Genomic DNA, 57,671 nt, shown 5'->3' on the forward strand with positions numbered 1-57,671 from the left:
CCCATTGGGCATCAGTAAGTGTTAGTCTATTCATATAATCAGAATAACTGATTTTCTTTGTATGTCAACACACCCTAGTTTTGTAACTTCGGAGAATCTATGCAAAACTTTTTCGTACAATTTCCAACGCTTGGTTCATCCATCATGACCATGCTAGGTGCTTTATTAATTTTTATCTTAGGCTGGATTATCGCCGGTGTAGTCGGTGCTGGTGTACATCGTCTTGCAACATCTGCAAATATTAACCAGCGTATGAATACAACGACAGGTGCTCAGTACGATGTCGCCCGTATTTCGTCACGTATTGCTTTTTGGTTTGTGTTTTTGATGGCGGTTGCTGCGGCAATGAGCTTCTTGAGACTTGATGCCATTTCCACCCCATTTGGTAATATGATTAACAGCGTTCTGCTATTCTTACCTAACTTGATTGCAGCTGCTATAATTGCAGTAATCGGTTGGGTAGTAGCGACTGTAGTACGCAAATTAATTGTTACAGCATTGAATCGCACCACATTGGACGAAAAACTCGCCACTGAAGCTGGTGTAAGCCCAATGAGCGAAAACATTGCTAGCATTGCGTATTGGTTTATCCTATTGATGTTCTTGTCAATGGTATTACAAAAGCTGGGCTTAAGTGCAATGCTTACCCCAATCAATGGTATGATGAATGACATTTTTGCATTCTTACCAAAGATTTTTACTGCTGGTCTATTCTTCTTTGTGGGTTATATCGTTGCCAAAATCCTACGTGGTATCGTGACTAACCTTGTCGCAAGTTTAAATATCCAAGGCGTAGCACAAAAAGCAGGCATCAGTGACCAACTACAAATCGCCAATGTTGCAGGCAGCTTTGTATATTTGATTGTGATGGTGATGGCAATCATCATGGGTCTAAATGCTTTACAAATTGAAGCAATTGTCACCCCAGCAACCAATATGCTCAATCAAATCATGATGGCTATTCCACAAATCGTTGGTGCTGTCGCAATTATTGGTTTGACTTATTTTGTTGTGCGTTTTGTGGTAAACATCGTCAAAGGGTTACTTGAAAACACTGGCGTGAATGCCTTGCCTGCACGCGTAGGCATGCAAGATGTATTGGGTACAACACGTCTAACGGATGCGATTGGTCATCTCATCATGTTCTTTGCGTTGTTGTTTGCCAGTATTGCAGCAGCAAATCATTTAGGCTTCACTCAAGTCAGTGATTTATTAAGTAAATTCATTGAATTTGGTGCACAAATCGTACTTGGTGCGGTGATTTTGGCAATCGGTTTCTGGTTGGCAAATGTGGTTGCAAACGTAGTAAAACGTTCACAAAATGGCTCAAACTTCCTTGCAAACTTGGTTCGTGTACTCATCATGGGCTTAGTATTAGCAATGGGCCTGCGTGCAATGGGTATCGCTGACTCTATTGTAAACCTTGCATTCGGCTTAACTTTGGGTGCAGTTGCTGTGGCATTTGCTTTGGCATTCGGTCTAGGTGGCCGTGAAGCGGCTGCACGTTTGTTAAAGCGTGTTCAAGACAAAGCTGAAAAAGAAATCGATGATAAAGACAATAAGCCTACTTTCTAATTGAAGATAGTCGCAAGTTTATTTATCGTAAAGCCGTCTAAACCTTGTGTTTAGGCGGTTTTTTTATTATCAAGATGACATTTTTAACATATTTATTTTCAATTTTCCCATTTTAAAATTTGCAAAATATCCCAAAAAGCGTTAATTTTAATTCTTCTCTTTTTTATTTACATCACATCTGCTTATGTCACTGATTCCGAAATTATTACAGCAATGTGCTTATGATTTTCCCAAGCCTTTTGAATTAGAACAACAAGGGCGATTAGATGAACATGGTTTGATTTGTATTGGTGGTGATTTAAGCCCGAGCAGTTTGGTCTATGCTTATTATCATGGTATGTTCCCGTGGTTTAATACTGGCGAGCCGATTTATTGGTGGAGTCCCGAGCCACGTTGTGTGATTTATCCCAAACAATATCAACCTAGTAAAAGCCTTGTGCGTAATATCAAAAAGCAGGATTATTTATTACGTATTGATTATGATTTTGAACAAGTGATTCAAAACTGTGCTGCTCCACGCAATTATAGCCAAGACACATGGATTGGTAGCAGTATGATTGATAGTTATATTGCATTACACCGTTTGGGCTTGGCACATAGTATTGAAATTTGGCAAAAAAACATTGATGGCGAAAAGATGATTGGTGGTTTGTATGGCGTCAATTTGGGAAGTGGCTTTTTTGGTGAATCGATGTTTCATAAAGTCACCGATGCATCCAAAATGGCTTTTTTTGCCTTGATGATGCTTGCCAAACGCGAAAACTGCCCTTGGGTCGATGGTCAATTAGAAAATCCACATCTTATTAGTTTAGGTGCAAGTTTGATTTCTCGATACGATTTTTTACATGATTTACAGCAGACTGTAAATTTAGAATGCGTAGATTGGAAAAAATATCAACATCAAGACTTTAATCTAAAACAATGCCTAGAAAATATCAAGTTTATGCATAACGAGTAAATCTCGCATATTGACTCTAAGCACAGTCAAAGTATCAAGATGACTTTATATTATATTTATCAAAATGTTGTGAAAAATTATGGCACTTACCACAGACTTAGTCCTTAAAGAATTAAATTATTTTCTAACACCTACACACCATTGTAGTTATATTAAAGAATTGAATGCACAGATGATCTTTTTAGATCCGAAGCAACCTGTTACGACGCAATTACTATCGAAATTGTCACGTGCAGGCTTTCGTCGCAGTGGCGATTTTATCTATCGCCCAGAATGTCAGTTGTGTAAGCAATGTCTTTCATGTCGCCTTGTTGTGCAAGATTTTCTACCCAATAGTAAGCAAAAAAAGGCGATAAAGCGTAATAAAGACTTGACTTATCATATCCGTAAAGTAGAAGACATGAATGAAATCCATTATGCCTTGTACGAAAAATATATCCAAATTCGCCACGCTGACGGTGATATGTATCCACCGAGTCGAGAGCAATTTGATAATTTCCTAAAAATCTCTTGTACAGATACTTTTGCTTTGGAATTGTGGGATAAGCAACAATTAATTTGTGTCGCTGTATGCGACTATTTAGACGATGGGATTTCTGCTGTCTATACATTCTTTGACCCAGATCAACAGCATCGCAGTCTGGGTGTATACTCTATTATCAGCCTTATCGAATATACAAAAAAATTAAACCTTGACTATATCTATTTAGGCTATTGGGTGCCACATGCCAAAAAAATGCGTTATAAAAGTGACTATCAGCCTTTGGAAGTTTTTTTGGAAGAGCGTTGGTATAAGCTTGCCAGTAATTTTGATGAAAAAGCATTATATGAATTGGGAAATAGCCTAATGATACCCACCACTGAAATAGACGGTGAAAAGGCTTAACATTCTTATAAATAGCATAAAAAAAACCTTATACCATCACGATATAAGGTTTTTTTGTTTTAAATCGATTGCCTAAGACATCAGTAAATCGCCATGTGATCACGATGGATCATTTCAGGGGAGCGTATTTCACCTAATACCTGATGTACTTTGTCCAAGTTTAATCCTTTGATCTTTTCTGCAGATTGTGAGCTAAAATTCACCATACCTACTGCCACACGCTGCCCTGTTTGATCAATGCACTCGACCACATCACCACGCTGAAAATGACCTTGTACTGCCACAACACCCACAGGCAACAAACTACGATGATTTTGCTTAATGGCTTGTACTGCCCCTGCATCGATCACCAAACGCCCTGCTGTTTGTAGATGAGCTGCTAACCATTGCTGACGAGCAGTAATGCGGTCATTTTCTGTATTAAATAATGTACCAAGCATTTCACCTTGCATCAGACGTGACAATACCAAAGGCTGTTCGCCACTTGCAATCAATGTTGGGCAACCACCCTTTGCAGCCAAACGTGCCGCACGTACCTTGGTCAGCATACCGCCACGCCCCAGCACACCACCATCGCCTGCAATATCAAACAAACTCTCATCCAATGCATGCACTTCTGGTAATAATTTGGCATCTGGATGCTGACGTGGATCTGCATCGAATAATCCTTGCTGATCAGTCAAAATAATCAGTACATCCGCTTGTACCTGTGCTGCGATCACAGCAGCTAAAGTGTCATTATCACCAAAACGAATCTCATCTGTAGCTACAGTATCATTTTCGTTGATCACAGGAATAACCCGCCATGCCAACAGCTGACGTAAGGTATCGCAAGAATTTAGATAGCGTCTTCTATCGCTTAAATCATCGTGTGTCAGCAAGATTTGTGCAGTCTGGATTTGATGATGTTGTAGTGCAGATGACCATGCCTGTACCAATCCCATCTGTCCAATTGCAGCACAAGCTTGCAAAGCAGGCAAATGATCTGGACGCTGTGCAAGCTGCATACGCACCATACCTTCTGCTACTGCACCACTTGATACCAAAATGATTTCAACACCCTGTTGATGTAACGCAGCAATTTGTCCAACCCAATGTTGAATGATTTCCGTATCTAGACCTTGTCCGTTGGCGGTAAGAAGTGCTGAGCCGATTTTTATCACGATACGGCGATAATTTGAAGTATCACGGGTAGTGCTATGCATAAAAATTGCCTAAATTCTGTATCAAATAAATGGTTTAATTTGAGCGACTATCTTAACTGAATCATAGATAATGGCAAAGTTTTATTTTATGCATAACTATCTTAATTTGGTCAATCAATACTTATTAGAACTCATCAGTACACATGTTATGTTTGTGAGCATAAAAACCTTTTGCTAAGATGCCAAACTCAAAAAAATACCGCTTTTTATGGCTTATCTTTCATGAAAAAAACTTCCCAACTGACACATTATCGTTATCATTTACTATTGAGCAGTATATTAATCTGTTCTGAACCAGTCTTTGCCAATACAACAGTTCAAAACAATAGTGATCATCATAACTTAACACCACAAACTACAGCTGCCCCTGTATCACCACAAGCGTGTATCGGATTATCAAGCAACAGTGATCGATTGGCTTGTTATGATCAGCTTTTTCCACCATCAGCAGTGAGGATTTTAAAAATCGTATTGGAGAACTTGGACAAAATATCCGTACCAATATAGAGAGTTATGATTTGGTTGGTGAGGCACCAAAGTTTGATCCAAGTGTATCATTGCTTGATCAACGCTGGGAATTATCGCCAAATAGCAAACTCGGTACATGGCAATTGCGTGCCTACCAGCCGATTTATGCTATGCCTCTAACTTGGACTTCTCATAAAAATGAGCTACCATCCAGTCCAAATCAAAATAATACTGTGACTTCACCACAAGATCTAAAAAGTACAGAGATGAGGTTTCAATTATCTTTGAAATCAAAAGTCATGCAAAATGTGTTTGGTGATAATGGTGATGTTTGGTTTGGCTATAGCCAGTCATCACGTTGGCAAATTTTTAATGGTCAACAATCTCGCCCATTCCGCGAGACCAACTATGAACCAGAAGCCATGTTTGTTTGGCGTACCAATTACAACTTTTTAGGTTTGCATGGTCGATTATTAGGTTTGAGTTTTAACCATCAGTCGAATGGTCGTTCTGATCCATTCTCACGCAGCTGGAATCGTGCGATGCTGAATATTGGTCTTGAAAAAGATAACTTTACGTTGATGCTACGCCCTTGGTATCGTCTTGAAGAAAAGCGTGCTGAAGACAATAACCCTGACATCAAAAACTATATCGGTCGTGCTGACTTGACTGCAAATTATAAATGGAAAGACCAGAATTTTTCTTTGATGTTAAGACATACGCTTAAAGGCGGAGAAAATAATCGTGGTGCAGCACAATTCGATTGGTCTTTTCCTTTAACCAATAATTTCCGTGGATATGTGCAACTGTTTGATGGTTATGGTGAAAGTCTTATTGACTACAATCATCGTGCGACTCACATTGGTTTAGGTGTTTCATTGGCAAATTGGTTCTGATTTTAAGACTAACCGATAAATCATATATATGAAAATACCGCTAGATTTTAGCGGTATTTTTTGTTCAGGAAGAGTTCTTTCTTTAGATTTTGAATAAAATCAATCATAAATCTTAAACTGCAACCAAATATTACCACGTACATAATCACCGACTTCATATTCTTTATCGCCAACATGATTAATCATACGTACAATAATAGGCTGGGCATTTTCTTCACGCATGATTGCCACGTCATAGAAAATCACGTTTTGACCCATCAAATTATAATGGCTTTTCCCGACAATATCACCTTGGAACCAAGCTTCATCTTCTTGACCTAAATGCTCACCATACAGATACGCCACCATTTTCGATATATCGATCGTCACAGGCTGTAGGTCATCGGCATTTTTTGGTTGCCATTGTTTGAGTAACTCTTGCAAATTGTCAGGTGTTTTGCCTTGATGATCTACCAAAATATCATTTAACGCACGGTGGTGATGAATTGCCGCTGGATCGTCGATTTGCATGGTTTCAGTTGTTGGCACTTTCTCCAAATTGTATGAAAATGCACTCAATTCAATATCGTAACTCTTGCCTGCCTGATAACAAGCTTGATTGACCGCAAACAAACTATCATAACCATATAACACTGTACCATTCGCCAATTCAGCTTGCAGTACACCCTCGTGATTGTTAGTACAAGATAAAATACGTGTGATTTTAGCTTGTACTTTATAAGGGCTGGTAAAGCTTGGAAACGCTGTTTTTAGACTTTTAGGATGGTGATTTTCAACCAAAACAATTTGATTGATGACCACATCACTATTCTCTGGACCTTGCAATAACCATACATCTTTTGGCAATTGACGTTCGTCATGGCACAAGCCCATTGGTGAGCTTGGACTGCTTAATGCGTACTGCAACCACAGTGTAACATCATTGTCTGAGTCTTGCGTCAGAATTTTCCAATGTTCGGCATGACCGCCAAAGTGTTCGCAATCTAAATGAATGATTTCAATTTGTTGATGGTTACTGTTATTCATATTGGTCATTAAAAATGGTTAAGCCTAAAACTAATATTATGCCAAACGTATAAATTTCAAGTCTAATGATTAAAAATCTATGCTAATTTATCCCTCTTTATGATAAGGGTGGATTCTTGCCATCATAAAGGTATCTAAATATTTGCCATCACCAAAAGCAAAATCTTTGAATAAACCTTCTTTGATAAATCCGTGTTTTTCATAAAAATCAATGGCCTTTTGATTGTCAGCATAGACTTTCAATTGTACACGGTGCAGATTGAGCCAATTATCCGCCAAGTCCAAAATATGTTTAAGCAAGGTACTGCCTACACCTTTGCCTTGTGCGGATGTCGATACTGCAATGACAAATTCAGCAATATGATTGCAACGTGGTCTTGTTTCCACTGTCAAAGCAACATTACCAATCATTTTACCGTCTGACTCAGCAACAAAGGAATAGACATTGCTTGGTATATTTTGCATGCGTTGTTGCCAAATGCCATAAGATTGCATGGGTAATTGTAAAGTTTGGCGATAAATTTCAGGCTCACGATATAATTCTGCAAGTGCGTTCGCATCTTGAGATTCTGTAGCCCTAATGATTAAATGTGCTGAATGATTAGCCATATCATACTCCCTGATTTTAAATATGTCATTGCTACGCAAAATATAATACAAGACAAGCCAATTGAATATATATAATTCTTTATCAAGTCACAATCGTTTTTATTTCAATTTCAGCGTATTTTAATCACACCTAGACAAAAAAATTAAAATCCATCACAATGACTGCGTCACCTCGCACCAATTGATCCAACCATCATGTTTCAATCACCGCTCTTATCAAAACTACAGCAACATCTTGAATTTCATGATGTTTATCATCAGGATGCTGATGCAGCAGTTTTGGTCGCGATTACTGATGAACTTGAGCCAAAAATTTTATTGAGCAAACGTGCAGGACACTTACGTCAACATGCTGGCGAAGTATCTTTCGTGGGTGGCAAACGTGATGCAGAAGATGCGAATGATATTCACGTCGCTTTGCGAGAAGCCTTTGAAGAAATTGCTCTATTGCCCGAACAAGTACAATTATTAGGTGAATTACCGATTCAACGTTCCAAATCAGGCTTGCGTGTGCGTCCGATTGTGGCAGTGATTGATAAAGATTTGCCTCTTACGCTACAAGCAGACGAGATTGAACACATTTTTTATTTACCACTACAACAATTTATTCAAGACACACCGCAACCTTATACTGTGCATTTTTTAAATCAAAATTGGATTTTTCCTAGTATTCATTTTATAGAGAATGTGAATGGTGAGCCAAGATTGAGTATTGTGTGGGGTTTGACTGCAACAATTTTAAATGTATTACTCAAAAAAGGCTTACAACAACACAAGGAATGGTTTGATTTTTATCGTCAAGATTAACCAATTATTACATCTTTATGTGGATTTATAATATTTTTCCCCAGTGAAATGGTGATTTTTGTCAGTCGCTCAAGTATCATAGGCAAGTTTTAAATTGCCCGAGTCTGCTATGTCATCGCATTCAGCCAAAATCCTAGCCTTAGAAACAGCCAATGAGCAGTGTTCTGTCGCTTTATCACATGGTCAAGAGATTGTTTTTTTTCAAGAAAATTTTGAACCAAGAATGCAAACACAGCTTATTTTACCAATGATTGAGCAAGCACTCGCTCATGCACATTGGACATGGAAAGATCTCGATGCGATTGCATTCAGCCGTGGACCTGGTGCATTCAGTGGTGTGCGTATCAATGCAGCTGTGGCACAAGCTTTGGCATGGGCAAACGATTTACCCGTACTGCCTATCTCAACTTTGCAAGCGATTGCCCAAAAAGCCTATCAGAAGCTCGCTAATGAGCAAATTAGTGCCGTGATTGATGCACGTATGAATGAAGTATATTTTGCAAATTATCAATTGCAAGATGGCATAATGCACTTACAAGGCGAAGAGCAATTATTAAGTTATGTAGATGCACAGCAAAGTGCATTATCTATCTGTGTTGGCAGTGGTGCAAACTTATTGCAAAATACTGAAAATTCAATGATTGTCGATGCCAGTATTCATGCAGATGCAATTGCGATTAGCCAATTGGCACAGTACGATTGGCAACATAACAAAGCCGTCCCTGCTGAGCAAGCATTGCCCGTATATTTGCGTGACAATGCATGGAAAAAAATTGCTGAGCAAAAAGCCTAAACTCAGATTTTATTTAAATTAAAACATTTCTCTCAATGTGAAATGATGTCATCCTATCAAGAGTCGAATCTATGGATATTTTATTGTTAATCAAAGCGGTCATCATGGGTATTGTCGAAGGCATTACCGAGTTTTTACCGATTTCTAGTACGGGGCATTTGATTCTCGCCGCAGAATTAATGGATTTTTGGACCAAAGAAAAAGCTGACTTATTTATTGTCGCGATTCAAATGGGTGCCATTTTGGCAGTAATTTACCAATATTGGGGTCGCCTGTGGGGTGCAGCAATGGGTATGCTGACAGGTGAGAAAAAAGGTCGCCATTTAGCCATTACTATTATTATTGCATCCATTCCAATTATGTTGGTCGGTTTGACTTTTGGTGAAAAAGTAAAAGAATTATTATTTAATAATGTCACTGTTGCTTTGGGCTTGATTATTGGTGGCTTTATTATTTTATGGGTAGAAAATAGACCGAAAAAAATCGAAGCTGAAGAAGTTGAAGATTTGACTTTGAAACAAGCAATGATGATTGGTTTGATCCAAACGCTAGCTATTATTCCTGGTACTTCTCGCTCAGGCTCTAGTATTATTGGTGCGATGATGCTTGGCGTATCCCGTAAAGCGGCGACTGAGTTTTCATTCTTTTTAGGTATTCCAGTATTAGTGGGTGCAGGTGTTTTAGACCTGTATAAACAACATCATATCTATGAAAGTGGTGCTGATTGGACAGTATTTTTTGTGGGTTTGGTTGTTTCATTTGTTTCTGCATTACTTTTTATCCGTATGCTTGTTGCTTATGTTGCGAAACGTGATTTCAAAATTTTCGCTTATTACCGTATTATTTCTGGTGTAATTATTCTGTTATTCGCTTTGACAGGTTGGAAATTGTGGTAGTTTAACATTACTGCATTAAAAAGATATGCTGAATTTATACAGTTTAAATCACTTACACGCACAGGCACAATATTGGCAAGAACAATATTGTGCTTTGTCACAACAGCCACTCAATGTTATTTTTGTTGAAAATATTAATATTAAGTTTCTACGTCAAAATCCAGAATTAAGTTTAATTTTGGACGATGATGGTTTACATCTGGCATGGAACAGCATGAAAATGCAACCCGCTTGGCAAGATGAAATTTATCGCCTCAAACACGCCAATACCAAAAATGAATTGTTGGCACATGCCTGTTATCAACAGCAAGGACAAAACATTTTAGATTGTACCGCTGGCTTAGGGCATGATGGTCTATTACTGGCAAGTTTGGGCTTAAATGTCACATTAATTGAACGCCATCCAATTCTGTATTTATTATTGCTCACAACATGGCAGAACGCTTTACATCATCCTCAATTAAAAATTTATGCAGAAAGAATGCATATTGTCCATGCGGAATCAGCAGACTATTTGACCCAAATTCAGCCAAAACAATATGACGTGATTTATTTAGATCCGATGTTTCCACAACGTGATGCCAATCAAAAACAAGCCAAAAAACAAGCACAGGTCAAAAAGCAAATGCAGGTTTTACATCATTTGTTAAGTTTAGAACATGAAATTGATTTGGGTGAAAACCTACTCTCTCTAGCACAAGCCAAGTCGAAACGTGTTATTGTAAAGCGTCCACGTCACGCAGAAGCTTTGAATCAACAAATGCCACAACATCAATGGCTCGGCGATGCGGTGCGTTTTGATGGTTACTTTCAGTTAGACTGATTTTTTCTGTTTAAAAGTAAATAAAAACAGTCTATTAGGCTAAACACCATCACTTTGTTATATCGCATACCAAACTTTAAAATAAATTACATTTCACCTTAAAATCATTAAGATTTAAACATTGAATTATTTCGCAAAATCATGTTACATTATGAAATAATTTAAACCTTTTGTTACAACTTTATACAGGCTGTGATTTCTTGACTACATCAGATAACAATACAAAAAACACCAACATTGTCATGGATTTGGACATCCAAGCTACACCTTTTTTTTGGCAAAATATTTGGCGTAATCAAGTTGCAGGCATGCTTGCTTTTTTGGGTTCTCGACGCTGTTTTGATTGGGTCGCACCTACCGCACGACAATTATTACTTTGGGGAATTTTTGGTTGTCTTGCCAACACTCTAGTAGCTTGGCTAATTGCCAACCAACAAGGTGAATTTAATGCTCAAGGTTTGGTCAGCTATGTATTATGGCCATTTTTGGCATTGATTGCAGGGGTTTTTGTTGCACAAAAATTAGAATATCCAAAAATTGCTTTAGTACCCGCTTTATTATGGCTGGTACTTGATGTCAATATTGCCCTTTTTCAAAGCCTGATACAATTTCTGTCAATTGTGAATTTATTGCCAGCGATCATCTATCCCATTTTACCGCCATTAATTTTAGGTCTGTTTATTTGGCAAAGTATGGCTGTAGTGTGGGTATTGTCTAAAGTATTACACTGGCCGTGGTGGGAACGGATTTTGATTCTTTTGGCAACCCTAGTCACTTTGGTTGTATGGCAATCTACCAGTAAGACACAGCCGATTTGGAAATTCGATGAGCCAACGCCAACTATATCAGAGCAAGCTGTATATGCACAAAGTACCTTGCTCAATCAAGCTTTGGACGGTGTACAGCTGAATGCTCAAGCACAAACCCAGTGGTACTTTTTGGGTATTGCGGGTGCGGGATACCAAAATGTGTTTAAATCTGAAATTGAACGCATGAAAGAGCAGTTTGATACTCGTTTTGGTACATTAGGTCATTCAATTGCATTGATTAATAATCAAGAGACGACTGATACCCTGCCGATGGCAACCAAAACCAGTATTGCTGAAGCTCTAAAACGTATCGGACAAAGAATGAATCGTGATAATGATGTATTATTTTTATACATGACATCACATGGTTTAGAAAATCAATTTGAGTTGGCACAAGAGCCTATTGATATGGATGATATCGATCCGCAATGGTTACGTAAAGCTCTGGATGATGCCAATATCCGTTGGCGTGTAATTGTGGTATCTGCCTGTTATTCAGGAAGTTTTATTCCTGCTTTGCAGTCGCCTGATACTTTAGTGATTACCGCATCAGCCAGTGATAAATCATCTTTTGGTTGTAGTAACGAAGCGGATTATACTTATTTTGGGCGTGCTTTTATTGATGAGGCAATGCGAAATAACAGTAGCTTAAAGGCAGCATTTGATCAAGCACAAGCCACAGTGCAAAAGTGGGAAACTGCACAAGGTTTTGATCCGTCAGAGCCACAATGGTCATTGGGTCAAAATATGCAATTGATTTTGCCACAATTCGAAAAGCGTCTTTTTCCTCAAAATATGGCAACTGGCGTTACCGCAACACCGTCAGCAACACCAACGCCACTACTGATGGGACAAACACAACCTAGCACAAATCCTATTATCAATAAAGAAACGACCAAAGCAGATACAAGCCAAAACCTAAATGGCAATAGTAGCAGGATGCAACCTACATCGCAAAATACTGGGCAAACTGTATCTTAGATCCCGTTACGCAATCCCTAACAATCTCTTTTCTTTAGGGCGATGAGCTATGCTAGAATATTTGGCTTAAGCATGTTTTTTAAACCACACATCCCCTGTCACAATGATTATGCATGGGCTATTTTAGGGTAAATATATGTCAGATTGGCCACCGCAACCAAACAATAATCAGTCTAACAACAATCACGTACCGCAACCACAGCAACAAGGTCAGCAACCTACGGGTCAAGAATGGAAGATTTTAGAAAAAGCCGTTCTTTCTTCCGTGGAAGAGCAACGCCGTGCTAGACGTTGGGGCATCTTTTTCAAACTACTCACTTTCTGTTATCTACTGGTTGTCGTACTACTTATGAGCCGTAGTTGTAGCACAGGTGCTGGACTAAATAGCAGTAAAAAACCAAATGTCAATCGTGAACATTTGGCAGTAGTCAGCATCAACGGAACGATTTCTAATGACAGTAAAAGTGTTAATAGTGCAGACACCAATGAAGCGATTCGCGATGCGTTTGAAGCGAGCAATAGTAAGGCAATTATCTTAGAAATTAATTCCCCAGGCGGCTCGCCAGTACAATCAGACGAAATTTGGCAAGAAATTCGTTATCAAAAAACCAAGTTCCCTGAAAAGAAAGTGTATGCTGTCGTGGGAGATATTGGTGCATCAGGTGCGTATTATATCGCTTCAGCTGCTGATGAGATTTATGTGAATCGCTCAAGCATCATCGGTTCAATTGGCGTCATCATGCCTAACTACAATGTAGAAGAATTGATGCGTAAAGTGGGCGTACAAGATCGCACCATGACTGCTGGTGAACACAAAAATATCTTGAGTATGAGTAAGCCTATTGATGAATTTGAAAAGCAGCATGTTCAAGCTATGCTAGATAACGTGCATTCACATTTTATTGACGCAGTAAAAACTGGTCGTGGCAGTCGATTAAGCACCGATCCTAAAATTTTCTCAGGATTATTTTGGAGTGGTGAACAAGCCATCAAACTTGGTATTGCCGATAAAGTGGGTAGCGTTGATACATTGTCTCGTGAGCTCAAAATTGACCGCGTAGTAGACTATACTGTGAAACACAATCCATTGGATTCAATTTTGGGTATGAGTGCTAATGCCGTTGGACAAGGCATTGGACAATCGTTGAAAAAAGAAATTCAAAGTAACAATGATGTCAGCCTAAAATAAAGCAAGGTTAATTGATATAGTAAAAGCAGTACTTTGATGAGTACTGCTTTTTTTATTGAAGTGAGCAATATTTTGCTGTCAGTCTAAAAAGGGGTTAAAATTTATCGAACAATAATACTAAGCAAACCAATCATTTATGTTTGCATTCTCCGTACTCAGATTACTACAGTCTAAACATATTTCAATAAACTGCTGAGCAATCTCATCACCTTGTATAGCCGCACGTAAGTACCAGTTCATTGCTTTGGCAAGATCTTGTTGAGTATTTTCACCGTAATAATAGCTGTCTGCAACCCAGCGTTGTGCAGTGACGTCACCGCTATCTGCCAAATCCAACATAAATGAAAATGAAATACTTTCTTGATAAGTATAGTCAGTCAAATTAAGTAGTTTTGCTGTATCGCAACATAGTGCTTTAAATTGATTCAAATTCGACATATTCAGTATTTCTCTTATAGCTAGATAGAGAAAATTATTAATAAATTAGATGTATTGTAGCTTAATTATTACTAAAATCGATATCAAAAAGTTACAAAAAAAATTGAACTAATGTCTAATAGAATTTTTTTAGCCCTTTCATCATTTTTTTTATGATTCTTCAAATCATGAAGAAAGTATGATGATATATAGCTTCTAGCACATGATGATTTATCAATCAAATTAGAAATGATTTTTTTGCTACGTTATGGCTCATTTCTTGATTGGCAAAATGTTACAAATAAGAAGAGATTGAGGTGTAAATATTTTAATCAAAATATTTTTTTATTTTTTTAGTGTCATGATTTATTCATAAGTTCATGAAAAACAATGTAGATTTAATTTAAATGCAAAGGTATAATATATATAAATACAAATATTTATTTTCAATTATGGGTAAAATGTTCCATAAATTACACTTTATGGAGTGATTTTTATACATAAAAATTGACACTTTTATGATTTTATGTGAACTAGTTAAATAAAATATCCGCTATATATTTACTATCGAATATAGTATTATGCTTCCAACCTGTATCATTGATGTAAAACCATGTCTGCATTGATTCATTTCGCTCATGCCAACGGCGTGCCAACACCTGTATATCAGGAGCTATTTTCTTATCTCGATGGTTATGGGATTATTACTCCAGATACTGCCTTTGGAATGCATGATGACTATGCAATAGATATGCACTGGCAAGCATTGACACAGCAGGTCATACAAAGTATTGAACAGCAATACCAAGGAAAAAAAGTGATTGCCGTTGGACATTCACTAGGTGGCATACTCAGTTTACAAGCTGCTATGCAACGTCCTGATTTGATTGAGCAATTAATTTTGTTAGATCCGCCATTATTTGTTGGTTATCATGCTTTGACTTTGCATTTAGCACAAAAGACACATGATTATTTTGTTGATAAAATCAGTCCTGCTGGTCTATCCAAAAAACGTCGTGATCATTGGGAGAATCGAGAACAAGCCCATAGTCTATTACGTCAGCGTGGTTTTTTTAAAGACTTTAGTCAAAATAGCTTTGATCATTATATCCAATATGCCTTGGTAGACGATCAAGAGAACGGCGGTGTTAAATTGGCAGTTGATAAGTCTAAAGAAGTAGATATTTTCCGTAACTTACCTTCATTATATTGGCAAGCACAGCATCGTAAAACATTGGATATGCCTGTCACGTTGATTGCAGGTCAAGATAGCCCTTTTGTAAAACAAGCTACTGCCCAAGCGAGTGCCAAAGCATTCGGCTTTGAATATATGGAAATAGCAGGAGGACACATGTTTCCGTTACAATTTCCGAAGCAAACGGCTACTTTAATCCAGCAATTAATCCTGCAAAATACGCTTTAAGTAAAAGCAAAAAAATACCGCTAGATGATAGCGGTATTTTGATATTATGTTGATTAAGTGTACTGATTAGCCGTGCTTTTTCGCAAAGTCTTGCATAAATGAAACCAATGCTTGTACACCTTCTAACGGTATCGCATTATAAATACTGGCACGCATACCGCCCACCGAACGGTGTCCTGCCAAATTTAACAAATGACGTTGTTCCGCTTCTGCAAGGAAAGTTTTTTCCAAGCTTTCATCTGCCAAAGTAAATGGCACGTTCATCAATGAACGGTTTGGTTTAGCGATTGGATTATGATAAAAGCCACTTTGATCGATATAATCATACAATAATTGGGCTTTTTGCTGATTGATAGCATGAATTGCCTCTACCCCACCCTGTGCTAATAACCATTCAAAAACCAAACCAGCTAAATACCAAGAATAAGTTGCTGGCGTATTGAGCATAGAGCCATTTTTGGCTTGTTCGCTATATCGCAACACATTTGGTGTAATGCTTTGAGCTTGGTCTAATAAATCTTTACGAACAATCGCAATCGTTAGACCCGCAGGACCAATATTTTTTTGAGCACCTGCATAAATCAAACCAAAACGACTCACGTCCAGAGGTGCAGAAAGAATACTTGAAGAGAAGTCAGATACTAATGGCTTATCTGTATCAGGAATCTCGCTAAATTGCAGACCGCCAATGGTTTCATTATCCGCATAATGCACATAGCATGCGTCATTCGATAATTGCCATTCGCTTTGTGGCGAAATACGAAACTGACCATCTTGTTGTTTTAATGCGTCAATGACATTAATCTCGCCATAACGCTGTGCTTCTTTATAGGCTTTTTCTGACCAAATCCCTGTATGGATATAATCAGCTTTATTATTTTTTCCCAATAGGTTTAAAGCCACTGCTGAAAATTGTAAGCTTGCACCACCTTGTAAAAATAGCACTGCATAATCATCAGAAATATTCATCAGCTTGCGTAAATCAGCCTCTGCTTTTTCTGCTACAGCCATATAGTCTTTACTACGATGGCTAATTTCCATCACCGATACGCCTTTGCCCTGCCAATCAAGCATTTCTGCTTGGGCTTTTTCCAAGACTGCGGTAGGTAAACTTGCAGGACCAGCACAAAAATTATAGGCACGCATGACAACATTCCAATCATTTGAAAAGAGAGTCAGTGAGTTTAGCAGAGATTGAATCATTTTTTTATCTTTTAAATATAAAAATGAATTATTTTTTTCGATTAATTTAAAGATTTTCTAATGGTTAGCAAAATGTATTTCACACCAAAAATAAAAATAGTCTCTCATCTCTTTATGGTGAGTGACTAAAGATTCTGCCATACAAATCATCAATATATCGATCAAATTTATCAGCAAAAAAATAAGGGATGAACCGTGTCACCCCTTATTTACTTACGATATATTTTGCTTCATACAAACGCAATGAATAGATTAAGCGTCTTGCTCACCTTCAACACGTTGTCTAAATTTTTGACCTGCACGGAAAGTCACCACACGTCTAGCCGTAATTGGAATCTCCTCTCCTGTCTTTGGATTTCGTCCTGGTCTCTGACGCTTGTCACGTAATTCAAAGTTACCGAAACCTGATAGTTTCACTTGTTCGCCGTTAATCAGAGATTGACTTAACTCGTGGAAAAATAACTCCACCAACTGTTTGGCTTCTCGGCGATTCAAGTGAGTCTTTTCACTCAAGTGTTCAGCCATCTCTGCCTTTGTTAATGCTGTCATGACGCCCTCAATTTTGCATTATATTTTGATTCCAATGTCTGAATGACATTATCCATGGTCTGTTTGATTTCCGCATCTTCTAGCGTGCGAGATGCATGCTGGAATTGCAAAGCAAATGCCAAAGAACGATGCCCATCTTCTACACCCTGTCCAGTGTAAACGTCAAATAACCAAACATCATCAAGTAAGCCATCGGCAGTTTGACGAATGGTTTGGATGATTTGATTATTATCGATTTTGTCACTAATTACAATCGAAATATCGCGTTTAACGGACGGAAAACGTGAAAGTTCTGTAAATTTGTGGCTAAAACTGCGAAGAAGTTGGTCTTTATCTAACTCTGCCAACCAAGTTTGCCCTAAATCCAAACTTTCTTCAAGTGATGGATGTAAACGACCTAAATAACCAATTGATTTTCCTTGTACAAGGATTTCAGCCGATTGTCCTGGATGCAACCATGCACGCTCACTACGCACATATTCAATCTCAGTTTTCACATCATACTTTGCTAAGCTTAATAACTGCTCTACTTCAGCTTTAAGATCATAAAAATCCATGCCTTTGGCTTTACCGTGCCATTGTTCTGGTAAATGTGAACCGACTGCAATCATTGCCAAAGTTGGAATTTGTTGTAAACTGTCAATATTTTGCTCTGCACCCACCGCAAAACGCAAACCCAATTCAAAGAAACGCACACGATGTTGCTGACGGTTTAGGTTGTACTGTACACACGGAATCAAGCTACTCACCAAAGTACTACGCATCACCGCCAATTCACTAGAAATTGGATTGGCTAATGCCAAAGTATGTCCATTTGGATTAAGCTGTTGTTCCAATTTTTTATCGACAAAACTAAAGCTAATCGCTTCTTGATAACCTAAGCTAACCAAAGTTTGGCGTAATTGTCCAATTTCAGTTTGATCTTGATAATCTTCAAGCTTGATTGGCATGCTGGCATGACCGACTGGAATATTGTCATAGCCGTAAATACGAGCAATTTCTTCAATCAAATCCTGATAAATATTCAAATCATAACGGTGACTTGGCGGTGTCACTGTCCAGCTACTGTCGCCATGGCTTTCAACTTGGCATTCCAAACGCTGTAATGTATCCACGATAAAATCAGCAGAAATAGGGAAACCCAATAGTTTATCCACTTGTGCTTGACTTAGCTCAATCGCATGACGTTTTGGCAAGGCATCAGCCTTTTCTGCACTGATAATTTGTGAAAATTCACCGCCTGCATATTGTTTAATCAATTGACTAGCACGTTGCATAGCAAGCATCGGCAAATTGAAATCCACACCACGCTCAAAACGTTGTGATGCGTCAGTATGCAAACCAAAACGTCTTGCACGCCCTGCAATGGCAATCGGTTCAAAGAAAGCACTTTCTAATAAAATATCAGTGGTGCTATCGGTCACGCTTGATGATAAGCCACCCATGATACCACCAATCGCCAATACTTTGACATCATCGGCAATCACGGTAATATCGTCATGTAACTCAACATTTTGCTCATTCAGCAATTGCAAGGTCTCGCCTGCTTTTGCCAAACGCACTTGAATGCCACCTTGTACGCCCGCAAAATCAAATGCGTGCATCGGCTGACCAAATTCCATCATTACATAGTTGATAATGTCCACCAAAATGCTATGACTACGAATACCCGAACGACTCAAAGCACGTTCCATCCATTCAGGCGTGACGGCTTTGGTATTGACGTTTTTCACCACACGACCCAAATAACGTGGTGCGGTGTCACTGACTAAATTTACCGTTAAATCACTTTGGAAATCTGCAGGAACATCAACAATTTCACTGGCTTGATAAGTCATTTTGTTAATGACGGCAATCTCACGGGCAATACCACGCAAGCTAAAGCAATCGCCACGGTTTGGCGTGATGCTAATATCTAACACACGATCATCAAGATTCAAATAATCACGGATATTTACGCCCACTGGTGCATCATCGGCAAGCTCTAACAAGCCGTCGATTTTATCTTCCAAACCAATTTCAGATGCACCGCACAGCATACCTTGCGATTCTACGCCACGCAATTTGCCTTTTTTAATTTTAAAATCTTTGGGCAAAACCGCACCCACTACCGCTACTGGGGCTTTCATACCGACACGTACATTCGGTGCACCGCAGACGATTTGTAATGGATTGCCATCGCCAATGTTTACAGTTGTCACACGCAAGCGATCCGCATCTGGATGTTGCTCTACCGTCAAGACTTCACCAACCACTACACCAGTAAACGGCTCAACCACTGGGGAATTGTCATCAATTTCCAAACCCAACATGGTCAATTGTTCAGCTAGAGCAGCATCGCTATCTACAGCAGGATTGACCCAACTGCGTAGCCATTGTTCGCTTAATTTCATGTTAATTTTCCTAATTTTGTAAGACTATTACTTTGAACGTAATTTAAGCATAAATATCATTATATTTATTTTTAATTCATAGTTAAATTTTAATTCGTTAGTAGGGTGCGTCTTACGCACCTTTTCAATAACGACATTAAAATGGTGCGTCTTGCGAAACAATGTTTCTCACACCCTACTTTTCAAAATAATATAATTACAATGCAAATATGCTGTTTTTTTTGCTTAAATCACGTTATTTCAACCAATGCGATTATGCAAATTGTGCCAAGAAACGCACGTCATTTTGATAGAACATACGCAAATCATTGATGCCATAACGCAACATGGCAAAACGCTCAATGCCTAGACCAAAGGCAAAGCCTGAATATTGTTCTGGGTCGATGCCACATTGTTGCAATACGCTTGGATGCACCATGCCACAACCCATCACTTCTAACCATTTGCCACGCTCATCCATAATATCCACTTCGGCACTTGGCTCAGTGAATGGGAAATAAGATGGACGGAAACGTACGGTCAATTCTTTTTCAAAGAATGCTTGTAACAGATTGATAATCATACCTTTAAATTCGGTAAAATTGGTATTTTCTGTTACATACAAGCCTTCCATTTGATGGAACATTGGCGAATGCGTTTGGTCTGAATCACAACGATACACACGACCTGGGCAAATAATACGAATCGGCGGTTTGCTCACTTCCATAGTACGGATTTGCACGCCTGACGTATGGGTACGCAATAAATGCTTGGCATCAAAATAAAAGGTGTCGTGCATGGCACGTGCAGGGTGATGACTTGGAATATTTAACGCTTCAAAGTTATGATAATCATCTTCGACTTCAGGACCTTCTGCGACTTTAAATCCTGCTTTGGTAAAAAACTGCGTCAAACGTTGTTGTACTTGGCTCACTGGGTGAATACTGCCCGCTTGTTGTCCACATGCAGGCAACGTAATATCAATACTTTCACTTGCCAACTTGGCATTTAAAGCTTGTTGTTGTAAAAATTGTTGGCGTTCATTCAAACCTTGGGTAATGCTTTCACGCAAAGCATGAATTTTTGCACCTTCAGTTTTACGTTGTTCGGCATCCATTTTGCCTAAAGATTTGGATAATTCTGCCAATTGGCTTTTTTTACCAGTAAAGTGAACACGAACTTGGTCAAGGCTGGCTAAATCTTGGGCATTGGCAATGGCAACTTGTGCCTCTTGCATTAAAGCATCGATTGACAGTGCAGTCATAAATCTTCTCTATGGGTTGAAGTCAATAAAAATCGCTATAGTTTAGCAGTTTTCTAAGCATTTGTATTGCTCAATAACTGCTGTAAGGTTTGTTTTTCAATGGCATAGTAACGTTTTAATTCATCTACTTTTGCCATCATTGTCGCATCAGGTTGATTTAAATCCTGTGTAGCATGCTTTTTAATCGCCAAAATCATTTTATTTTTACTGGTATGCTCAAGGCTAACAAATTCCAAAATTTTGGTTTCATAACCATAAGCTTGCAACATCATCGCACGCAAACTATCGGTGAGCATTTCCGCTTGTTGCCCTTGATGCACGCCAAATTGCAACATCGGCTGTAAAATCACAGGTGATTTCAGCTGTGGACGCAATTCTTTGTGGCAACATGGTGCGGTCATAATCACTTTTGCACCCAAACGAATGCCCGTATGAATGGCAAAATCTGTCGCAATATCACAAGCATGCAATGCAATCATCACATCGGTTTGCTCAGGTTGATAACTTCGGACATCGCCTTGGAAAAATTTTAACGCATCAAAACCAACTTGCTCAGCAGTATCTTGGCAAAATTGTACCAATTCATCACGTAACTCAACGCCTGTCACTTTTGGGCTAAAACCATGTTCACGCAAATAATCATACACCGCAAAAGTCAAATAGCCTTTGCCCGAACCAAAATCTACCACATGTAAATCTTGTGCTTGCTGTGCATCCGTCACCAATTTGGCTTCTTTAATCGCCCCTGAGAAAATCTCAATAAATTTATTAATTTGTTTCCATTTTCTCGACATACTGGCGATAAGCTGTTGTTGATGGTCATTAATGCCAAGATGCTGTAAAAACGGTGCTTGTGCATTGACATAGCGTTTCTTTTCACGATTATGCGATTGATTTAAATCATTATTTTCAATAACTTTAGTGACATTTTTGCTTTTACTGTGTAGCAATTGCCACTGTTGTTTTTTAAATTTGAGTTGTAATTCTTGCCCTGTTAAGAACGCATTGGCTTGTCTAAAATGATTTAAAAAGTCATTTAAAACTTGTTCGCATTCATCTTGTGCGTAATTTTTGGTCACATCATTGGTTTTATAACGCCATGTGGCTTGTAAATGCGGTTGATTTTTTAGCACAATCGCACGCAAAGTGATTTTTTCTAAGTCACTTTGCTCGCCACGATATTGACTAAAAATGATTTTTTCTAATTGTTGCTGTTGCCAAGCTGTTAAAACTTCGGCAATAAATTGTTGCTGGGCGGTGCTTTGTGTAGCATTTACATTTACGGTATTTAGGTTTGACATCGTCATCATATCAGTGAAGTAACTGGGTATATCATAACATTTTTAGGTAAGATTTTATGCAATACCCACCTATAAATTTACGTTCAATCATATGTATCGTGTCCAAAAAACTGTAGCGTCTAAAATTATTGTTTTTGTTGCTATATTTCAGTCTTTTCATTTTTAAAAGAAAAACTTTATCCCAAAAATGATAACAAATTCATAGCATTAAGATAAAAGACATAGCAAAAAATAAGATTTTTACCACACAAGAATATATAACGAACTGAAAAATATAGATTATTTTTTGTGTTATGACTTTTTTTTATTCACCCTATTCCTTATTTTATCTTTTTTTGTCAGTATAGATACATTACAGTAACACATCATCACATTTTTGCATAAATGTTAACGAAAATGGCGATTGCTGTAAGAACCATCGTCTTGAAACCAAAGGAGTGTATCTATGCAAGACACAGCACAACCAGTCAATTCTAAGGGACGCGTACTTGCTGCCAGTATGATTGGTACAACTATCGAATTCTATGATTTTTATATCTATGCCACCGCTGCAGTATTGATTTTCCCACACTTATTCTTTCCGCCAGGTGATGATACTGCTGCAACATTGCAATCATTAGCGACATTTGCGATTGCTTTCTTAGCACGTCCGTTTGGGTCTGCATTATTTGGACATTTTGGTGATCGTATCGGGCGTAAGGCAACACTTGTCGCTGCACTACTCACCATGGGTATTTCAACTGTAGTAATTGGTCTTTTGCCGACTTATCATGATATTGGTATTACTGCTGCATTACTATTGGCTTTGTGTCGTTTGGGTCAAGGGATTGGCTTGGGTGGTGAGTGGAGTGGTGCGGTATTGCTTGCCACTGAAAATGCCCCTGAAAATAAGCGTGCTTGGTATGGTATGTTCCCGCAACTCGGTGCACCGTTTGGCTTAATTTTGGCAAACACTTCTTTTATTTTATTAAGTATGATGCTCAGTGAACAAGACTTTATGTCTTGGGGTTGGCGTGTTCCATTTTTAGCCAGTGCATTATTGGTCATTGTAGGTTTATATATTCGTCTAAAATTACACGAAACCCCAGCTTTCCAACGTGTTTTAGACAAACAAGAGAAAAAAGAAGTACCGATTGCGGCAGTATTTAAAAATCACTGGAAAGTTTTGCTGGTTGGTATCTTGGCAGCGGTTTCAGCATTTGTCGTGTTCTACATCACGGTAGTATTCTCAATGGCATGGGGAACCAAAGCTTTGGGTTATAGTCGTGGTGACTTCTTAAAAATGACGACGCTCGCAACACTTGCCTTTGCCATTTTTATTCCAATCAGTGCAATAATGGCTGAAAAATTGGGTCGCAAAACCACATCAATCATTGTCTGTGTAATCGTAGCAATCTTGGGCTTAATCCTGCCTATCCTATTGGTTAAAGGAAATATGGCTAGTGTATTCGCATTCCTTTGCTTGGGTATGGCAACCATAGGTTTATCATATGGTCCACTTGGTACTGTATTGTCAGAAATTTTCCCGACATCAGTACGTTATACAGGTTCATCATTGGCATTTAACTTTGCAGCGATTTTGGGTGCATCATTTACCCCGATGATTGCGACATCACTTGCCAAAGATTATGGTTTGGCATATGTCGGCTTTTATATGGTGGCAGCTGCTGCATTGTCTTTGATTGCTTTTGCATTTCTCAAAGAGACCAAGGATATTGATGTCAATCGCCAACTATAAGGCTTAATCAAAGTAATGTTATTGATTTTAATCATTAATTTTACTGATAATTGAATTATTTTAAATTCTTAACCATAAAAGCAAGTTACTGGCTAACTTGCTTTTATTTTGAGCAAAAGTATTGAAATTTGATGAATTTGGCAAAAAAAATTAAGTTTTTTGCCGAAAAAAGGTCGTATTTTCTGAAAATTTGTATATGATTGCTCAATATCAGTTCACGCTTTGTAATTTTAGGTATCTTATCGTAATTTTATAAGGTGTGGGCTTATTTTTTTATCGTATTGCAAGGTTTTGTGGGGCGAAATTCCATTTGCCATCATTGCAACACAAGGGGGAGAATCAAGTCCGTTGATTCTAATATACTGCGGTCCTTAATTAACAGTTTAGAGGATGACGCCATTGGCAACTACAGCTACATCTTCGCCAGCAAAACTCCAGCGTACGCTTGGACTTTGGCACATCATTATTATTGGTTTGGCTTATATCCAACCAATGACGGTATTAGACACTTTTGGTATGGTGTCTGAGGCAAGCGTTCAACACGTACCGACATCTTATATTATTGCATTGATTGCAGTACTACTCACTTCATTAAGCTATGGTGCGATGATTCGTCGCTATCCATCATCAGGTTCTGCTTATACTTATGCCCAAAAATCCATCCATCCGAATGTCGGTTTTATGGTGGGTTGGTCATCTTGGTTAGATTATTTATTATCACCTTTGGTCAATATTATCTTGGCGGTGATTTATCTAGAAGCATTATTCCCAAATATCAATGCATGGGTTTGGGTAATTGGCTTAACTGCCTTTATGACAGGCATTAACATCTTAGGTTCAAAGATTGTTGCATATTTCAACAGTTGGATCGTTTTAGTGCAATTGATTGTGATTGGTGTGTTTACTTGGTTGATCTACAGTAAGTTGAGTGTTGGTATCAACGCCGATGGTACAATCAATCCTGAAGGCTATCAATTATGGAGCCTAGCACCGTTTTGGACTGAAATAGCAAGTATGGGTGCATTGATTACGGGTGCAACAATTCTTTGTTTCTCTTTTACAGGTTTTGACTCACTGAGTTCATTGGCTGAAGAAACCAAAGATGTCAGTAAAACGCTACCAAAAGCAATTTTCTTGACAGCTTTGATCGCAGGTATCGTGTTTATTATCAGCACTTACTTTATGCAAATCTACTTCCCTAAAACACCTGATACTTATTTCCCAGATATTGATGGTACGCAACCAGACATCTTATTGCTAGTGGGCGGTTCTGCATTCCAAGCTGGTGTACTTGGCTTTGCGATTGTTACAGTAATGGCATCGGGTATTTCTGCACACGCTGGTGTATCTCGTTTGATGTATGTAATGGGTCGTGATGGTGTCATCAATAAGAAAATCTTTGGTCATATCAGTCCACGTTTCTTTACCCCAACATATAATATTTTGATTGCGGGTGCAGTGGCATTGACAGCAGGTTTTACCGACCTTGACACTATCGTGCATTTGATTAGCTTTGGTGCATTGACTGCGTTTAGCTTTGTAAACTTATCCGTGATTGCACGTTATGTGATTCGTGATAAGCAATACAACACGCCAAAAGATATTTTGATGTATCTGATTATTCCTGCACTAGGCTTTATCAGTGTGGTGGCAATGTGGATCTCTGCAGACCTGATTGCTATTCAAATGGGCTTAGGTTGGGCGGCAATTGGTTTGGTATATTTGATTTACTTAACTCGTGGCTTTAAGCAATTACCACCACAGTATAAGCATGATGAAAAGCATATGAACTAATTATTAGTCAAATCTTTTCAAAAAAGGGCAGTAATGCCCTTTTTTTGTGGCTACTATTTTGTTAACGTATAGTAAATCCTAAATTAAACTGCACAATGAATAACACAATCTCTTAAAGAATCAAACTGATTTATTTTTAATCTAACATCTTGTTTCACCACAGCCCATTTATTCTCAATAGGATTTAACTCAGGCGAATAAGGTGGCAGATACAACAACGTGAGATTATACAAACTTGCAACTTGTTTTAAATCAGCAAGGCTCATTGCCCCAATCAGATTTAAACGCTTGCCACGATTAGCATCAATTTTAGCATAACATGGCTTGCCAACGGACGACCAACTACGCTGATAACTCTGTCTTTGGTAGAAACCTGTTTCATCCATCAACAGAATGTTGCTAAGTTCAAAGGCAAGTCTTAGCAACAATAAAAATGCGACGAATAAGCCTTGTTTTACTGCGTCTGCTTGTTTAAAGGTGAATGTCTTTTTTTAAATGACCAGTTGATGCGATGCAGGGTTGTTACAAAGGCATTGTATGATATATTGATATCAGGGTGGTCTTTTAGGTATTGCTCTCTTAGTTGTTTAGCTGTGTCAAATTCTTGTGATTTGACGTAGTCTTCAAAGGCAACAAGGTCGGTGATAATGGGTTTGACACCTGTGCGTTCAGTCGGTTTGGGTTTAACATTGCCTTGTTCTTTGTAAAGATTTATCCAACTGTCTAATGTGGTACGAGATATGTTAAATGTGTTTGCTGTGTTGCTTTTATGACCTGTTCTTTCCCAGTAGGCAATGACACGTTTTCTTAGGTCTTGGTTAAGTGTGTTTGACATTGTTTCTTACTTATTGTTAAATATGCTTGTCCATTATAATGCAGAATTTACTATACTTGTATTGAATTACTTAGCAATGAACAAGCACTGTCCATTACTTTCGATAATGGCAAAGAGTTCACTTTGCATGAAACGATTGCGGATAAACTCGATGCTGATATTTACTTTGCTCGACCTTACCATTGATGGGAGCGAGGTACGAATGGGTTAATTCGTCAGTTCTTACCTAAGTCAATGTCATTTGATAAGGTGTCTGATGAGATGGTAAAGGTGACTGAGGATAATTTAAACAATCGTCCTAGAAAAGTGCTAGGTTTTAGAACGCCCCTTGAGGTAAAATCTAATTTCGGGTGCGTTGCACTTCATTGTTGAATCCGCCATCCAATAAAAAAGCCATCTTAGCAGATGACTTTCTACGATTGTGTAACAAAAATTTTAAAGATTCTATTATAATCGCACACCGCCCATCGTAAACATCGCAACTAAGAATAATACAAAAATCCCAATCGCCCATTTTGCGGATTGTACTTGCCACTTACCCATCTCTATGCCTGTTAATTGCAAAAGCAGATAAATAAAGCCAACCAAAGGACTTAACAAGTGAAAAGCTTGTCCTGCCGTTGAAGCGATAGCAATATCCATTGAACTAAAGCCATATTTTGCACCCACTTGGTTTAGTACAGGCAATACCCCTAAGTAAAACGCATCATTGCTTAACAAAAATGTCCCTGGTACAGATACCAATGCCACAATCAAAGGCCAATGGCTACCAAAACTCTCAGGAATCCATGTCGCCAATGCCTCACCCATCGCATTGCTCATGCCTGTGCCTGATAATACGCCCATAAATACCCCAGCCGCCAGTACCATAAAAATCACTTGCACCGCCGATGAGCCATATTTTTCGATGATTTCACGTTGGTCAGCTTGCTTGGGATAATTAATCACAAAAGCAATGGCGAGTGCGATGGCAAAGATTAACGCTGAATTCATCTTAGGGAAAATCCACATTCCACCAAAGATTAGTTCTAGCATTACCAACACCGTCAAGGCAAAATTTACCCACACTAAATGCGGACGAGCAAATTTGGCATCATCATCATGCGGTGTATCAATAATTTGAGCCATACCAGTGGTATCAAGGTTCGTAATGCCTAGGCGTTTTCGCTCTGACAAACCCCGAATTACTGCTACACCAATAACCCAAAGCGATGCCAAAATCATTCCTGGGATAATCGCCCTTAATAGCTCACCCTCATCAACCTTGAGTGCAGTAATAATCCGAGCCGTCGGACCACCCCAAGGCAATAGGTTCATGATTGAATTGGCTAAAATAATCAGTACTGCCAAATCCATCATTTTCATATTGAGCTTACGATATATAGGTAGCATGGCAGCACATACCACCAAAGTAGTGGTTGAGCCATCACCATCCACAGAAACACCAAGTGCTAGAATTGCTGTACCCACCAACACTTTAAGGGGATCGCCTTTGACCACCCTCACAATCAAATTAACCAATGGTTGAAACAGACCTGCACTTAACATTAAGCCGAAATACAAAATTGCAAACAACAACATTAGGGCGGTACCAGCAACCCCTTTAATTTTTAGGTCAGCATCGCTAATCATACCAGCGATAGCAAACTTGGGAATATCGCTAATAGCAAAGTGTCCCAAGTGCATTGCCCCTGCTACCAAACCAACAATCAAGGGTACTAATACAAGGGAAGTGAATGGTGAGGCTTTTCGAGTCATGATTAGTGCCATAAACCCAATCACAATCAACATACCAAATAACGCTAACATAGCTGTATTCCTTTACACAAATATCAATATCATTTCATCTTATCATGTGACCTCATGTCTGTAAATGAAAAAATCATGCCTTAGTCTAACTAAAAGTTATTTTTTCTTAATAATTTTTTAACTAATAATCCCCCACTCTCAACACTTTTCATGGGGATTGAAACAAAGAAGTGTAGTGGTCAAGTTTAATTAGACAACCTTTAAGAACCTGTTTACAATCTTTTTAAGAGCAGACAAAGGAAAGCTAAATTCATCATCTGCAAACTTGCATTCAGCTTTCTCTCACAATTTTTACAAAGCCTTCTACACTTATCAAGCCAAGAAAATGAACTTTCAACAACCCAGCGTTTTGGTGTGATTTCACCCTTAGCAATATCACTTTTTTTTGGCAACTTCTACACTGACTATGTCGCCCAATATTTCTTGAACAGCAAGCTCAAAGCTCATACCTTGATATCCACCATCTACCATGATGTTTACGACTTTTGCAAAATCATCTTGATGAGGTTAATTGCACCATTTCTGTCTATCACATTGGCGGTGGTAATCACTATTGCATGAGGTAAGCCTTGACTATCTACCGCTATGTGACGTTTGATACCTTTAATTTTCTTTGCACCGTCAAATCTACGCTGTTCTGTCGTATCCGTATTTTTAATGCTTTGTGAGTCGATGATGATAAAGCTGGTTTTGCTTGCTCGGTCATCGTCTATTCGATGTTCTTTCACTAGATTTTTTTAAAGCAGTGCTGATTGCACTGTTGCCATGTCCGTCAACTTCATTCCATTTGTGGTAGTAACTGTAAACCGTTTGCCATTTTGGAAAGTCATGCGGTAAATTCCGCCATTGACAGCCTGTGGTTAGGGCGTATTTGACTGCACAGAATACGTCATAAGGTCTATTACGGCAGGTTTTGTTTTCTTCCTAACGCTTGTTAATATTGGTTCTATGTGTTTAAATTGTTCTTTGCTGATGTCGCTTGGATAGGGTTGTCTCATGGTCACCTTTAAAAAAATTTTGTTTTGTAAGTTGATGATATTATACCCTAGCTTTTAATCGTAAACAGGTTCTTAGATGATATTTATCGTTATATCAAATTTGATTAACGCTCATCTCTGGTGATAGCAATCTCTTGCCAAACGATTAGCTTGGAGAATAAAGCTTGCAAAAAATAATCCACTTTTGATGTATTGTCCAAATTGTCATCTATAGTCAAAGTTAATTTTGTGCCTTCTTTGGGCATGGCAATACCCGCAATAGTTTTTTATTGTAATAAAATCGCTTGGTTATCAACTATTTGCAATACACCTTGTGTCAAGACAATTGGATTTTTACTGACTTTTGCTTGTGCTGTAGCGTGTTGTGGCACAAGCAATGAAAATGGCATCAACACCTATCGCCAATGAAGGATAATCTTGCTCCATGATGTTATCCTTGTTTTTACGGTGAATGGTTTTATAGAAATGCCATACAATAATCATGATATGGCATTTATTTTCAATATCATATTACGATTAACGATGAATATAATGCTCAAAAACATCAGCAAAATCATATTTACGGATTTGTGACAATCTTTGGCTATATCCCGATTCGATTTGTAAAACAGTTTGATTGATAATATCAGGTAGATTCAGCAAAATAGTTTCAGGCATAGTCTTGATATCAATCATATTCGTCACTTTATCAAAAGTACTCTTTAGAATATGCTCTTGCTGATCGATAACTTTGCACTGCTCACTAATCGCAGTGAGTGCTTTATAAATATCACGAATCTGTTCAATTTGGTTTTTATCAATATCAATCGAGAATGCCATACCGCCCAAGTTAAATTTCAACTCTGCATCCAAATCAATGGTTCCAGCGGTTTCAATCATGACATTAGCAGGTTGATGGTAACGATAAGGATAGCGTTTTAGTAGACGCTTTTTACTGGTTGCTGACTGTCCGTCTAGGTGGATAAATGCGACATTGGTAAAGCAATATTCATCCGTTTTTGATTTAATCAGAAAATAAATCTTTTCATTATCTTCATGAAAAATATAGTCATCTGCGTCGGTCTGCTGATATTGGCTTGGGGGAATAATTTTTCCCAAATCACTCAGCCCCAAGGCATCAGAAGCAAAATTTTTAAACATCCTATTTTCTCCAGTAGTTATGATGCTCAGTCAAGCACCATGGTCATACTAACATAGGATGATTTTTTGCATCAATTGTCATTTTGCAATAATTTATCGCCAAATGATAAGTGGTGATTAAATCATTAATGTGCTAAATTTTGTGATTGTTCGCAACGATGCAATAATTTTGAACAAGCATCTTGCACCATGTCTTTGGTGATTTTGACTACTTCACCACTTTCGATTTGCATTGAGCAATTTAAAAAATCATATTCAATCGCAACAATATCTGGCTGAAACACTAATTGGTTTGGCTTGAAGTTGGACGTATTCATAGTTATTCTCTCTGTGCAAAATATCTATGCCATAGATAATAATAAAGTTCATTTATCAATTTACTGCTTTTAAATGTCGGTTTTATGACGACATTCAATTTCACCTTAAATCGATAAATTAAGCATAACAATTAAAGCACAGAAAGAAAAATATCAGATGTAACAAAGCATTGACCATATTTTGTTACACCTTGAGCAGTTTTGCTAATTTAAAATGATATCGTATTGTTCCTGAGTATAAATATTTTCTACCTGAAACTGAATCATTCCACCAATAAAATGCTCTAGATCTGCGACACTGGTTGCTTCTGAAGTCAATAGACTGTCAATCACTACAGGGTTGGCGACTACTGTGTAAGCACGCTTGGTTTGGTAAGCTCTTGCATATCGTAAAATTTCACGAAATATTTCGTAACATACAGTTTCTGCAGTTTTTACGTAGCCACGACCTTGGCATGTTGGACATGCTTCACAAAGTAGATGCTCTAACGACTCGCGTGTACGTTTACGTGTCATCTCCACCAAGCCCAATTCAGATACTTGGGTGATTTTATTTTTGGCATGATCACGTTCTAACATTTTTTCAAAGATACGCATCACTTCTTCACGATGCTCAGCTTCTTGCATATCAATAAAGTCAATGATGATGATACCACCCAAGTTACGTAGTCGTAGCTGACGTGCGATGACTTCCGTCGCCTCAAGATTGGTTTTGAATACCGTATCTTCAAGACTCCGCCCACCAACATAAGAACCCGTATTGACATCAATTGTGGTCATGGCTTCAGTCTGATCAATCATCAGATAACCACCTGATTTTAAATCAATACGTGTCTTTAATGCCTTTTGAATATCTCCTTCGATATTATACAGCTCAAATAGTGGCTTTTCTCCTGGATAATGAATCAAGCGGCTACTCATATTCGGCACAAATTCGTCCACAAAAGTTTGTAGCTTTTGAAAAACTTCTCGTGAATCAACATAGATTTTTTCAGTCTCAGGATTTGCCAAGTCACGAATAATACGTTGTGGCAAAGGAAGCTCTTCAAAGATAGCCTCTGTGACTTGTACTTGCTGTTGGCGACGCTGTACAAAATCCCATAATTTGGCGAGATAAGTCATATCTTGACTCAACACTTGCTCATCCAGACCTTCAGCTGCTGTACGAACAATGATTCCGCCTTTGAGTTGATGTTGCTGTTTTAACCCATCAATCAAACTGCGTAATCTTTCTCTCTCCTCTTCATTTTCAATCCGCTGAGACACGCCAATATGATGCCCAAAAGGCATATAAACCAAGTAACGAGACGGAATAGATAAATCTGTAGTCAGTCTCGCTCCTTTGGTACCCAGCATATCTTTCATCACCTGCACAGGCAACACCTGCCCTGCATGTAATAGCTCGAAAATATTCGGTATCGCCTGCCCGCGAGTCCATACCATGTCATTAACATGTAGGAATGCGGTACGCGACTGTCCAATATCGACAAAAGCCGCCTGCATACCTGGCAAAATACGTACAATTTTGCCTTGATAAATATTACCTACCAAGCCACGCTTAGCACTACGCTCAACAAATAACTCATTGACCGTACCATTCTCGACCAAAGCCACCCGACATTCCATCGGTGTGACATTAATCAGCAATTCATCTGCCATCAGATTTTCCTATTTTATTTCAATTTTAAAATATCTAAAAAGCTGTGCCTGTCGCTTAGGCAAAAAACAATAATTTCATGGTGTTATAGCTTATCTAATGTAGCTAAACAATCGGATCGACATAAATTTTTCTTATGATAGCATGGCTTGAACAAGAAAATAAGTCATGATGTGGCTTGAAATTTTTCTAATAATTGTAGGGTTTCAAATAAGGGTAAACCAACTACATTGCTATAGCTACCCTGAATATGTTTTACCCAAGCTGCAGCACGGCCTTGAATAGCATAGCCACCTGCCTTGTCTTGCGGCTCACCAGTTTCCCAATATTTTTGCATTTCATGATGATTTAACTTTTTAAAAGTCACTTGCGTTGTGATGATTTGATGATACTGCTGATCACCTTGTTGTAAAACAATACACGTCTTTACTTGATGCTGTGTATCAGACATCGCCTGCCACATCCGACACGCATCAGCAAAATCTAAAGGCTTGGCGAAAATGTCCTGTCCAAGGCATACCGTCGTATCTGCCGCAATAATGATGCTATCTGGATAAATATCTGCGATCACTTGTGCTTTTTGTTTGGCAACACGTTCTATATAAAGGTCAGCACGCTCATTGGGCAATACACTTTCATCAACATCCGCCACGTGTACAGTAAAATCAATACCGACTTGTTCTAAAAGTGCTTTACGACGTGGTGATTGTGATGCCAAGATAATTTGTGCTGGTGTGGTATGCATATTGAACCTATAAGACGTGCTGTATGGTGAGGCTGATATTCAGCGAAATTGATGTATTTTAGATTTTTTTCTTGATCGGTGTAAATGCAAAGTGAAAGAATCCATGTCATCACCGCATGATTTATCAAACAACAATCACCGACTTTAATGTTCTACACAGCATAATTGGTTAAATTACATATGAATTGTAAATTTTTTGCACGGACAACCTGAATTATTGATTGTATGTAAAAGCTTTCTCAATTATTCTACCCTGCTGGAAAATTACTTTGCTTTAATACAAAGATATTGCCAAAAGCAAGTGCTTACTTGTCATAGTAAATCGCTGAATTTTCATGACTTTAAAAATATTTTTGGTCATTTATTGATTTTTATCTCCCAAGGATTAGCCAATGGCTGAAATTTCGACTCAACATCTTGAGCGTAAGCTCAACGCCCGTCATCTAAATATGATTGCGATTGGCGGTTCAATTGGTACAGGGCTATTTCTCGCTTCAGGCTCGACCATTGCCAACGCAGGACCTGGTGGTGCTTTGCTTGCCTATGCACTGATTGGCGTAATGATTTATTTTTTAATGACGAGCTTAGGTGAGTTGGCAACACATTATCCAAGCTCAGGTGCATTTTTTACTTATGGTAGTAAATATGTTGATGAGAGTTTTGGCTTTGCCTTAGGCTGGAACTACTGGTATAACTGGGCGATTACTGTTGCTTTTGAACTGGTTGCTGTACAGTTTATCATGAAGTTTTGGTTTCCTGATGTTGCTGGAGTCGTTTGGAGTGTCATATTTTTAGCGGTTATTTTTGCGATTAATGCATTGAGTGTCAAAGGTTTTGGTGAAGCAGAGTTTTATTTCTCTTTGGTCAAAGTCGTTGCCATTATTGCCTTTATCGTTTTAGGTATTTTCATGATTTTTAATATCATGACCACTGATATTGCACAGCTCAAGCATAATTGGACTTATTTGGATGCCCCTTTTGCAGGGGGATTACAAGCTATGATTGGTGTTGCCATGATTGCAGGCTTCTCTTTCCAAGGCACTGAAATGGTTGGCGTGGCAGCGGGTGAATCTGAAAATCCAGAAAAAACCATTCCACTGGCAATTAAACAGATTTTTTGGCGTATTTTACTGTTTTATATCGTGTGTATTTTTATTATTGGTACATTGATTAGTTATAAAGACCCGATGTTGCTTGCTGCTGCTGAAACCAATAATGTTGCACTATCACCATTTACGCTATTGTACGAAAAAGCAGGGCTTGCCTTTGCTGCTGGTGTGATGAACGCAGTGATATTGACAGCAGTATTATCAGCAGGTAACTCAGGCATGTATTCATCTACACGTATGTTGTGGAGTATGGCAAGCGAAGGACGTGCACCAAAAATCTTTGCCAAACTAGATCACCGTGGTGTGCCAATGAATGCACTATATGCCACCGCTGCCATTGCTGCACTATGTACTTTGACTTATTTTATCAGTGAAAAAGACGTGTACTTTTGGCTATTGAATATGTCTGGTATGTGTGGCTTTATCGTATGGCTAGGTATTGCTGTGTCACATTATCGTTTCCGCAAAGCCTATATATTACAAGGCAATGATTTAAATCAATTACGCTATCGTGCCAAACTATTCCCATTTGGTCCATTGTTTGCATTTGCACTTTGCTTATTCATTACTTTGGGACAGAACTATCAAGCCTTTGTCGGTGAAACCATTGATTGGAAAGGCATTGTTGCAACATACATCACCATTCCATTATTTTTAGCAGTATGGTTAGGTTATAAGTATAAAAATAAAACCAAAGTCATCAGCTATCAAGATATGGATGTGCAACCATTAAAACTCACAAAAGATTGATTATTTTTTAATGATGTTTTGTCTATAAGTACAAGGACAAAATTAAATATAGTTTTCCGTTCACCCTGAGCTTGTCGAAAGGTCGCGGAAAACCGTCATGGTTCCTTGCGAGCTATAACTCTCATCACCACGAACGGTTTTTGTAACTTAATATTGTCCATTTGTTTAACAATCCATTTCTAAGTACATGACAAAAATCTCTTGAACAAATCAAGGTTCGAGAGATTTTTCGGTTTATAGCCACTGATTAAGAAACGGCATAAGCATTTTAAACCATATTTGAATACACTTTCAGCACGTCTGCCATGCGATTTAATTTTGATTTTTTGTATATTCTGATGTACATACTCACCAATGTTATAGCACCATGCGAAAGCAAGCAGAGTTACAGAAATCAAAGTATGTAAACATTCAATTTCTTTGACATGTGTATCTTCAAGCTGAAAGCCAGATGACTTTAATCCTTTGAATAAACATTCAATTTGCCAACGATGGCTATATAAGTCTAATCGGTTTTTTGATTTTAAATTACTGATTAAAATCACTGCATCATTTTTACCTTTATCATCTTTTTGATTCATTACTGAAATATAGCACCAATTGGAAACCACTAGCAATTTACGCTGACTATGGTAAATATGATCTGGCGTTCTGCCCCAAAGCAATTGTGATACGCAAAATTTACGTGTACCATTTTTGCTGATTTTAAAATTATTGCGGATACGAAGAACATAGGAAATATTATTATTTTCCAAATAGTTAATCCAATCCTTGCCGACAAATTCCCTATCTGCAAGCAAATGCTCAATACTATCCAAACCAAACCATTGAATATAATCATTCAATAAAGCTTTTCTTTCACAAGTGTTTGAATTACCACGTTTATTCAATAATTTAAACATCAATGGATAGGCTACATTATTGTGTTTAATTGCTAACATTAAAATATTGATATTTTGCTCACCCAATTTCCAGTTGGTTCTATCCATAATAAGGATATTTCCTCCCTTGCGACCTAAACAAGCGTAAATAATTTTAGCGACCACCATCATTGGTAGGCTGTTACTAGACATAAATCGCTGTATTCTACGATAATTACTGGAAGTTTGTGCATGAACAGCAATGTGAGTGGCGAGCTTTTGAAAATTAACGCTTTGCACTTGGCATAAAGCGAGAATAAGCCATGCTAAGAATTTGATCCGTCTAGCATCAATTTTATGCTGACAAGCTGAAAAAATGTATTGAAGTTCGCTTAAAATTTGGGTATGGTTGTGCATGAGAGTTATAATTACTTACCTTAACAACATGAATTATAACTCTTTTTTTATTTTTGTCATGTACTCAGAATCCATTTATAAAAAAAGACAGCTTAACGCTGTCTTTTTTGTGCTTGATTTACGCAAAAATTATTTTTGGTAAACCGCTCTTAATACTTGTTTAAAATAAGCAAAAGCATCATCCGCCCCTAACAAAGCTTGTTGCTTTTCTTCATCGCTTAAATTTAACGCATCCAATTGGGCTTTAAAGGCACGCCAATGCGGCATACGACCATCTGGATGTGTAGCCAAATGACTCGCCCCATGATTTTCATCCAGTTCAATTTTGCCGGCTTCTTTGTATAAAATCGCCGCACCGACATTTGACCCTTCGGCACAATATAACCAACCAATACGCTTTGCCCCTGTAGGCTGTGGGCGAGCCACATCAATTTTTGCTGGTTCAACATTTAACGCTTGCATATCGGCTTCGACACGGTCAGCACGCTGTAATGATGCCAAGTCATTGAATTGTTGGTTTAAATCTTCTGCTGTATATAACGGCTTTAGGCTTTGGTGAAATTCATTTTGCACCTGTAAAAATTTGCCATAATTTTCCACACTGGCAAAAGGCTCGCTCGACATCACCGCATGATCCACACTGTCATGCGTCGTACGTGAATGGGCTTTGAGTGCTTCGCTGAATGCTAGCTGTTGTAGCGCTGTCCAATTTTCGATATTTACGATTGAATTCATAGATACTCCGTTGATTTAGGCTGAAGAAAATTTTTTTGAAATTTCCATTAAATTATATTGATAATTATTCTCACTTTCAATATCATTAACATGCATTTTTTTACATTATTGGACTTGAATATGCATAATTTAGACAAAAAATCAGCATTTTTTTACAAAAGTAGCTTAACTGTAGCGATTTTAGTTGCTGTTCAGCTCAGCTATGCCAATACATCGACAACTACTCCACCACCTAATGCAACAAGCAACAATAGCGAAACCGTGCATGACTTGGGTACAATTCAGATTGTTGCCGATGCTAAACAGGAAAAATTAGCCGAAACGGTCAAAACCGCCCAAGAATTATCCAAGGAATTGGTGAATAATAGTCAAGATTTGGTGCGTTATAATAATGAAGTCGATGTGGCTGAAGTAGGTCGTTATGGCAATAAAGGCTTTGCAATTCGTGGTGTAGATGGCAATCGTGTCGCCATGAACATTGACGGCATCGCTCTACCAGAAGCCGAAGCCAACGAAATTTATGCCCCTTATGGCTATATGTATGAAGGGCGTTTTAATCCCGATGTAGAAATGATGCGGTCGGTACGCATTACCGCAGGTGCGGATAGTTTGACCAGTGGCTCTGGTGCGGTCGGTGGTGCGGTGAGTTATGATACAAAAATGCCGCACGATTTATTACAAGATGGCAAAAATCTAGGTGGCTATGTTAAGACTGGATATGCCAATAAAAATGAAGAATTACTCAGTGCCGTTGGCTTAGCAGGTGTATGGAATCAGGCTGAGTTTTTAGTCAATTATGCACAACGTAATGGCAGTGAAACCAGAAACCACAATATGCGACCTTCTGATCGTGTGCGTATCAGCCCAAACTATATATTTAACGAAGAAGAAATGCCTGCTGCCAATTCTAGCCGCTCGCTTATCTACCCAAATCCTTTGGACTATAAACGTGAAAGTGCTTTGGCCAAATTTTACTATAATCTGAATGATAGTCATCGTATCGGTCTGCAAGGCTACTGGCAACAACAGCGTAATGACATGAATACAGACAGTGCCAATGCAACATCAGGCTCTCGTTTGGGTGGTACTACACGCAGAGCACACGATAAGGAACAAATGCAAAGCTATGGTTTGAGTTATCGCTATCAGCCTGATGCTGTGCCTTTTTTGGAAAGTGTAAATATCGATTATAATCGTAGCAAAGTGCAAGGCATTGCTGATACATGGATTTATGACCGTGAATTTGCGTGTTCTGACCCAAAAGTATCCTCTTGGCGTTGTACTGATGCGGGACATCAAATGGTATTGGCAAAAGATGGGGTCACATTATCAAACCGTGAATACCGCCCTACTCAGACCAATGCAGACCAATTCAGCTTAAAACTAGCATTACAGCCGATTGACTTAAATCGTTTTGGTGAACATAAACTTGCATTCAATACCGATTTTGTACGTCAAGACTATCAGATTTCTGGCATTTATTTAGGCTATAAAACGATTGCTGACCATTTATCAGCGACTTTCCCTGATGCAAAGAAAAAGCATTATCATTTCACCGTGACAGATAATGTTCAAATCAATGACTGTTTAAAAGCGACATTAGGCTTGCGTTATGACAATTATCATTATCAGCCTTACTTACAGAACAACACTTATGGATTCAGTGAAATTGATCTGACACAACGTATCTGCAAAAACGAGTTTAATAGCACGCTCTACTGTGCCAATTATCGTGCAGGAAAATCTATGCCAAAGAGTCGCTTTAATCATTTTACTTATGCAGGTAGCTTAGATTGGGCAGCGATTCCAGATCGATTAAATGTACGTTATAAAGCGGGTACGGGCTTTTTAGCTCCAACTGTGACACAAATTTATAGTCAGTTTGAGGGTTTGGGTGCAAGACAAGTGCCTAACTATAATTTAAAACCTGAGAAATCATTTAACCAAGAACTTGAGTTGCAATATAAACCAACAGATGATTTGACACTTACTGTTGGTGGATATTATACAAAATACCGTGACTTTATTCACACCAGATACTGGCGTGGTGCAACCAATCATTGTACCAATAGATTGACGTGTATGCAGTCAATGAACTTAGATGATGCACAAGTGAAAGGCTTGAAATTGGGTCTTGATAGCAACGTATCTCGCTTGTTCAAACTCAATGGCGATTTAAGTCTTTCTGTCAATTATCATACAGCACAAGATAAAGCCATTATTGACAGTGATAGTAGCGGCAAAAAAACCATTAATACTTTGGCAGCTGTGCCAAACAGTTTGATGTTCTCAGCAGATTACTTATCACCTGACCAAAGTTGGGAGCTTCACGGAAAAATGCGTGTCTTGTATCGCAAGAAAGCCAAAGATACCAAGACTTTAGAAAGTCGTGAAATCAATCAAGTGAAAGAAACTGAATGTCCAGCAGATATTGCCGCTTATGATGGTTGTGAATATATGGGTTATGAGTACAATGATACTACTGGCAAATATACTCGCACACAAAATACTGTCGTAGGTTATGAAGATTATGTTGATACATATCAACATATTGATCGCAGTAAGACAGCGGTATTGTTTGATATATATGGTACAAAACGCTTTGGTGCTCAGCAGAATTTGAGCTTAAATGCTGGGGTGTACAATATTTTCAATCAAAAATATATCCCTTGGGAAAGCTTACGCCAATTTAACAATATCAATGCAAACACCATGGTTGATATCGGACGTGGTGGTACTGGTCATGGCTTTAATCGCTATACTGCACCAGGACGTAACTATGCAATCAGTTTGGAATACAAATTCTAATCTGGGATGACAATCGATATTTAAAGATAGCTCAATGTCATATTGGGCTATTTTTGATTTTAGCAGAGTCAATACATATTTAAGGCTAAAGTTGAATTTACAAAGATAAAACAAATCCAAGCCCATATATGGACACAAAACTAGCATCTCAACACGATGCTCTTTATAATGTTGTGGTTAATTTTTTGAGTTTTTGGGTAATTTATGCAAATTTATTTAGCAAGAAACAATCAGCAAGCAGGACCATACCGTTTAGACGAATTCAATCAGATGTTACGTGACGGTCAAATTTTGTTTACAGATTTGATGTGGCATAAGGGCATGAGTGAATGGAAAACTATTGGCGAGATGACCCAACAACAATATTCTTATCAACCCACAACACAAACCAATACAACTATTGATTTGCAAAAATCACATGGCACAGACACTTCGACTGCGAACCACTCCAACAACCCTACTCAACCACAAAGTTTTGCTGAACAAATTGGTGCACAGAATACCACTCAACAACATGTCAATCTTCATAAAAATGATCAAGACACCGCCTCTACACAAACAGGTCTTGCCAGTATTTCTCAACGTTTATTTGCAAAAATAATCGATTTATCCTTGTGGATTCCTGCCTCATTTTTTGTCACCGCTTTTATGAGCAGTGCAGACTATCAAAAAGGCTTACAACTTGAAAGCCAAATGACTGCACAGTTATTGAGCGGCAATGCAGAAGCATCGCTACAAACGCGTCAGGCAATTTTGGATCTTGTACCCATGATTGGTTGGGGCAGTATGATTTTGTATATTTTGCTTATGTTGGCTTTGCAGGCTTATCTCATCCATACGTCAGGACAAAGTATCGGTAAAAAAGTCATGCGAATTCAAATCGTTGATGCCGAGAAGCAAACCAATATCGGCTTTGTACGTGGTTTCTTGTTACGCAGTTTATTATTTATCACCCTAAATTGGTTTTTTGCTTTTATTCCTAGCGTAATCAGCTATTTGTTTGCAGTCGGAAAACACAAACAAGCTTTGCATGACAGAGTTGTAAAAAGCGTCGTTGTGAATAAAAAATAAGCATTTAAAATTTCAAAATGCCTTGCAAGGACGCAAGGTTTTATATTTAGTTTCTTATTAAAATCATAATATTATATACAAAAAAACCAATAAGCGATAAAAAATGAGATAACGTTGTAATTTTTTATGGTTTTCCTCCATCTTTATGAGTTTTTTGTTATAGCTAATTTTGGCTTAATCAGTCATAATGTAGCAAATTATCGTGACAAGAAAAGGGCTTTTTTTCTCAAAAAAACACTTTTCATTGCTATGGTTAGCTCATTTCAATGGGTCTCTCTTCACCGAGGTTGTATTATGAGACAAAAGACATTAGCTGTATTGTCTTTGATAACCGCGACACTGCTTTTGGCAGGTTGTGGCGGTGATTTAGTACTTCTTAACTCAGAAGGTCCAGTAGCCAAAGGTTTATCTGGTTTGATGATGACAGCGATTTATGCAATGCTGCTCGTTGTTATTCCATCAATTCTTATGGCACTGTACTTCGGTTGGACGTATCGTAAATCGAACAAAGGCGCAGACTATCAACCAACATGGGCACACTCTACAGCGATTGAAGTTGTAGTTTGGGGTGTTCCAATTATCATTATTGCTTATCTTGCTTACTTGGCTTGGACTGGTTCACATGAATATGATCCATACAAATCACGTGCACAAGATAATCAAGAAGATTTAGTGATTCAAGTCGTTGCTGAACAATTTAAATGGGTATTTATTTATCCAGAGCAAAATATTGCGACAGTGAACGAAGTACGTTTCCCTGAAAAGCATCCTATCGGCTTCCGTATTACCTCTAACTTTACAATGAACTCATTCTTCATTCCTAAGTTGGCCGGTCAAATCTATGCGATGGCGGGTATGCAGACGCAATTACACTTGATCGCAGACAATCCTGGTGTATACCGTGGTTTCTCTGCTAACTATAGTGGCTATGGTTTCTCACAAATGCGTTTCAAAGCACATAGTGTGACCGATGCTGATTTTGCACAATGGGTAGATACCATCAAAGCAGGTCAAGGTGCTTCTATTGTTGTTGATGAAGAAAAAGGTACTAAAGCAATTCAAAAAGGTTTATTAGACAAAACTGAATTTGAAAGTCTACGCGATGGTAACCGTTCTAAGCATCAGATCGAAGCAATTTTGAAGAATGCTGAAGCATCTGGAGACGAAAAAGCGATCGCTGCTGCACAAGCAATGAAGCCGTATCCAACTGCACCGCATCCTGTGACTTATTATTCAAGCGTTGAGCCAAAATTATTCGAAAGTGTAATCAATCACTATATGAGTAATTACCATGGCAAAGACGGTCATGCAGCACATACCACTGATATGCCACAAGCACAAGCTGAAGGCAGTGTTCAGAATACTGTAGAGCAACAACAAGCTGATGTAAACAAGCAAGTTGCTGATAATGCTGTGGCAGGTAGAAGCTCTTTACCAGCGTCTTCTGGAGAGTAAGATATGTCAACATCTTTCTTATTGGGTAAATTAAGTGCCAGTGCAATTCCTTACGATCCTATCGTATTGGTAACCGTTGGCATGATGATCCTAGGTGGCCTAGCGGTTGCTGCGGGGATCACTTACTTTAAACTTTGGGGTTATTTGTGGAAAGAATGGTTTACCACAGTTGACCACAAAAAGATTGGTATCATGTATTTCTTGGTATCGATCATCATGCTATTGCGTGGTTATGCTGATGCATTCATGATGCGTTTGCAGTTATTCCTTGCAGGGCCAGGTGGCGAAGGCTATCTACATCCTGAACACTACGACCAAATCTTTACTGCCCACGGCGTAATCATGATTTTCTTCGTGGCGATGGGTCTAGTTGTTGGTATGTTCAACATCACTTTGCCATTGCAAATTGGTGCACGTGACGTTGCCTTCCCTTTACTTAACTCGTTAAGCTTCTGGTTATTTGCTGGTGCTGCGGGCTTGGTCATGGCATCTCTTGCTTTGGGTGAATTCGCTGCAACTGGTTGGATGGCTTATCCGCCACTTTCTGGTATCGAATATAGCCCAGGCGTTGGTGTAGATTACTATATCTGGGCGATTCAGGTGTCTGGTTTGGGTACATTGCTGACAGGTGTAAACTTCTTTGTGACCATCATTAAGATGCGTGCGCCTGGTATGAAGTTGATGGATATGCCAATCTCTACATGGACTACTCTATGTACGTGTGCATTGATCATCGCAACTTTCCCAGTATTGACTGCAACCATTGCTATGCTTACCCTTGACCGTTATTTCGGTTTCCACTTCTTTACAAACGAGCTTGGCGGCAGTCCAATGCTTTATGTAAACTTGATTTGGACATGGGGTCATCCTGAAGTATATATCTTGATATTGCCAGCATTTGGTTTATATTCTGAAATCGTATCTACGTTCAGCCGTAAACCAATCTTCGGTTACAAATCAATGGTATATGCAACTGTTGCAATTACGATTTTGTCACTTATCGTTTGGTTACACCACTTCTTCACTATGGGTGCAGGTGCGAATGTAAACGCGTTCTTCGGTATCATGACCATGATTATCGCCATTCCTACAGGGGTGAAGATGTTCTCTTGGTTATTTACCATGTATCGTGGTCAGATTACATTTGCTTCACCAATGTACTGGACAATGGGCTTCCTAGTCACTTTCGGTATCGGTGGTTTGACAGGTGTATTGATGGCAGTTCCACCAGCGGACTTCTTGGTACATAACTCATTATTCCTTATCGCTCACTTCCATAACGTAATTATTGGTGGTGTAGTATTTGGTATCTTTGCAGGTTTGACTTTCTATTGGCCAAAAATGTTTGGTTGGAAATTGAATGAAACCTTTAACAAAACTGCGTTTTGGTTTTGGTTCTTTGGTTTCTATTTTGCATTTATGCCATTGTATATCCTAGGTTTTATGGGTATGACACGTCGTTTAAGCACATATGACAACCCAGAATGGACACCTTATATTAATATTGCAATGTTTGGTGCTATTTTAGTGTTAATCGGTACAATTTGCTTAATTTTGTCTGGTATCGTTGGTTTCTTAAAACGTAAAGAAACCATGGATTATACAGGCGATGCATGGGGTACTGGTCGTACATTTGAATGGTCAACCTCTTCACCTGCTCCATTTTATAACTTTGCAACAGAGTTAAATGGTGAACATCAAGACCGTTTTTGGGAAGATAAGCAAAATGGTATCGCATATAAGCGTCCTGCAAAATATGAAGATATCCATATGCCTACCAATCGAGCTGCTGGTTTTGTGCTTGCAATGTTAATCACTATTTTGGGCTTTGCTTTGATTTGGCACATCTGGTGGTTAGTAGTAGTAAGTTTCGTTGCAACGATTATTACGTTTATTCGCAGTTCGTTTACCAAAGAAGTGGACTACTATGTTCCTGCTGCTGAGGTTGAACGTATTGAAAACGAACGTCATGCTTTGCTTGAAAAACACTTGAAGAAGGACTAAGACGATGGCTGACGTAATTCATCACGATCACCATGACGGTCATCATGAGCATGATGATACAGAATTGACCGTCTTTGGTTTTTGGACCTACTTGATGAGTGACCTTATCTTGTTTGGTACACTCTTTATCGCCTATGTCGTGCTAAGTGGTCATGTACCACCTGGCACACCAAGTGCACACGAACTCTTCAGTGAGTCATTGGGCTTTGTACTTGTTGAAACTATGGCACTTTTGATTTCATCAGTGACTTTTGGTTTTGCAGTATTAGCACGTTATAAAAATAACGTAGCTGGTACTTTAAAATGGTTGATTATTACATTCCTATTTGGTGCATCGTTCATCGGTATGGAATTGTATGAGTTCAATCATTTGGTACACGAAGGCTATGGTCCAAGTAAGAGTGCATTCTTATCTGCATTTTTTACATTGGTAGGTACACACGGTATCCACGTCACCTCTGGCTTGGTTTGGATGTTAGTATTAATGTATCAAATCAAAACACAAGGTTTGACACTGCGTAATACTCGTCGTTTGGCTTGTTTAAGCTTATTCTGGCATTTCCTAGACATCGTGTGGATCTGTGTATTTAGTATTGTTTATTTAGGTGGAGTACTTGTATGAGCCATGATGTAAACAACCCAGGTGCAGCACACGGTAGCTTTAAACAATATACCATTGGTTTTGTGCTTTCAGTTATCCTTACCTTAATTCCTTTTGGTATGGTAATGGCAGGTATGCGTGGGGGTGCAGTACTTGCTACTGTTGCCATTGCGGGTATCGCACAAGTATTTATCCAATTGGTGTTTTTCTTACATTTGAATGGTTCCGAGCAACAACGCTGGGATACTATTGCATTTATCTATACCATTTTGACCATCGCAATCTTGTTGATTGGTTCGGTATGGGTTATGAATTACCTACACCTTAACATGATGCTGTAATTAAACATTATGCTAAGACAATATTTATTCCTGACAAAACCAGGGATTCTGTTTGGTAATTTCGTTACGACTTTGGGCGGCATATTACTTGCCGCCCAAGGCGTGACACATCTATCAACAATTTTGATTACGCTGTTGGCGACTACCCTTGTTGTTGCTTGTGGCTGTGTACTCAACAATATCATCGATCAAGATATTGATCAAAAAATGCAACGTACTGCTTCACGTGCTTTAGTCAAAAAAATCATCTCCCCTACCCAAGCATATATTTTTGCTGTGATACTTGGTGTAGTTGGCTTATCTCTTCTGTATTTTTTGATCAATTTACTTGCTTTTGCTTTTGCCCTACTCGGCTTGTTTGTCTATGTGGTTTTATATAGCCTTTGGACCAAAAGAACGACTATTCATCAGACTGTAATCGGCAGTATCTCTGGTGCTTGTCCACCTGCTATCGGATATTGTGCGATCAGTAATCAATTCGATGCAGCAGGCCTCATCTTGTTTATTGGCTATGCATTATGGCAAATGCCACATTCTTGGGGCATTGCAATCTTCCGTTTAAGTGACTATGCACAGGCAGATATTCCAATTTTACCTGTGGCACGCTCGGTACAACGTACTAAGCTCGAAAGCTTAGTCTATGTCATCCTATTTACGCTATGCATGAATGGACTCTTTTTGATTGGGCACAATAATTGGATTTATTTGCTTATTTTAAATATATTATGCATATATTGGATCGTGTTGAGTATCCAAGGCTTTAAAGCCGAAAATGATCAGCTTTGGGCAAAAAAATATTTTTTGTATTCAGTAAAAGTAATCACCATTCTAAGTATCAGCTTTATTTTCACGACCACAACGCCTGATGTCATTTGGCAATGGTAAACATATACATATCAAAAGCTAATTTTTTAAATATCACTTGAAAAAGAGGTCACTTTCTAATAGAATATTGTCTCGCTTTATGCGACTTAAATGTTAATTTCTTGATTAAAACTTTATTTAACTAGAAAACTTTTAAGCCTCCTTGCTTCTGACACCAATGTTCAGGGGCTGTTTAAACCGTAAGGAGTTGACAATGCGTCACTACGAAATCGTGCTTTTGGTACATCCAGACCAAAGCGATCAAGTTGTGGGTATGGTAGAACGCTATATCGCACAAATTAAAGAAGCAGATGGTCAAATTCACCGTCTAGAAGATTGGGGCCGTCGCCAATTGGCTTACCCAATCAACAAAATTCACAAAGCACACTACATTTTGATGAACGTTGAATGTGGTCAAACTACGCTTGATGAATTAGAAGAATTGTTCCGTTATAACGATGCGATCATTCGTAGCCTTGTTATTCGTCGTGAGCATGCTATCACTGAAGAATCTTCTCTTGCGAAAAGTGCCGAAGAAAAACGCGCACGTAAAGCACAACGTGAAGAAGCTCAGCAAGCAACTCAAGAAACTGTGGAAGGCTAAGGAGAACATCTATGGCACGTTTTTACCGTCGTCGCAAGTTCTGCCGCTTTACAGCTGAGAATGTTGCGTACATCGATTACAAAGATATCGACACTTTAAAACAGTACATCACTGAAAACGGCAAGATCGTTCCTAGCCGTATCACAGGTACTCGTGCTCGCTATCAACGTCAATTAGCGTTAGCGATTAAACAAGCACGTTACTTGTCTTTAATCCCTTACACCGACAACCATAAGTGAGGTGAACTGTGGATATTATTCTTTTACAACGCATTAAAAACTTGGGTAAATTGGGCGACAAAGTATCTGTTAAAGCAGGTTATGGTCGTAACTATTTGATTCCTCAAGGTAAAGCTGTTGCTGCAACTGAAGCAAACACAGCGGCTTTTGAAGCTCGCCGTGCTGAATTAGAGAAGCAAGAAGCACAAGTATTGGCTGATGCTCAAGCACGTGCTGCAAAATTGAACGAAGTTAATGTTGAAATCACTGCAAAATCAGGTGATGAAGGCAAATTGTTCGGTTCAATCGGTACTCGTGACATCGCTGACGCTTTGACCAGTGCTGGCTTAGAAGTTGATCGTGCTGAAGTACGTTTGCCAAATGGTGCTTTGCGTCATACTGGCGAATACACTATTGCAATCCAATTGCATCACGATGTAACTGCTGAAGTATTGGTAACAATCGTTGCTGAATAATAGTTAGTTCTACTAATTATTAAAAGAGGCGTATATAGCAATATATACGCCTTTTTATTTACTTATTTTTTAATCATTATTTTAGGCTATACTGATCAATTACCACATATAATTTTTTTAATTTGTGTTGTGGTAAAGCAAGTGTATTCATATTTTTTCCTTGCAATAGATTTTGTAGGCGATGCAAAGTCTTAATAATATCAATTGATTTAGTTGGACCATTCATGAGTAAATACTCCACTAATCTTTGATCAAATTGCCAACCTTGTCGAACTAAGACACCTTGTATCAATGCCTGTCGGTCACTGATTTTTTCACCGTTAGGTAACTCTAGACTAACCGCTTGTGCCAAACGTGAACGCAGATCAGCAATCTGCAATTTGAGCTGAGAAGGTGCATATCTTGATGAAAAAATTAATTGCCCCTGCCCTTCATAACTTAAATTAATTAAATTAAATACTGCTTTTTGCCAATCTAACATACCATCGATTGCTTCTAAATCATCTAAAGCAATTAAATCATAGTGATACAGACTTTCTATTGCTTCACTAGGTGCATTTAACAATTCTAATAAAGGCACTTGGATTGCAGTTTTACCAATATCTAAATAACTGTCGCAAATTGCACGTAGTAGATGCGTCTTTCCTACGCCAGCATCGCCATAAACATAAAAATATTTGATCAAACCCGTGTGTAACTGACGCACGTTGTCGATTACAGCATACCAACTCGGGCCAGCAAAATCTGCTAGATTTGCATCTACGATTGGTTCAATATTAAGCTGTAGTTGTCGCATTACTTAGATCCAAATTTAAAATATTAGGGCGAGATACATCGCTGAGCTTATTTACTGTTTTCATTTTGCTCTGCATCACTCGGCTGTGTTTGATTGACTGTGATAGAAATTTCAGGTGTATTTTGTACTGGAGTATGCTCAGGATTTTGCACAACAGGTTGATCAATCTGAATATCAATATTGTCATTTTGTGTATTTGCCACGGTTACTTGAGTACCATAAAACTGACTATGTTCATAGCTTTCTTTGAAATGTCTTAAAAAGACAACTAACACGGCTGCGACAGGCAAGGCAATCAGCATTCCCACAAAGCCCATAAGCTGAGCACCAGCAAGTACCGCAAATACCACCGCTACAGGAGATAGTCCAATCTTATCACCAAGCAAAAATGGCTGAAGAATATAACCTTCCACTGCCTGCCCCACCATAAACACCACACCAACTAATAGTAATTGCGTCCAATCCAATCCAAACTGGAAAAATGATGCGATAATCGCAGTGATGATACCGACTGCAAAGCCTAGATAAGGAATAATACTAGCAAGACCAGCAACCACACCAATGATGATACCCGTTTCAAGGCCAATCAGCTGCAAGCCAACCGCATAAACTAACCCAAGTAAAATCATCACCAAAAACTGCCCTTTGACAAAAGCACCTAAAACTTGATGACACTCTTGTACGATCGCTACTGTTTTGGCTTCTAATGGACGAGGAATCAGATGCTGTGCCTGAGCTAACATTCTGTCCCAATCTAGTAAAAAATAAAATGCAATAATAGGTACTAGAATGAATGTACCACCGATTTGGATAATACCCAAGCCAGATTGTGCAACACGCAGTAATATGTCTTGTAAACTATAGACTGTGTAATGCGTCTGTACATATTTCAGTGCATCATCAGAAAGTTTATCTAAGTTAATGCGAGACAGTTCAATATTAAAATTCTTAGACATCCATGGAATAGCATGCTTATTGACCCACTTGATCATCTCAGGTACTTTTTCATAAACATAAACCAGCTGTTTCCATACGATCGGCATGATAAACCAAACTACTAGCCCTACAATGACTAAAATACTAAAAAATACAAGTGTCGTAGAGAATGGGCGTGACAAGCCACGCTTTTGCATGGTTGCAACGATAGGACTAAATAAATAAGCAATCAAAAACGCTGCTAAAAAAGGAATAACGACTGGTGATAGCAGATGAATAACATATAAAAAACCAATGATTGTTGCCAATATAAATATACGTTTCAACACTATATCATTCATCATCATTTGCCTTTACGCTATGAAATTTTTAAATTTAATTTTCAAAGCCATACGCATTTTAAAGCGTATACCCCGTGTACTTTGAATCTTGCTAGTCTATGCCGATTGGATAGAAAACGCAATAAAAACAAGCTATTCATATACAATATTCTTGCTTGCTTGAAATATAAAATTTCTTTAAATTTCAAAAGAAACCAACCGTTAATTTGTTGATAAAACTATCGAATAACAATAAATGACTTTGATAAAAACATACACTTCATGCCAAAAATCAGTTAAAATAGCACGAATTTTTTTATTCTTTGAAGTTATCTTATGAGTAATAGCAACCCATCTACTGGTTTAAGTTATAAAGATGCTGGCGTGGACATTGAAGCTGGCGATGCGTTGGTCGAACGCATTAAATCTGTCGCGAAGCGTACAACTCGTCCAGAAGTAATGGGCGGCTTGGGTGGCTTCGGTGCATTGTGCAAGATTCCCAAAGGCTATGAAGAGCCTGTCTTGGTGTCTGGTACAGACGGTGTTGGTACTAAGTTACGTTTGGCATTAAATTTAAATAAACACGATACGATTGGTCAAGACTTGGTCGCAATGTGTGTTAATGACCTATTGGTAACAGGTGCTGAGCCATTATTTTTCCTAGACTATTATGCAACTGGACATTTAAATGTCGACGTAGCAGCTGATGTGGTTACTGGTATTGGTAAAGGTTGTGAATTGGCTGGCTGTGCATTAGTTGGTGGTGAAACTGCTGAAATGCCAGGCATGTATGAAGGCGAAGATTACGATCTTGCAGGTTTTGCAGTCGGTGTAGTAGAACACAGCAAAATCATTGATGGCTCTAAAGTCAAAGCAGGTGATGTGTTGATTGGCTTAGCATCAAGTGGTGCACATTCTAATGGCTACTCTTTATTACGCAAAATTATCGATGTTAAAAATTTGGATTTAGCTCAAATCGTTGATGGTCGTCCTTTAGCTGATATAGCGATGGAACCAACACGTATCTATGTCAAACCAGTTTTGCAATTATGTAAAGAAGTTGACGTACATGCGATGGCACACATTACAGGCGGTGGTTTACCTGGCAACTTACCACGCGTATTGCCAAACGGTGCACAAGCAGTTATTGATGAATCATCTTGGCAGTGGTCTGAATTGTTCCAATTGTTAAAACGTGAAGGTGGTGTAGAGCATTTTGAAATGTATCGTACATTTAACTGTGGCGTAGGTATGGTATTGGCTGTCGCAGCAGAAGATGCACAAAAAACTATTGATGTTTTGCAAGCTCAAGGCGAAAAAGCATGGAAAATTGGTTTTATCCAAGAAAATGCTGATTCTGTTGAAGGTGCTGACGAAAAAATCCGCGTACTTTTCGCTTAATTATAGATATAAGTTGAGTTAAAAATATGCGTATTGCGGTATTGGTATCTGGCAGTGGTAGTAATTTACAAGCTTTAATCGATGCACAAAAAGCTGGACAAATTCAAGCAGAAATTGTTGGTGTACTCAGCAACAAATCAGACGCTTATGCTTTGCAGCGTGCTAAAAATGCCAATATCGATACCGCAATCATCCAACACCAAGATTTTCCTACACGTGCTTCTTTTGATGCAGCAATGCATCAACAACTCATTGATTGGCAAGTCGATATTGTGATACTCGCTGGATTTATGCGAATCTTAAGTGGTGAGTTTGTCACAAAATGGCAAGGGAAAATGTTAAATATTCATCCTTCTCTATTGCCCGCTTATAAAGGTATGCATACACATCAGCGTGTGTTAGACAGTGGTGATGTATGGCACGGATGTACCGTACATTTTGTTACTGCTGAGCTTGATGCAGGACAGGCAATCGTCCAAGGTGTATTAAAAGTCAGCTATCAAGATGACGTAAATAGTCTTAGTCAGCGTGTGCATCAGTTAGAGCATCTTATCTATCCACAAGCTGTAGCTTGGTTATGTAATAGTCAATTAAAGTATATTAATCAATCACATGTTGAATATCAAAAACAACCGCTGAATCATCCTATTCAATTTACGCAGTTATAAAATCTAACAAAAAAGTGACTGGTCAGACATTTATATGTCCAAAAAAAACACAAAAGAACAAAAATGTATCAATTTGGGTAGTATTTTACAGAAAATCTGCTATATTTGTAGCTATCTGATGATTTTCAAGTTGCTTTTGTAACTTTTACTCATTTTTTCACCAATCTATTTTCAAGGATGGACGCCCATGAAAATTACCAATATTACGCTCGCAATTGTTTGTGCAACTTTACCAATGACTGGCGTTTATGCGGCTGCTCTTGACCGTTCTGGTCAGCCAATCGGTGCTTTTTTACAACCAAACAATTATTTTGAAGCTGGGATTTCTGGTCTAAGTGCTGAAGTTAAGGGTGTAGAGGCAGGTACATCAACTGCCAAACGTCCTATCGACAATATGGCCAAAGATTATGTTTTTGGTACAGCTGCTATCAAATTACAACCGACTGAACAGTTTTCGGTAGGTTTGATCTTCGATCAACCATTTGGCGCCAATGCAAGCTACCAAGGTACAAATGATTTTGTATCTAATAATACCAATACTGTTTTACCTGCTGCACAATTGAGTGCATTAGGTGCAGGCACGATTGCTACTGTTGCTAAATCAACATTTGATGGTTTGACCGCTCAACAACGTGTCGGTGCTGCTTTAACTGCACAAGGCGTTAATCTAACCACACCAGCAGGTCAAGCACAATTTGCTGCGACATTAAATTCTTATAATACTAATCCTGCGGTAAAAACTCAGATTGATACAGGTGTAGAAGCTGGTGTTAGAGCACAAGTTACACAACGTGTCAATGCAGGTCTAGCGGCAGCCAATAACAGCTTGGGCAAAGGCGAAACCAAAGTTAAAATTCAGACTGAAAGCTTAAGCTTGTTATTTGGTTTTCAACCAAATCAAAACTGGAATGTCTATGCAGGTCCAGTATTGCAAAACATCAAAGGTGATGTGAGTTTGCGTGGTCAAGCATATAGCTTGTACAATGGCTATGATGCAAAATTAGACGACAAGCAAGCATGGGGTTGGCTAGCAGGCATTGCATACCAAGTACCAGACATCGCTCTAAAAGCTTCTGTAACATATCGCTCTAAGATCAAGTACGATGCTCAATTTGAAGAGAATATGTCAGGTCTTGTTGGTGCATTACCAATCATTAACAACGCACCTAGCTTAGGTGGTCCTGTTGCCGCAGGTGCAATTACTGCTGCACAAACCAAAGCAGGTAGCCAAACTACATCATTTAGTACGCCACAATCTGTAAACTTAGATTTACAAAGTGGTATCATGGCAAATACTGTTGCATTTGCTAACGTACGTTGGGTCAATTGGAAAGATTTTTCAATCCGCCCTTACCTATTTGGTGCAGTGTCTGATGTTGTAGGTAAACTTCCTTCAGTAGGTCGTCCGAATGGCTTTGACTTGGTTGCTTACGAAAAAGATCAATGGTCTGCAAACGTTGGTGTAGGTCGTAAGTTCAGTGACAAGTTCTCTGGTAGCGTATCTGTTGGTTGGGATAGTGGTGCAGGTGATCCCGTATCGACTTTGGGACCAACGAAAGGTTTTTATAATGTCGGTCTAGGTGGACAATATAGCCCTGCGAAGAACTACTTTGTACAAGGCGGTATCAAATACTTCTGGTTAGGCGATACTAAAGCTCAAACTGGCTCACAATTTGGTGGTCCTGGCTACGTTGCAGAGTTCGCTGACAACAAGGCAATCGCTGGTGCTTTAAAAGTTGGCTATCGTTTCTAAGCTTTATATTTGACTATATTTATATTTTTGAATATAAAAATGGCACACTCTCAAAGTGTGCCATTTGCTTTTCTGTAATGGTGTGGTATTGGTGTAAAATATTACATCGCACTGTGTTTTTTATTACTGTATTTCAATAAATAGTGTAAAATTACCATTTATTAATATGTTATCGCTCTTAGCAGGATAGGATTTTTCAAACAGGACTTTATCTATGCAAGCACTTAATCCTTTAGATTTTTTATTTTTGTCCTTAGAAAAAAGACAACAGCCTATGCATGTTGCTGGTTTATTTTTATTTAAATTACCAGACCAAGCAAAAGACACTTATGTCAAAGATCTTGTCGAAAATATTAGAGCCAGTAAATCTATTCCTGTTGCACCATTCAATCAAATTTTAGACGGTGTGTTTTGGAAGACTGATGAATTATTTGATTTAGATCATCATTTTAGACATATTTCTTTGCCCGCACCAAGTGGCTTGGTTGAGCTTTATACTTATGTTTCACAAGAGCACAGTGCTTTACTTGACCGTGCAAAGCCTTTATGGTCTTGTCATATTATTGAAGGTTTAGAAGGCAATCGTTTTGCGATGTATTTCAAAGTCCATCACAGCTTGATCGATGGTATCGCTGCATTACGTTTACTCAGTAAGTCTTTATCATTTGATTCTCAGCAACAATCCATTGTCGCACCATGGGCATTACCACATCATGAAGTCAAAGAACTATCGCAACAAATCAAACCTTCATTATTAAAAAATACTTTGCAATTGGCAAAAAAACAATTACAAGCTACGCCTACTGCGATTAAAGAAATCACGCAAGCGGTTTTTTCAGAACGTGGTAAACATCCCGATTATGTTTCCACCTCTCAGGCACCAGCAACAATCTTAAATCAGCGTATCACTGCATCGCGACGTTTTTCCGCGATGTCTTATGATTTAGCTCGCTTAAAGCATATTGCGAGTACACTCAATGCAACGCTCAATGACATTATCTTAGCATTATGTGCTGGTGCAATTCGTCGTTACTTAATCAATATTCACGAGCTACCAAAACGTCCATTGATTGCAATGGTGCCTGCGTCACTACGCCATGATGACTCAGCACATGGCAATCAAATCACAATGATTCTTGCAAATCTTGCTACACACAAAGATACGCCTTTGGAACGCTTGCGAATTATTCAACGTAGTATGCAACATACCAAGCAACGCTTTAAGCGTATGACACCACAGCAAATTTTTAATTATAGTGCTATGGCGTACGGTCTAACGGGATTGAATGTGCTTTCGGGATTGCGACCAAAATCACAAGCTTTTAACCTTATTATTTCTAATGTGCCTGGCCCACAACAGCCGATGTATTGGAATGGTGCGTTAATGGAAAACTTGTATCCCGTATCAATTGTACTTGATGGACAAGCAGTCAATATAACGATGACCACCTACCTACAACAGCTTGAGGTAGGCATTGTGGCTTGCAGACGTACTGTACCGCATGTACAAACCATATTGCAGTATTTTGCAGATGAGATAGAAGCTTTTGAATATGTATATGAATTACAAGCAAAAAATTAATTCACGCTGCTTATACAAATTACTTTCATAAAAAATACCACTTTCATCCAGAAGGTGGCATTTTTAGTTTGTTTCACGTCACGATACTTTGGGGTGACAAATTATTGATCTGCAAGATCAGCCTCGTCAGCCTGCTCTACCAATTCTTCAATCATGTCGTGTTTGTTAAATTCCTTATACTCAGGCTTGGCTTGATAAGGATTCCACGCTTTTTGTACAGAATCAGCTTTAATGTCATCAACGGTGGTCATCTCAACCTTGGTTGGCATATTGTCAAATTTTACAGTAGTCATGGTACTTTTCCTTGTGTGGCACGGCACACATGATTGGTTAACGAATAACTATAAAATTACACAGCACAAAGACAAACTGCAAGTGCTTTTCAGGTTTTTTTTGTAATCATCCTGTACTTTTTTTAAGCTCTTATATCGAGTTAGCTAAATTAGTCAAACTCAACCGAATGCATTATTTTTAGCCTTTGTAAATTTGTTTAAAAAACAACATATAAGCAAAAATTCATTTCTTGTTCTGGTAGATTTATGCAATAATTGCCATCATATTTATTCATTTGAGCACTCAACTTATGTCAATTTGCTTACAACAGTTCTTACAACAACAATCACATGTTAATGCCGATTTAGCTACGGTACTTTTGAGTATCAGTGTTGCTTGCCAAAAAATCGACCATGCATTACAGCGTGGGGCTTTGGCTGGTATCTTGGGCAGTGCTGAGCAAGAAAATGTACAAGGCGAAACACAGAAAAAACTTGATGTGATCGCCAATGATATTTTGATCGATGCATTACAACGGACACCTGCTGTTGCCGCACTATCATCAGAAGAATTAGACAATATGACACCTGCCAATGCACAAGGTGATTATTTAGTTACTTTTGATCCGCTAGATGGTTCAAGCAATATTGATATCAATATGTGCGTCGGTACGATTTTTTCTATCTTAAAGCGTAACGATCAAAAAACTGATGCCATTGCTACAGAAGCATTTTTCCAAAATGGACGCCAACAAGTTGCTGCTGGTTATGTGCTGTATGGCCCTTCGACGATGCTTGTCTTGAGTACAGGACAAGGCGTGCAAATGTTTACTTTCGATCCTGATTCACAAAAATTCTTACTTACTGTAGAACAAGTAAAAATCAGCGAAGATACGCAAGAGTTTGCGATCAATAGCTCTAACCAACGTCATTGGGAGCCACCTGTACAACGTTATATCGAAGAATTGTTAGCTGGAAAAACTGGCGTACGTGGCAAAGATTTTAATATGCGTTGGGTTGCTTGTATGGTGGGTGATGTACACCGCATCTTAACACGTGGCGGTATCTTTCTTTATCCTTATGATCTTAAAGATCCTAAAAAAGCAGGTCGCTTACGTTTAATGTATGAAGCAAACCCGATGAGCTTTTTGGTAGAACAGGCAGGCGGTAAATCATCTACAGGGCGTTTGGACATTATGGATGTTGCACCAAATGATTTACATCAACGTGTTCCTGTGATTTTGGGTTCAAAGAATGAAGTTGAACGCGTTGCAAATTATTATCATACTTTTCAAGCTTAAAACTTGTTAGCTTTATAAGTTAAGTATAGATTGGAGTTTATTTGATTAGACTCCAATCTTATTTATGTCATCCTATGTTTCAGTCTACTTTATATTCATCACCAAAATGATGAGGTCATGCCATGCAAATCACTACAATTCAATCTAAAGATAATATTAAAATCAAAACCTTACGCGGTCTGATTGAACAAGCAAGTTTGCGTAAAAAGCAACAGCAAAGTGTGATTGAAGGAGCACATTTATTAGAAACTTATTTGGCAAATGATTTACAACCACAAGCGGTTTTCACCACAGAAACAGGTCTAGCACATCCAGAAAATCAGCGGGCTTTGCAGGAGACAACTGCATCGATTTATGTTTTGCCAGAGCAATTATTCCAAAGTATCAGTCAATTAGGTCAATCTTCAGCAATCATGGCAATTATAAATTTGCCAGCAAAAAAATTAGAATGGGATCGTCAGCAAGATACTTTGGTGCTTGATGCAATACAAGATGCAGGCAATGTTGGCACATTATTACGCTCAGCTGCCGCGGTCGGTATTCGTCAAATTTTATGCACTCAAGGTACAGCGAACATTTGGTCACCAAAGGTATTGCGTGCAAGCATGGGAGCAGTCTTTAGTCTTAATATTTTTGAAAATATTGATGAACAACAAATACTGGATGGTTTTGATATTCCAATTTTTGCGACAAGCGTGACCGACGCCAAAAGTTTATACAAGACTGACTTACGCCAAGCTTGTGTATGGATATTAGGCAATGAAGGACAAGGTGTAAAACCATCTCTATTGGCTCAATCTCAAGCAATTACTATTCCTCAGCCTGGCGGACAAGAGTCATTAAATG

At 38.5% G+C, this 57,671-nt stretch carries 52 protein-coding genes and 4 pseudogenes (1 of these 56 running past the window's edge); 32 read left to right on the forward strand and 24 right to left on the reverse strand.

Features of this window, described 5'->3' with window-relative positions; translation table 11 throughout:
• Positions 1 to 99 precede the first annotated feature (99 nt).
• The 3 genes from ACEYX7_RS01275 to ACEYX7_RS01285 all read left to right on the forward strand — a co-directional run bounded on the left by ACEYX7_RS01275 (position 100) and on the right by ACEYX7_RS01285 (position 3,419).
• Complete coding sequence (locus ACEYX7_RS01275) at positions 100 to 1,575, forward strand: mechanosensitive ion channel (RefSeq protein WP_374806748.1); 1,476 nt, start codon at positions 100 to 102, stop codon at positions 1,573 to 1,575.
• A gap of 184 nt (positions 1,576 to 1,759) precedes the next feature.
• Positions 1,760 to 2,533 (forward strand): leucyl/phenylalanyl-tRNA--protein transferase, encoded by a 774-nt coding sequence (aat, locus tag ACEYX7_RS01280; RefSeq protein ID WP_374803809.1) that lies wholly within the window; start codon positions 1,760 to 1,762, stop codon positions 2,531 to 2,533.
• A 79-nt stretch (positions 2,534 to 2,612) separates the two neighbouring features.
• Positions 2,613 to 3,419 carry an arginyltransferase gene (locus ACEYX7_RS01285; protein ID WP_374900119.1) on the forward strand — a complete coding sequence of 269 codons (807 nt, stop codon included), beginning with the start codon at positions 2,613 to 2,615 and terminating at the stop codon, positions 3,417 to 3,419.
• Between the two features lie 80 nt (positions 3,420 to 3,499).
• On the opposite strand, the gene proB is transcribed toward ACEYX7_RS01285, so the two are convergent.
• The gene (proB, locus tag ACEYX7_RS01290; RefSeq protein WP_374803805.1) at positions 3,500 to 4,624 is read right to left on the reverse strand and encodes a glutamate 5-kinase; all 1,125 of its coding nucleotides are present in this window, start codon (positions 4,622 to 4,624) and stop codon (positions 3,500 to 3,502) included.
• Between the two features lie 222 nt (positions 4,625 to 4,846).
• Between proB and ACEYX7_RS01295 the strand changes: the two genes are divergently transcribed.
• Together ACEYX7_RS01295 and ACEYX7_RS01300 are read left to right on the forward strand one after the other, a co-directional pair.
• Positions 4,847 to 5,131 (forward strand): hypothetical protein, encoded by a 285-nt coding sequence (locus tag ACEYX7_RS01295; protein WP_374803803.1) that lies wholly within the window; start codon positions 4,847 to 4,849, stop codon positions 5,129 to 5,131.
• A gap of 11 nt (positions 5,132 to 5,142) precedes the next feature.
• Positions 5,143 to 5,988: pseudogene (locus ACEYX7_RS01300) on the forward strand (phospholipase A); the annotation flags it as partial.
• Positions 5,989 to 6,087: 99 nt separating this feature from the next.
• On the opposite strand, the gene ACEYX7_RS01305 reads toward ACEYX7_RS01300, so the two are convergent.
• Together ACEYX7_RS01305 and ACEYX7_RS01310 are read right to left on the reverse strand one after the other, a co-directional pair.
• A complete protein-coding gene (locus ACEYX7_RS01305; RefSeq protein ID WP_374802704.1) occupies positions 6,088 to 7,014 on the reverse strand; it encodes a hypothetical protein in 927 nt (308 codons plus the stop codon).
• An 87-nt stretch (positions 7,015 to 7,101) separates the two neighbouring features.
• Positions 7,102 to 7,623: a GNAT family N-acetyltransferase gene (locus ACEYX7_RS01310; RefSeq protein WP_374802706.1), complete on the reverse strand. Its 522-nt coding sequence runs from the start codon at positions 7,621 to 7,623 to the stop codon at positions 7,102 to 7,104.
• 195 nt (positions 7,624 to 7,818) lie between these two features.
• Here ACEYX7_RS01310 and ACEYX7_RS01315 point away from each other — a divergent pair, with 195 nt between their 5' ends.
• From ACEYX7_RS01315 to sppA, 6 genes are all read left to right on the forward strand, one after another.
• Positions 7,819 to 8,430 carry an NUDIX hydrolase gene (locus tag ACEYX7_RS01315; protein ID WP_374802708.1) on the forward strand — a complete coding sequence of 204 codons (612 nt, stop codon included), beginning with the start codon at positions 7,819 to 7,821 and terminating at the stop codon, positions 8,428 to 8,430.
• 109 nt (positions 8,431 to 8,539) lie between these two features.
• Positions 8,540 to 9,223 carry a tRNA (adenosine(37)-N6)-threonylcarbamoyltransferase complex dimerization subunit type 1 TsaB gene (gene tsaB, locus ACEYX7_RS01320; RefSeq protein ID WP_374806745.1) on the forward strand — a complete coding sequence of 228 codons (684 nt, stop codon included), beginning with the start codon at positions 8,540 to 8,542 and terminating at the stop codon, positions 9,221 to 9,223.
• A 71-nt stretch (positions 9,224 to 9,294) separates the two neighbouring features.
• The gene (locus tag ACEYX7_RS01325; RefSeq protein ID WP_374900121.1) at positions 9,295 to 10,119 is read left to right on the forward strand and encodes an undecaprenyl-diphosphate phosphatase; all 825 of its coding nucleotides are present in this window, start codon (positions 9,295 to 9,297) and stop codon (positions 10,117 to 10,119) included.
• 25 nt (positions 10,120 to 10,144) lie between these two features.
• Complete coding sequence (locus ACEYX7_RS01330; RefSeq protein ID WP_374900122.1) at positions 10,145 to 10,942, forward strand: class I SAM-dependent methyltransferase; 798 nt, start codon at positions 10,145 to 10,147, stop codon at positions 10,940 to 10,942.
• A gap of 242 nt (positions 10,943 to 11,184) precedes the next feature.
• The gene (locus ACEYX7_RS01335) at positions 11,185 to 12,732 is read left to right on the forward strand and encodes a C13 family peptidase (protein WP_374806757.1); all 1,548 of its coding nucleotides are present in this window, start codon (positions 11,185 to 11,187) and stop codon (positions 12,730 to 12,732) included.
• Between the two features lie 136 nt (positions 12,733 to 12,868).
• Entirely contained in the window at positions 12,869 to 13,921 is a 1,053-nt protein-coding gene (gene sppA / locus ACEYX7_RS01340) for a signal peptide peptidase SppA (RefSeq protein WP_374802714.1), read from the forward strand.
• A gap of 117 nt (positions 13,922 to 14,038) precedes the next feature.
• On the opposite strand, the gene ACEYX7_RS01345 is transcribed toward sppA, so the two are convergent.
• Complete coding sequence (locus ACEYX7_RS01345; RefSeq protein WP_374900123.1) at positions 14,039 to 14,359, reverse strand: hypothetical protein; 321 nt, start codon at positions 14,357 to 14,359, stop codon at positions 14,039 to 14,041.
• Between the two features lie 592 nt (positions 14,360 to 14,951).
• Here ACEYX7_RS01345 and ACEYX7_RS01350 point away from each other — a divergent pair.
• The gene (locus ACEYX7_RS01350; protein WP_374807165.1) at positions 14,952 to 15,761 is read left to right on the forward strand and encodes an alpha/beta fold hydrolase; all 810 of its coding nucleotides are present in this window, start codon (positions 14,952 to 14,954) and stop codon (positions 15,759 to 15,761) included.
• A gap of 66 nt (positions 15,762 to 15,827) precedes the next feature.
• Here the strand turns inward: ACEYX7_RS01350 and serC are convergent, their stop codons facing one another.
• The 5 genes from serC to ACEYX7_RS01375 all read right to left on the reverse strand — a co-directional run bounded on the left by serC (position 15,828) and on the right by ACEYX7_RS01375 (position 22,450).
• Positions 15,828 to 16,907, reverse strand: a complete 1,080-nt coding sequence (gene serC, locus ACEYX7_RS01355) for a 3-phosphoserine/phosphohydroxythreonine transaminase (protein WP_374802720.1) — start codon at positions 16,905 to 16,907, stop codon at positions 15,828 to 15,830.
• Between the two features lie 309 nt (positions 16,908 to 17,216).
• On the reverse strand, positions 17,217 to 17,513 hold the full coding sequence (locus tag ACEYX7_RS01360; protein WP_374802722.1) for an integration host factor subunit alpha: 297 nt from the start codon (positions 17,511 to 17,513) through the stop codon (positions 17,217 to 17,219).
• Complete coding sequence (gene pheT / locus ACEYX7_RS01365) at positions 17,510 to 19,906, reverse strand: phenylalanine--tRNA ligase subunit beta (RefSeq protein ID WP_374900124.1); 2,397 nt, start codon at positions 19,904 to 19,906, stop codon at positions 17,510 to 17,512. The genes ACEYX7_RS01360 and pheT overlap by 4 nt, the downstream gene beginning before the upstream one ends.
• Before the next feature lie 253 nt (positions 19,907 to 20,159).
• Entirely contained in the window at positions 20,160 to 21,140 is a 981-nt protein-coding gene (pheS, locus tag ACEYX7_RS01370) for a phenylalanine--tRNA ligase subunit alpha (RefSeq protein WP_374900131.1), read from the reverse strand.
• Between the two features lie 62 nt (positions 21,141 to 21,202).
• Positions 21,203 to 22,450, reverse strand: a complete 1,248-nt coding sequence (locus tag ACEYX7_RS01375; protein WP_374802726.1) for a class I SAM-dependent methyltransferase — start codon at positions 22,448 to 22,450, stop codon at positions 21,203 to 21,205.
• Between the two features lie 445 nt (positions 22,451 to 22,895).
• Here ACEYX7_RS01375 and ACEYX7_RS01380 point away from each other — a divergent pair, with 445 nt between their 5' ends.
• Entirely contained in the window at positions 22,896 to 24,188 is a 1,293-nt protein-coding gene (locus ACEYX7_RS01380; RefSeq protein ID WP_374806642.1) for an MFS transporter, read from the forward strand.
• 390 nt (positions 24,189 to 24,578) lie between these two features.
• Positions 24,579 to 25,982 (forward strand): APC family permease, encoded by a 1,404-nt coding sequence (locus tag ACEYX7_RS01385; RefSeq protein WP_374802730.1) that lies wholly within the window; start codon positions 24,579 to 24,581, stop codon positions 25,980 to 25,982.
• Positions 25,983 to 26,065: 83 nt separating this feature from the next.
• Here ACEYX7_RS01385 and ACEYX7_RS01390 read toward each other — a convergent pair whose 3' ends face one another.
• Positions 26,066 to 26,368, reverse strand: a complete 303-nt coding sequence (locus ACEYX7_RS01390; protein ID WP_374900132.1) for a transposase — start codon at positions 26,366 to 26,368, stop codon at positions 26,066 to 26,068.
• Positions 26,369 to 26,436: 68 nt separating this feature from the next.
• Positions 26,437 to 26,817 carry a helix-turn-helix domain-containing protein gene (locus ACEYX7_RS01395; protein WP_374806639.1) on the reverse strand — a complete coding sequence of 127 codons (381 nt, stop codon included), beginning with the start codon at positions 26,815 to 26,817 and terminating at the stop codon, positions 26,437 to 26,439.
• A gap of 57 nt (positions 26,818 to 26,874) precedes the next feature.
• On the opposite strand from ACEYX7_RS01395, the pseudogene ACEYX7_RS10940 reads away from it, so the two are divergent.
• A pseudogene (locus ACEYX7_RS10940) lies at positions 26,875 to 27,189 on the forward strand (IS30 family transposase); the annotation flags it as partial.
• 75 nt (positions 27,190 to 27,264) lie between these two features.
• On the opposite strand, the gene ACEYX7_RS01400 reads toward ACEYX7_RS10940, so the two are convergent.
• The 8 genes and pseudogenes from ACEYX7_RS01400 to ACEYX7_RS01435 all read right to left on the reverse strand — a co-directional run bounded on the left by ACEYX7_RS01400 (position 27,265) and on the right by ACEYX7_RS01435 (position 33,483).
• Entirely contained in the window at positions 27,265 to 28,626 is a 1,362-nt protein-coding gene (locus tag ACEYX7_RS01400; RefSeq protein ID WP_374806637.1) for a CitMHS family transporter, read from the reverse strand.
• A 212-nt stretch (positions 28,627 to 28,838) separates the two neighbouring features.
• Positions 28,839 to 29,624, reverse strand: a pseudogene (locus ACEYX7_RS01405) (IS5 family transposase).
• 104 nt (positions 29,625 to 29,728) lie between these two features.
• On the reverse strand, positions 29,729 to 29,869 hold the full coding sequence (locus ACEYX7_RS01410; protein ID WP_374806635.1) for a hypothetical protein: 141 nt from the start codon (positions 29,867 to 29,869) through the stop codon (positions 29,729 to 29,731).
• Between the two features lie 21 nt (positions 29,870 to 29,890).
• Positions 29,891 to 30,013, reverse strand: a complete 123-nt coding sequence (locus ACEYX7_RS01415) for a hypothetical protein (RefSeq protein ID WP_374806634.1) — start codon at positions 30,011 to 30,013, stop codon at positions 29,891 to 29,893.
• Between the two features lie 127 nt (positions 30,014 to 30,140).
• Complete coding sequence (locus ACEYX7_RS01420; RefSeq protein WP_374806633.1) at positions 30,141 to 30,764, reverse strand: PH domain-containing protein; 624 nt, start codon at positions 30,762 to 30,764, stop codon at positions 30,141 to 30,143.
• A gap of 125 nt (positions 30,765 to 30,889) precedes the next feature.
• Positions 30,890 to 31,081, reverse strand: a complete 192-nt coding sequence (locus ACEYX7_RS01425) for a hypothetical protein (RefSeq protein WP_374802736.1) — start codon at positions 31,079 to 31,081, stop codon at positions 30,890 to 30,892.
• Between the two features lie 204 nt (positions 31,082 to 31,285).
• Positions 31,286 to 32,740 (reverse strand): ribonuclease G, encoded by a 1,455-nt coding sequence (gene rng, locus ACEYX7_RS01430; RefSeq protein WP_374802738.1) that lies wholly within the window; start codon positions 32,738 to 32,740, stop codon positions 31,286 to 31,288.
• Between the two features lie 164 nt (positions 32,741 to 32,904).
• Positions 32,905 to 33,483 (reverse strand): Maf family protein, encoded by a 579-nt coding sequence (locus ACEYX7_RS01435; RefSeq protein ID WP_374802740.1) that lies wholly within the window; start codon positions 33,481 to 33,483, stop codon positions 32,905 to 32,907.
• A 392-nt stretch (positions 33,484 to 33,875) separates the two neighbouring features.
• Between ACEYX7_RS01435 and ACEYX7_RS01440 the strand changes: the two genes are divergently transcribed.
• Positions 33,876 to 35,342, forward strand: coding sequence for an amino acid permease (locus tag ACEYX7_RS01440; protein ID WP_374802742.1), 1,467 nt, complete (start codon positions 33,876 to 33,878; stop codon positions 35,340 to 35,342).
• A 179-nt stretch (positions 35,343 to 35,521) separates the two neighbouring features.
• Here ACEYX7_RS01440 and ACEYX7_RS01445 read toward each other — a convergent pair whose 3' ends face one another.
• Entirely contained in the window at positions 35,522 to 36,619 is a 1,098-nt protein-coding gene (locus tag ACEYX7_RS01445) for an IS4 family transposase (protein ID WP_374900125.1), read from the reverse strand.
• 129 nt (positions 36,620 to 36,748) lie between these two features.
• Positions 36,749 to 37,354 carry a biliverdin-producing heme oxygenase gene (locus tag ACEYX7_RS01450; protein WP_374802746.1) on the reverse strand — a complete coding sequence of 202 codons (606 nt, stop codon included), beginning with the start codon at positions 37,352 to 37,354 and terminating at the stop codon, positions 36,749 to 36,751.
• A gap of 120 nt (positions 37,355 to 37,474) precedes the next feature.
• On the opposite strand from ACEYX7_RS01450, the gene ACEYX7_RS01455 reads away from it, so the two are divergent.
• The 10 genes and pseudogenes from ACEYX7_RS01455 (at position 37,475) to rplI (ending at position 47,796) form a co-directional block, all read left to right on the forward strand.
• Positions 37,475 to 40,162, forward strand: coding sequence for a TonB-dependent hemoglobin/transferrin/lactoferrin family receptor (locus tag ACEYX7_RS01455; RefSeq protein WP_374900126.1), 2,688 nt, complete (start codon positions 37,475 to 37,477; stop codon positions 40,160 to 40,162).
• A gap of 204 nt (positions 40,163 to 40,366) precedes the next feature.
• Positions 40,367 to 41,233, forward strand: coding sequence for an RDD family protein (locus ACEYX7_RS01460; protein ID WP_374802750.1), 867 nt, complete (start codon positions 40,367 to 40,369; stop codon positions 41,231 to 41,233).
• A 294-nt stretch (positions 41,234 to 41,527) separates the two neighbouring features.
• A pseudogene (cyoA, locus tag ACEYX7_RS01465) lies at positions 41,528 to 42,592 on the forward strand (ubiquinol oxidase subunit II); the annotation flags it as partial.
• A 99-nt stretch (positions 42,593 to 42,691) separates the two neighbouring features.
• Positions 42,692 to 44,692, forward strand: coding sequence for a cytochrome o ubiquinol oxidase subunit I (cyoB, locus tag ACEYX7_RS01470; RefSeq protein ID WP_374802754.1), 2,001 nt, complete (start codon positions 42,692 to 42,694; stop codon positions 44,690 to 44,692).
• Between the two features lie 4 nt (positions 44,693 to 44,696).
• Entirely contained in the window at positions 44,697 to 45,314 is a 618-nt protein-coding gene (cyoC, locus tag ACEYX7_RS01475; RefSeq protein WP_374802756.1) for a cytochrome o ubiquinol oxidase subunit III, read from the forward strand.
• The gene (cyoD, locus tag ACEYX7_RS01480) at positions 45,311 to 45,634 is read left to right on the forward strand and encodes a cytochrome o ubiquinol oxidase subunit IV (RefSeq protein WP_374802758.1); all 324 of its coding nucleotides are present in this window, start codon (positions 45,311 to 45,313) and stop codon (positions 45,632 to 45,634) included. Before cyoC ends, cyoD begins: the two co-directional genes overlap by 4 nt.
• A gap of 9 nt (positions 45,635 to 45,643) precedes the next feature.
• Positions 45,644 to 46,519: a heme o synthase gene (gene cyoE, locus ACEYX7_RS01485; RefSeq protein ID WP_374802760.1), complete on the forward strand. Its 876-nt coding sequence runs from the start codon at positions 45,644 to 45,646 to the stop codon at positions 46,517 to 46,519.
• 193 nt (positions 46,520 to 46,712) lie between these two features.
• Positions 46,713 to 47,102, forward strand: a complete 390-nt coding sequence (rpsF, locus tag ACEYX7_RS01490; RefSeq protein WP_374802762.1) for a 30S ribosomal protein S6 — start codon at positions 46,713 to 46,715, stop codon at positions 47,100 to 47,102.
• Between the two features lie 11 nt (positions 47,103 to 47,113).
• Positions 47,114 to 47,341: a 30S ribosomal protein S18 gene (rpsR, locus tag ACEYX7_RS01495; protein WP_087620153.1), complete on the forward strand. Its 228-nt coding sequence runs from the start codon at positions 47,114 to 47,116 to the stop codon at positions 47,339 to 47,341.
• 8 nt (positions 47,342 to 47,349) lie between these two features.
• Positions 47,350 to 47,796 (forward strand): 50S ribosomal protein L9, encoded by a 447-nt coding sequence (gene rplI, locus ACEYX7_RS01500; RefSeq protein WP_374802765.1) that lies wholly within the window; start codon positions 47,350 to 47,352, stop codon positions 47,794 to 47,796.
• Between the two features lie 76 nt (positions 47,797 to 47,872).
• Here rplI and ACEYX7_RS01505 read toward each other — a convergent pair whose 3' ends face one another.
• Positions 47,873 to 48,592, reverse strand: coding sequence for a DnaA ATPase domain-containing protein (locus ACEYX7_RS01505; protein WP_374802767.1), 720 nt, complete (start codon positions 48,590 to 48,592; stop codon positions 47,873 to 47,875).
• A gap of 47 nt (positions 48,593 to 48,639) precedes the next feature.
• The gene (locus tag ACEYX7_RS01510; protein ID WP_374900134.1) at positions 48,640 to 49,869 is read right to left on the reverse strand and encodes an AI-2E family transporter; all 1,230 of its coding nucleotides are present in this window, start codon (positions 49,867 to 49,869) and stop codon (positions 48,640 to 48,642) included.
• 315 nt (positions 49,870 to 50,184) lie between these two features.
• Here ACEYX7_RS01510 and purM point away from each other — a divergent pair, with 315 nt between their 5' ends.
• The 4 genes from purM to ACEYX7_RS01530 all read left to right on the forward strand — a co-directional run bounded on the left by purM (position 50,185) and on the right by ACEYX7_RS01530 (position 55,252).
• Complete coding sequence (gene purM / locus ACEYX7_RS01515; RefSeq protein WP_374900127.1) at positions 50,185 to 51,249, forward strand: phosphoribosylformylglycinamidine cyclo-ligase; 1,065 nt, start codon at positions 50,185 to 50,187, stop codon at positions 51,247 to 51,249.
• Positions 51,250 to 51,275: 26 nt separating this feature from the next.
• Positions 51,276 to 51,917, forward strand: coding sequence for a phosphoribosylglycinamide formyltransferase (gene purN, locus ACEYX7_RS01520; RefSeq protein WP_374802771.1), 642 nt, complete (start codon positions 51,276 to 51,278; stop codon positions 51,915 to 51,917).
• A 187-nt stretch (positions 51,918 to 52,104) separates the two neighbouring features.
• Positions 52,105 to 53,670, forward strand: coding sequence for a long-chain fatty acid transporter (locus tag ACEYX7_RS01525; RefSeq protein ID WP_374802773.1), 1,566 nt, complete (start codon positions 52,105 to 52,107; stop codon positions 53,668 to 53,670).
• A 214-nt stretch (positions 53,671 to 53,884) separates the two neighbouring features.
• A complete protein-coding gene (locus ACEYX7_RS01530) occupies positions 53,885 to 55,252 on the forward strand; it encodes a WS/DGAT/MGAT family O-acyltransferase (RefSeq protein ID WP_374802775.1) in 1,368 nt (455 codons plus the stop codon).
• A gap of 101 nt (positions 55,253 to 55,353) precedes the next feature.
• On the opposite strand, the gene ACEYX7_RS01535 is transcribed toward ACEYX7_RS01530, so the two are convergent.
• On the reverse strand, positions 55,354 to 55,545 hold the full coding sequence (locus ACEYX7_RS01535; protein ID WP_374802777.1) for an NF038105 family protein: 192 nt from the start codon (positions 55,543 to 55,545) through the stop codon (positions 55,354 to 55,356).
• Positions 55,546 to 55,835: 290 nt separating this feature from the next.
• Between ACEYX7_RS01535 and ACEYX7_RS01540 the strand changes: the two genes are divergently transcribed.
• Positions 55,836 to 56,825, forward strand: a complete 990-nt coding sequence (locus tag ACEYX7_RS01540; RefSeq protein ID WP_374806628.1) for a class 1 fructose-bisphosphatase — start codon at positions 55,836 to 55,838, stop codon at positions 56,823 to 56,825.
• 122 nt (positions 56,826 to 56,947) lie between these two features.
• Positions 56,948 to 57,671 carry the 5' portion of a TrmH family RNA methyltransferase gene (locus ACEYX7_RS01545; RefSeq protein ID WP_374900128.1) on the forward strand. The gene runs 56 nt beyond the window's last position, so the window shows 724 of its 780 coding nt (coding positions 1–724); it begins with the start codon at positions 56,948 to 56,950; its stop codon lies off the right edge, out of view.

The organism is Hubeiibacter jixunmingi, from assembly GCF_041928215.1.
Classification (GTDB): domain Bacteria; phylum Pseudomonadota; class Gammaproteobacteria; order Pseudomonadales; family Moraxellaceae; genus Acinetobacter.

Bases quoted from the DNA above. Each gene is read 5' to 3' on its own strand.
- ACEYX7_RS01275 (WP_374806748.1), top strand. From the start codon at position 100: ATGCAAAACTTTTTCGTACAATTTCCAACGCTTGGTTCATCCATCATG.
- aat (WP_374803809.1), top strand. From the start codon at position 1,760: ATGTCACTGATTCCGAAATTATTACAGCAATGTGCTTATGATTTTCCC.
- ACEYX7_RS01285 (WP_374900119.1), top strand. From the start codon at position 2,613: ATGGCACTTACCACAGACTTAGTCCTTAAAGAATTAAATTATTTTCTA.
- proB (WP_374803805.1), bottom strand. From the start codon at position 4,624: ATGCATAGCACTACCCGTGATACTTCAAATTATCGCCGTATCGTGATA.
- ACEYX7_RS01295 (WP_374803803.1), top strand. From the start codon at position 4,847: ATGAAAAAAACTTCCCAACTGACACATTATCGTTATCATTTACTATTG.
- ACEYX7_RS01305 (WP_374802704.1), bottom strand. From the start codon at position 7,014: ATGAATAACAGTAACCATCAACAAATTGAAATCATTCATTTAGATTGC.
- ACEYX7_RS01310 (WP_374802706.1), bottom strand. From the start codon at position 7,623: ATGGCTAATCATTCAGCACATTTAATCATTAGGGCTACAGAATCTCAA.
- ACEYX7_RS01315 (WP_374802708.1), top strand. From the start codon at position 7,819: ATGTTTCAATCACCGCTCTTATCAAAACTACAGCAACATCTTGAATTT.
- tsaB (WP_374806745.1), top strand. From the start codon at position 8,540: ATGTCATCGCATTCAGCCAAAATCCTAGCCTTAGAAACAGCCAATGAG.
- ACEYX7_RS01325 (WP_374900121.1), top strand. From the start codon at position 9,295: ATGGATATTTTATTGTTAATCAAAGCGGTCATCATGGGTATTGTCGAA.
- ACEYX7_RS01330 (WP_374900122.1), top strand. From the start codon at position 10,145: ATGCTGAATTTATACAGTTTAAATCACTTACACGCACAGGCACAATAT.
- ACEYX7_RS01335 (WP_374806757.1), top strand. From the start codon at position 11,185: ATGGATTTGGACATCCAAGCTACACCTTTTTTTTGGCAAAATATTTGG.
- sppA (WP_374802714.1), top strand. From the start codon at position 12,869: ATGTCAGATTGGCCACCGCAACCAAACAATAATCAGTCTAACAACAAT.
- ACEYX7_RS01345 (WP_374900123.1), bottom strand. From the start codon at position 14,359: ATGTCGAATTTGAATCAATTTAAAGCACTATGTTGCGATACAGCAAAA.
- ACEYX7_RS01350 (WP_374807165.1), top strand. From the start codon at position 14,952: ATGTCTGCATTGATTCATTTCGCTCATGCCAACGGCGTGCCAACACCT.
- serC (WP_374802720.1), bottom strand. From the start codon at position 16,907: ATGCGTGCCTATAATTTTTGTGCTGGTCCTGCAAGTTTACCTACCGCA.
- ACEYX7_RS01360 (WP_374802722.1), bottom strand. From the start codon at position 17,513: ATGACAGCATTAACAAAGGCAGAGATGGCTGAACACTTGAGTGAAAAG.
- pheT (WP_374900124.1), bottom strand. From the start codon at position 19,906: ATGAAATTAAGCGAACAATGGCTACGCAGTTGGGTCAATCCTGCTGTA.
- ACEYX7_RS01375 (WP_374802726.1), bottom strand. From the start codon at position 22,450: ATGTCAAACCTAAATACCGTAAATGTAAATGCTACACAAAGCACCGCC.
- ACEYX7_RS01380 (WP_374806642.1), top strand. From the start codon at position 22,896: ATGCAAGACACAGCACAACCAGTCAATTCTAAGGGACGCGTACTTGCT.
- ACEYX7_RS01385 (WP_374802730.1), top strand. From the start codon at position 24,579: ATGACGCCATTGGCAACTACAGCTACATCTTCGCCAGCAAAACTCCAG.
- ACEYX7_RS01390 (WP_374900132.1), bottom strand. From the start codon at position 26,368: ATGGATGAAACAGGTTTCTACCAAAGACAGAGTTATCAGCGTAGTTGG.
- ACEYX7_RS01395 (WP_374806639.1), bottom strand. From the start codon at position 26,817: ATGTCAAACACACTTAACCAAGACCTAAGAAAACGTGTCATTGCCTAC.
- ACEYX7_RS01400 (WP_374806637.1), bottom strand. From the start codon at position 28,626: ATGTTAGCGTTATTTGGTATGTTGATTGTGATTGGGTTTATGGCACTA.
- ACEYX7_RS01410 (WP_374806635.1), bottom strand. From the start codon at position 29,869: ATGCCCAAAGAAGGCACAAAATTAACTTTGACTATAGATGACAATTTG.
- ACEYX7_RS01415 (WP_374806634.1), bottom strand. From the start codon at position 30,013: ATGCCATTTTCATTGCTTGTGCCACAACACGCTACAGCACAAGCAAAA.
- ACEYX7_RS01420 (WP_374806633.1), bottom strand. From the start codon at position 30,764: ATGTTTAAAAATTTTGCTTCTGATGCCTTGGGGCTGAGTGATTTGGGA.
- ACEYX7_RS01425 (WP_374802736.1), bottom strand. From the start codon at position 31,081: ATGAATACGTCCAACTTCAAGCCAAACCAATTAGTGTTTCAGCCAGAT.
- rng (WP_374802738.1), bottom strand. From the start codon at position 32,740: ATGGCAGATGAATTGCTGATTAATGTCACACCGATGGAATGTCGGGTG.
- ACEYX7_RS01435 (WP_374802740.1), bottom strand. From the start codon at position 33,483: ATGCATACCACACCAGCACAAATTATCTTGGCATCACAATCACCACGT.
- ACEYX7_RS01440 (WP_374802742.1), top strand. From the start codon at position 33,876: ATGGCTGAAATTTCGACTCAACATCTTGAGCGTAAGCTCAACGCCCGT.
- ACEYX7_RS01445 (WP_374900125.1), bottom strand. From the start codon at position 36,619: ATGCACAACCATACCCAAATTTTAAGCGAACTTCAATACATTTTTTCA.
- ACEYX7_RS01450 (WP_374802746.1), bottom strand. From the start codon at position 37,354: ATGAATTCAATCGTAAATATCGAAAATTGGACAGCGCTACAACAGCTA.
- ACEYX7_RS01455 (WP_374900126.1), top strand. From the start codon at position 37,475: ATGCATAATTTAGACAAAAAATCAGCATTTTTTTACAAAAGTAGCTTA.
- ACEYX7_RS01460 (WP_374802750.1), top strand. From the start codon at position 40,367: ATGCAAATTTATTTAGCAAGAAACAATCAGCAAGCAGGACCATACCGT.
- cyoB (WP_374802754.1), top strand. From the start codon at position 42,692: ATGTCAACATCTTTCTTATTGGGTAAATTAAGTGCCAGTGCAATTCCT.
- cyoC (WP_374802756.1), top strand. From the start codon at position 44,697: ATGGCTGACGTAATTCATCACGATCACCATGACGGTCATCATGAGCAT.
- cyoD (WP_374802758.1), top strand. From the start codon at position 45,311: ATGAGCCATGATGTAAACAACCCAGGTGCAGCACACGGTAGCTTTAAA.
- cyoE (WP_374802760.1), top strand. From the start codon at position 45,644: ATGCTAAGACAATATTTATTCCTGACAAAACCAGGGATTCTGTTTGGT.
- rpsF (WP_374802762.1), top strand. From the start codon at position 46,713: ATGCGTCACTACGAAATCGTGCTTTTGGTACATCCAGACCAAAGCGAT.
- rpsR (WP_087620153.1), top strand. From the start codon at position 47,114: ATGGCACGTTTTTACCGTCGTCGCAAGTTCTGCCGCTTTACAGCTGAG.
- ACEYX7_RS01505 (WP_374802767.1), bottom strand. From the start codon at position 48,592: ATGCGACAACTACAGCTTAATATTGAACCAATCGTAGATGCAAATCTA.
- ACEYX7_RS01510 (WP_374900134.1), bottom strand. From the start codon at position 49,869: ATGAATGATATAGTGTTGAAACGTATATTTATATTGGCAACAATCATT.
- purM (WP_374900127.1), top strand. From the start codon at position 50,185: ATGAGTAATAGCAACCCATCTACTGGTTTAAGTTATAAAGATGCTGGC.
- purN (WP_374802771.1), top strand. From the start codon at position 51,276: ATGCGTATTGCGGTATTGGTATCTGGCAGTGGTAGTAATTTACAAGCT.
- ACEYX7_RS01525 (WP_374802773.1), top strand. From the start codon at position 52,105: ATGAAAATTACCAATATTACGCTCGCAATTGTTTGTGCAACTTTACCA.
- ACEYX7_RS01530 (WP_374802775.1), top strand. From the start codon at position 53,885: ATGCAAGCACTTAATCCTTTAGATTTTTTATTTTTGTCCTTAGAAAAA.
- ACEYX7_RS01535 (WP_374802777.1), bottom strand. From the start codon at position 55,545: ATGACTACTGTAAAATTTGACAATATGCCAACCAAGGTTGAGATGACC.
- ACEYX7_RS01540 (WP_374806628.1), top strand. From the start codon at position 55,836: ATGTCAATTTGCTTACAACAGTTCTTACAACAACAATCACATGTTAAT.